We start from the raw sequence: 57,671 nt of genomic DNA, 5'->3' as shown, positions 1-57,671 counted from the left end.
GCGCACGCTGCGCTTGGCCTCGATGAGGTCGTACATCAGCGGCTGCGTCATCGAGGGGTCGTCGCCCTCGTTGTGCCCGCGGCGGCGGTAGCTGATCAGATCGACAATGACGTCCTTGTGGAAGCGCTGGCGGAACTCGTAGGCGAGGCGCGCCACCTGCACGACAGCCTCGGGATCGTCGCCGTTCACGTGGAAGATCGGCGACTGTACGGCCTTGCCGATGTCTGACGAGTAGATCGCCGAACGCGAGTCCTGGGGGAGCGTGGTGAAGCCCACCTGATTATTCACGATCACGTGGATCGTGCCGCCCGTGCGGTAGCCGCGCAGCTGAGACATCTGCAGCGTCTCGTAAACGACGCCCTGGCCGGCCATCGCGGCGTCGCCGTGCACGAGCACGGGAAGCGTGGTGAACGATCCGATCGGCTTGAGGTCCTGCTTCGCGCGCACGATGCCCTCGAGCACGCCGTTAACCGCCTCGAGGTGCGAGGGGTTCGCCGCGAGGTAGATCGGCACCTGGGTGCCGTTCGGGGCGGTGAAGACGCCCTCGGTGCCGAGGTGGTACTTCACGTCGCCCGAACCGGCCTTGCCCGACTGGGCACCCTCGAACTCGCGGAAAATCTGGCCATACGTCTTGCCCGCGATGTTCGAGAGGACGTTCAGGCGGCCGCGGTGCGCCATGCCCATGTCGACGCTGTCGACGCCGTCTTCCGCGGCCTCGATGAGCATGGCGTCGAGGAAGGCGATCACCGACTCGCTGCCCTCGAGGCTGAAGCGCTTCTGGCCCACGTACTTCGTCTGGAGGAAGGTCTCGAAGGCCTCGGCCTCGTTGAGCTTCTCCATGATGCGCAGTTGCTCGTCGTGCCCGGGCTTCGCGTAGGGCACCTCGACCTTCTGGCGGATCCAGGCGCGCTGCTCCGGATCCTGAATGTGCATGTACTCGATGCCGATCTTGCGGCAGTACGAGTCGCGCAGCACGCCGAGGATGTCGCGCAGGCGCATGGTGCGCTCGCCGCCGATGCCGCCGGTGACAAACTCGCGGTCGAGATCCCAGAAGGTGAGTCCGTGGGTCTCGATCTCAAGGTCGGGGTGCGAACGCTGCACGTACTCGAGCGGGTCGACGTCGGCCATGAGGTGGCCGCGCACGCGGAACGAGTTGATGAGTTCCTGCACGCGGGCCGTCTTGTCGACGGCGCCGGAGATGTCGACGTGAATGTCCGACGCCCACCGGATCGGTGCGTACGGGATGCGCAGCGCGGCGAAGATTTCCTCGTAGAAGCTGTGCCCGCCGATGAGGCGCTCGTGCACGAGCTTGAGGAACTCGCCGGATCCTGCGCCCTGGATCACGCGGTGATCGTAGGTGCTCGTGAGGGTGATGGTCTTGCCGATGCCGAGATCGCTCAGCACGCGCTGCGACGAACCCTGGAACTCGGCGGGGTACTCGAGGGCGCCCGCGCCGATGATGCAGCCCTGGCCGGTCATGAGGCGGGGAACCGAGTGCACGGTTCCGATGCCGCCCGGGTTCGTGAGCGAGACCGTGGCGCCGGCGAAGTCGCCAGCGGCGAGCTTTCCGCCGCGGGCGCGCTTCACGAGGTCTTCGTACGCGGCGAGGAACTCGTTGAAGTCGAGGGTGTCTGCGCGGCGAATGGTCGGGACCATGAGGGCGCGCGTGCCGTCGGGCTTGGGGAGGTCGATCGCGATGCCCAGGCCTACGTGCGCGGGGGCAATGACCGACGGCTTGCCGTCGACCTCGCCGTACGCGACGTTCTGACTAGGGAACTCCTTCAGCGTCTGGATGAGGGCCCAGCCAATGAGGTGTGTGAACGACACCTTGCCGCCGCGGCTGCGCCGCAGGTGGTTGTTGATAACGATGCGGTTATCGATCAGCAGCTTCGCGGGCACCGTGCGCACGCTCGTCGCGGTCGGAACCGTCAGGCTCGAGTCCATGTTCTTGGCGAGGGTCTTGGCCATGCCGCGCAGCGGCGTGACCTGGTCCTCCGCTTCGACGGCGTCGATGACGCCGGTGGCGGGCTTTGCCTTGGGGGCGTCGGCCGGGATCGGGGCCTGGCGCGGCGCGGCGTTCGTGGTGCGTGCCTCGACCGGCTGCGTGATGGACGCGGTGATGGGAGCGGTGACCGTCGGGATCGGCGATGTGGCGGGCTGCGCTGCGTCAGGCGCGGTTGCCGCGGGGGCGGGCGATGCCGCCTCGGCTTCCTCGGTCGTGCCCTGGTAGCGCTCAAGCACGGGCCACCACGATCGATCGACGGAATCTTTATCGGCGACGTACTGTTTGTACAGCTCGTCTACTAGCCACGCGTTCGCACCGAAATCTTCTGCGGTACTCCCGTTTTCGGGAACGCCCGTCTCGCCAGTCAAAACTGATCGCCCTCTCTCTGCGCGAGTGCGCGCGTCGAATGCAAGGTAGTTCCGAGATGCATCTGCGCATCCCAACACCCTCAAGCCTACGACAGTTCGGCTGCGGATTCATGCGCGATAGGGGACGGCGCGCTTCCTGAGGGGTACCGTGGATGACATGAGATTCCTGAGCGATGGCGCCCACGACGATCTGACCTACGCCGATGTCTTCTTGGTGCCTGGCCCGAGCGAGGTGCGCAGCCGGTATGAGGTTGATCTGGCCCCGGGCGACGGGACGGCCGCGACGGTGCCGCTCGTGGCGGCAAACATGAATGCCGTGACCGGCCACCGGCTCGCCGCGAGCCTCGCGAGACGCGGGGGACTCGGCGTGCTCCCGCAGGATCTCGGCCCGCAGGACCTCCTCGCCGCGATCGAGTGGGTGAAGGCACAGCCGGTCGCCCTGGACTCGGTCTACCGCGTGCCGTCCACGACGACGGTCGCCCAGGCGCTCGAAATTCTCCCCGCGACCGCGGGCTACGGGTTCGTGGTGACCCGCGGCGACGATGATCTGGGTGTGGTTCCGGCGGAGCTGCTCGCCGATGCGCCACCCACCAGACCCCTAGGGGAGCTCGTGCAGCGGCATTGGCTTTCGCTTGACGCCGAGGAAATGGCGGACGGCCGCGCGGCTTTTGACGCACTCACCGCCGCAGGATCCTCATTCGCGCCGGTGGTCCGCCGCGGCCGCATCATCGGCACGATCTCCCGCGCGAGCGCGCTGCGCAGCACGGTGTACCGGCCCAACCTGTCCGCCGACGGTCGGCTGGCGCTCGCCGCGGCCGTCGGTATCAACGGCGACGTGGCCGGGCGGGCAAAGGCCCTGGTTGAAGCGGGCGTCGACGTGCTCGTGCTCGATACGGCCCACGGGCATCAGGCCGGCATGCTGCGCGCCATCGAGACCGTGCGCGCGCTCGATCTCGGCACCCCCATCGTGGCGGGCAATATCGTGACCGCCGCCGCGGTACGCGACCTCGTCGCCGCCGGCGCGGACATCTTGAAGGTCGGCGTCGGGCCGGGCGCGATGTGCACCACGCGCATGATGACGGCGGTGGGCCGCCCGCAGTTCTCTGCGGTGCTCGAGACCGCGGAGATCGCGGCACAGGCCGGCACGCACGTGTGGGCCGACGGCGGGGTGCGCTTCCCGCGCGACGTCGCGCTCGCGCTGGCCGCAGGCGCGGCGAGCGTCATGATTGGGTCGTGGTTCGCCGGCACGATTGAGTCCCCGGGCACGATCCGACGCGCCGCGGACGGCGGCCTCTATAAGACGAATTGGGGCATGGCCTCCGCGAAGGCCGTCGAGGCCCGGTTCTCGCGGCTGGATCCGTTCGAGCAAGCGAAGAAAGCCCTGTTTTCCGAGGGGATTAGCGAGAGTCGCGTCAGGCTCGACCCGCACCGCCCCTCGGTGGAGGATCTCGTCGATGAGATCACCTCCGGCCTCCGCAGCTCATGCACCTACGCGGGCGCTCGCTCGCTCGCCGAGTTCCGCGAAAACGCGGTCGTCGGCAAGCAGTCCGCGGCGGGCTACGAAGAGGGGCGGGCGCGCGACCGCGTCGAGTAAGTCGCGGTGGATCCTGCCGCTACTCAGCGCCGGACTGATACGATTGCGCGTAATTATGGACGCATCCTCCCCTCGAAGACCGTCAGACCCTCCGAGTAGCTGCCGCGCGCATCACAGGTTCACGCCTGGGCGCGCGCGGTTCGCCGCAGGGAGCCGCCCGTGAACGACTGGCTTCTGTTCGGAATTGGTCTCATCCTCACCGTGGGAACCGGCTTTTTTGTCGCCGCTGAGTTCTCGCTCGTTGCCCTCGATAGGCACGAGCTCGAGCGCAAGCGCGAGGCTGGTGTTCCCGGGCTCGACCGGGTGATCCGAGCCCTCACGATCACGTCGACGCACCTCTCGAGTGCGCAGCTCGGCATCACCCTTACGACGCTGCTCGCCGGCTACACGCTCGAGCCGGCGCTGAGCTCGTTCCTGGCCGTGCCGCTCGCCGCGCTGGGGGTGCCCGAGGGAGCAAGGATCCTCATCACGGTGCCCATCGCGGTCGCCCTCGCGACCTTCCTGTCGATGGTGATCGGCGAGCTCGTTCCCAAGAACTTTGCACTGGCGAAGCCGCTCGCCGCAGCTCGTTTCGTGATGCCGTTCCAGGGTGGGTTCACCGCTGTCTTTAAGCCGGCGGTACTGGCGCTCAACGGCAGCGCGAACGGCATGCTCCGCGCGATCGGTGTGGAGCCCAAGGAAGAGCTCTCGGGTGCCCGCAGCGCCCAGGAACTCTCGTCCCTCGTGCGCCACTCTGCGAGCGCGGGGCTGCTTGAGGCAGACACCGCGACGCTGCTTGACCGCACGCTGCGGTTCTCCGAGCACACGGCCGCTGACGTCATGACCCCGCGCATGCGGGTCGAGAGCGTGCAGAAACTCGAGCCGGCTCAGGCCGTCATCGAGCTTGCCGGCCGCACCGGCTTCTCCCGCTTCCCCGTCATCGACGAGGATCGCGACGACGTGGTCGGCGTCGTGCACGTCAAGCAGGCCGTGTCAGTGCCCCGCAATAAGCGCTCCGAAGTCCCGGTCGCGGCGCTTTGCGAGGACGCCGTGCGCGTGCCCGACACCATGCGCCTTGACCAGCTGCTGGGCGAACTGCGTAGCAGCGGCTTCCAGCTCGCCATCGTGGTCGACGAGTACGGCGGGACCGCCGGCATCGTCACCCTCGAGGACCTCGTGGAGGAGCTTGTGGGAGAGGTCGCCGACGAGCACGACCGGGCACACGCCGGTGTGGTCGGCACCGCCGACGCGATGACGCTGCCCGCCGACCTTCGCCCCGACGAGGTGCGCGAGCGCACCGGCATCGTGGTGCCCGACGACGGGACCTACGACACAGTCGCAGGTTTTGTCATTCGTGAGCTCGGGCGATTGCCCGAGGTCGGCGACGAGGTCCCCCTTCCCGGGGGCGGCACCCTGCGCGTCGAGCGCCTCGACGGGCGCCGGATCGACCGGCTGCGCTACACGGGTGAGCCCGTGCCCGTGGACGCCGAGCAGGAGGACAAACGATGAGTGACTGGGCCGGAATTGCATGGCTCGTGGTGCTCTTGGTCGTCAACGCCTTCTTCGTTGGTGCAGAGTTCGCCGTGATCTCGGCGCGCCGATCGCAGATCGAGCCACGGGCCGAAGCTGGCTCGAAGCGCGCGAAGACGGCGCTCTACGCGATGGAACACGCGACGCTCATGCTGGCGACCAGCCAGCTGGGTATTACTGTCTGCTCGCTCGTGATCTTGAACGTCTCTGAGCCGGCAATTCACCATCTACTTGAGGGGCCGCTGGCCTTTACCGGTCTCTCGGCGCAGTTTGTGTCGATCGCGGCCTTCGTCGTGACCCTACTGATCGTCACCTACCTCCACGTCGTCTTCGGGGAGATGGTGCCGAAGAATGCCGCGTTCTCGCTGCCGGATCGCGCCGTGATGCTGCTCGCGCCGCCCCTCGTGGTCGTCTCCAAAGTGTTCAGCCCAGTGATCTGGGCGCTCAACGGGATCGCCAACGGGATCCTGCGCCTGTTTGGCGTGGAACCCAAAGACGAGACGAACAGCACGTTCACGCTCGAGGAGGTCGCGAATATCGTGAGCCACTCGACGCGCGAGGGTGTGCTTGAGGACCGCAGTGGTGCGCTCACCGCCGCGTTCGAGTTCACGACGAAGCAGGCGAAGGACCTCGTCATCCCGCGCGACAAGCTCGTCACCCTGCCCCTCACGGCGACGCCGGACGACGTGGAGGCCGCGGTCACGCGCCACGGCTTCTCGCGCTACCTGCTCGCCGATGAGGATGGCGACCTGGCGGGGTACGTCCACATCAAGGACCTGCTGCGCACGGGCGACGACCGCTACACCGAGCCCATCTCACCGAAGCGTATTCGTAGCATGCTGACGATTCACGAAGACGCCGAGCTGGAGGACGTGCTTGCGCGTCTCCAGCGCACCGGCACGCACCTGGCGAGCGTCCGCACGAGCGCGGGGCGTGAGATCGGCGTCCTGTTCCTCGAGGACATCATCGAGCAGCTCGTCGGCGAAGTCCACGATGCGACTCGGCGCGAGCGCTTCGAGTAGGACGCACACAACGAATCGGGGCGGCGGGGGATAACCCCTGCCGCCCCGATTCGTTCGTTCGCGACTACTGCGCCGCGCTGAGGGCGAGCGACACCTCGAGCACGCGGGAGGTCTCGGGGAGCGCATGCATCAGGCTGTCGGGCAGCGTGATCGTCGCGTTGACCAGGGCGGAGTCGCCCGAGAAGTCAGGGGTGATGCGGATCGTCGTGTCGCGTCGTTCCATTTGGCCGACGACGAGCGTGCCGACCGCGTCGACCGTCTCGCCGCTCTGGCCGTCGCGGCGCAGCATGATCGGCTGTGTGAGGGTGAAGCTCAGCTCGGGCAACCCCTCGGCACTCGCCGCGAAGTCGGCCGCCGTGATCACGCCGTCGGTGAGGGTGAGCTCGCCGCTCGTGTGGAGCTCGCTCGACCCGAGTACCTCGCCGGTCTCGCCGCGCAGACTGCCAATCGCCGTGGTGTCGGCAATGTAGCGCTCGGGGATGGGCGGGGCAAGTACGTCTGAACCTGCCGCGGTGCGAAGGCTCGCGTGTACCTCCCCGAGCACCGGGGCGGAGCTGCAGGCGGATAGGCACAGGGGTGCGGCAATGAAGAGTGCGGTGACGGCTGCGGCGGTGCCGCGTGAGACCGGAAGACCTGCCACCGCGTGCACCTCATTCGCCAGTTGATTCTTGCCGGGACCAGTTCCCGTGTCACTGCCCTCCACGCTAGACGGGCGAGGTGAGAGGGCGGTGTGAGCCACCTGGGTAGATCGGCCTACCCGGGTGTGTGCTCGCGCTCTTGCGCGGCGTCGACGACCGTGGACAGCAGCCGCATCAGCTGCTCACCGACGCGCTCGTGCTCGATGAGGAACGCGTCGTGGCCGAACGGGGAGTCGATCACCGCAGGATCGTCGCCGTCGAGATTGCCAGGAACGAGTCGTGCGATTTCACGCTGACCGTCGATCGTGAACAGTCGGTCGCTCGGAATGCCGAGTACCACGGTGGGCATCGTGACGCCCGCGAGGGCCTGCTCGACCCCGCCGCGGCCTCGGCCGACATCGTGCGAGTTCATTGCCTGCACGAGGGTGAGGTAGCTGCCCGCGTCGAAGCGGCGGGTGAACTTGTTGCCGTGGAAGTCTAAGTAGGACTCCACCGCGAACCGCCCCCCGCTTCCGAGTGGGCTCACCGCCGACTGCCACGCGCGGCCGAACCGCTCGTTGAGCTCGGTGAAGCTGCGGTAGTTCAAGAGCGCCATGCGCCGCGCGGTCGCAAGTCCGTGGTGCGGGCCGACCCCGTCAGGGGCGTCGTAGTAGTCGCCGTCCCGGTAGGCAGGGTCTGAGCGGATGGCCTCGAGCTGCACCAGGTTCAGGCCGATCTGGTCGGCGGTCGTGACGGGGGGAGCTGCGATCACCGCGAGGCGCTCGGTGCGCTCGGGGAAGCGGATGGCCCACTCGAGCGCGTGCATGCCGCCCATAGAACCTCCGATGACCGCGGCAAAACGGGCGACGCCGAGCGCGTCGGCGAAGGCGGCCGCGGCCGACACCTGGTCGCGGATCGTCAGGTACGGGAAGCGCGCTCCCCATTCGCGACGGCCGGGGCCGAGTGAGGCCGGCCCGGTAGACCCCTGGCAGCCGCCCAGCACGTTCGGGGCGATGACGCAGTACTGGTCGGTATCGAGCGCGCGGCCGGGGCCGACGATCTCGGTCCACCAGCCGTCGGTCGGGTGGCCGGGCCCCGCAGGCCCGACGAGATGGCTGTCGCCGGTCAGGGCGTGAAACACCAGGATCGCATTGTCGCCAGCCTCGTTCAGCTCACCGAACTGCTCGTAGGCGATGCGCGCGTGTGCAATCTCGGCGCCGGCCTCGGTGGTGACCGTACCGATCGGGACAAATCGGCGCTCACCGACAGGATCGCCGTCACGCCAGGCGCCCGAGATGGGCGGGCGCCCGATGAGCGCACGCAGCTGCGCGTCAGTGATGAAGTCCGTGGGGAATGAGTCCTCGGGCGTCTGCCAGTCCATGTGCTCCATTCTGGCGTGAGATCGGTGGGACCCGCGCAATATGACAGACGCCCCCACCGCGACTTGAAAAGTCGGGGCAGGGGCGTCTGTTTGGGCGTGAATGTTACGCGTTCGCGCGAGCCTCCGCGACGACCTTGCGGGCGGCGGCGAAGCCGGCCTCGAGGTCGGCCTTCAGATCCTCGACGTTTTCGATGCCGAGCGAGAGGCGCACGAGCCCCGGGGTCACACCAGCCGAGAGCTGGGCCTCGGGGGAGAGCTGCGAGTGTGTCGTCGACGCGGGGTGGATGACGAGGCTGCGCACGTCGCCGATGTTTGCGAGGTGGCTGAACAGGTCGAGGTTCTCGACGAGCGCGCGGCCGGCGTCGACCCCGCCCTTGAGCTCGAACGACAGCACTGCGCCGACGCCCTTGGGGGCGTACTTGTTCGCGGCGGCGTACCAGGGGCTCGACGGCAGACCCGAGTAGTTCACGCTCGCGACATCCGGGTGGTTCTCGAGCCACTCGGCAACGTCTTGTGCGTTCTGCACGTGGCGCTCGATCCGCAGCGAGAGGGTCTCGATGCCCTGGATGAGCAGCCAGGCGCTGTTCGGGGCGATCGCCCAGCCGAGGTCGCGCAGCAACTGCACGCGCGCCTTGATGATGTAGGCCAGGCCATCGCCGACCGCGGCCGTGTAGCTTGCGCCGTGGTACGACGGGTCGGGCTCGGTGAGGCCCGGGAACTTCTCGACGTTCTTCGACCAAGCGAACGAGCCGCCGTCGACGACGACGCCGCCGAGCGTGGTGCCGTGGCCGCCGAGGAACTTCGTGGCCGAGTGCACGACGATGTCGGCGCCGTGCTCGAACGGGCGGATGAGGTACGGGGTGGCGATCGTGTTGTCGACGATCAGCGGGACGCCATTCTCGTGGGCCACGTCGGCGACGGCGCGGATGTCGAGCACGTTGATCTTCGGGTTACCGATGGTCTCGGCGAAGAACGCCTTGGTGTTCGGCCGGACCGCGCGCTGCCACTCGGCCACGTCGTCCTGGTTCTCGACGAAGGTGACCTCGATGCCGAGCTTCGCGAGCGTGTACTTGAAGAGGTTGTAGGTGCCGCCGTAGATCGAGCCCGACGAGACGAAGTGGTCGCCCGCCTGGGCGATGTTCAGGATCGCCGTGCTCGTCGCCGACTGGCCGCTGGCGACGAGCAGGGCGCCGGTGCCGCCCTCGAGGCCAGCGAGGCGCTCCTCCACGACCGCCTGGGTCGGGTTCTGGATGCGGGTGTAGATGTTGCCGAACTCGGCCAGCGCGAAGAGGTTCTTTGCGTGGTCGGTGCTGTCGAACACGTAGGACGTGGTCTGGTAGATCGGCACCGCACGCGACTTCGTCGTCGGGTCGGGCTGGGCGCCGGTGTGGACCTGCTTCGTCTCGAAGCGCCAGGTCTGTTCGTTCGTCATGAAAACTCCTTGAAGCGGGTGAAGTGCGTAGGTGGGGGTGACTGCTCTCCCGGAAGCGTAAGCGCGCGTGCTATCCGAGACAAGGGCGAGCGACACGCGCAGTAATGTGTCGCATCTGCCGGGGTTATTTCTCGGGGAGGATCGGCGCGGTCTCGTCGACGAGCTCGCAGCGCTGTCGGCCCGGCCCCCGCACCCACAGCCGATAGCCGAGCAGCAAGAGCAGGATCCAGGCCACCCCCACCAGGATCGCCGGGCGCGTGCTCGGGACGACGGCAATCATGACGATCACGAAGAGCACGAACGCGATCGTCGCATACGAGGCGAACGGCCACCAGGGTGACGGAAACTCGCTCGGCAGGGCGCGCGTGCGGGCAATCTCGCGCTTCATGCGAACGTGGGCGATCAGGATGATCAGCCAGACCAACACGGTCGCGAAGGTGGCGAGCGCCGCGATGAGGAAGAAAATCTGGTCAGGGAAGAGCGCGTTGAGGAGCACGCCGACGAGCAGCGCACCCACCATCGCGACGACCGTGAGCCACGGCACTCCCGTCGAGGTGAGCTTCGTGAAGGCGCGAGGCGCCTGCCCCTGCTGGGCGAGCCCGCGCAGCATCCTCCCCGCGCCAAAGATGTCCGCGTTGATCGCGGAGAGCGCCGCCGTGATGATCACGACGTTGAGGACGTGGGCTGCCCCCGGCAGCCCAAACGCCGCAAAGATCGACACAAAGGGGCTGGTCTCGCCGTCGAAGGTGTTCCACGGCTGCAGGCACATGATGACGCCGAGCGTGAGCACGTAGAACAACAGGATCCGGACCGGGACGGAATTGATCGCCTGCGGGATGACCTTCTTGGGGTTCTGCGCCTCGCCCGCGGTGATGCCGATGACCTCGATGCCGCCGAAGGCGAACATCACGATGGTGAAGGACGCGAGCACGCCCCACAGCCCGTTCGGCATGAACCCGCCGTGTGCGAAAAGGTTCTGCAGCCCGGCGGCATTCTCGGTCTGCGTCTCGAGCCCGAACACAATGATGGCGATGCCACCCGCGATCATGAGCACGATCGCGGTGATCTTGATCAGCGAGAACCAGAACTCCAGCTCGCCAAAGACCTTCACGCTCATGAGATTGAGGGCCGCGATAAAAAAGACCACCGCGAGCACCCAGATCCAGCGCTCGACGTCAGGGAACCAGAACCCCATGTAGAGACCGAACGCGGTCACGTCGGCGAGGGCGACCACGAACATCTCGAAGGTGTACGTCCAGCCCGCGAGGAATCCCGCAAACGGGCCGACGTAGCGCGATGCGTACTGAGCAAAGGATCCCGAGACGGGGTGGCGCACCGCGAGCTCCCCGAGGGCGCGCATCACCATGAAGACCGCGGCGCCGCCCACGATGTACGCCAGCAGGACGGCGGGCCCCGCGGTTTGAATCGCCCCCGCGGAACCCATGAAGAGCCCGGTGCCGATGGCCGAGCCCAGCGCCATGAAGCGAATGTGACGAGCGGTCAACCCGCGCCGGAGTTGGGTGGGAGCCCCCGCGGAGGCGGTCGCGCTTGGAGTCGCCTCAGCGCGTTCGGGGGAGGGGGATGCGGTAGTCATGCGGTCTTCAATGCTACGTGACGTGCGCTGCATTCCAGCCCGGCGGGGCGGTGCAGTAGCCTGCGAAGGAGAACGCTGCCGGATCCTGCGTGGAACCGGCGCACCACAGATATTAGGGAAGAACAGGCGGGACAATGGCGCAGCGCATCGTAGTGACCGGGGCAAGCTCAGGGATCGGGGCCGCGACGGTACGTCGCTTCGCGGCGCAGGGCTGGGAGACTGTGGCGGTTGCCCGTCGTGAGGACCGGCTGCGCGCGCTCGCCGCCGAGACCGGCGCGCACCCCATCGTGTGCGACATCACCGACGAGGCGGACGTTGCCCGGATGGCCGCCGAGGTCGCGTCGACCGGCGGGGCGACGGGGCTCGCCAACGTCGCGGGAGGGGCGCTCGGGGCAGACTCAGTCGAGGCGTCCTCGAATGACGACTGGCGCTGGATGTTTGAGGTGAACGTGCTCGGCCTGCGCTCGGTCACCGCCGCGCTCCTACCCGTGCTGCGCGACGCGGTCCGGGGTGGTGCCGCAGGCGCCACGATCCTGAATCTCACCTCGACGGCCGCACTCGATGCCTACCCGGGCGGTGGCGGGTACAACGCCGCCAAGTTCGCCGCGCACGCCGTGACGGGGGCGCTGCGGCTCGAGCTCGCGGGCGAGCCGATTCGGGTGATGGAGCTCGCGCCCGGCCTCGTGCACACGGAGGAGTTCACCCTCAACCGCCTGCGGGGCGATGCCGCCGCCGCAGAGAAGCCCTACGCCGATGTCACGCCGCTGACCGCCGACGAGGTCGCGGAAGTGCTCGTGGGGGCGTTCGCCCAGCCGGCACACGTGAATCAGGACCTCATCGTGATCCGCCCCGTCGCACAGACGAGCGTGTTCCACACGCACCGCGGGCCGCTGACGCCGAAGGGCTAGTGCCGGGCGGGCTGGTCGTGCGGGGCCGCTTGTGCCGCTTCAACGCCGGTATGTGCGGCGCCTGCGAAGCTCCGTCGCGGGGAGAACGCTGCCTGCTCGGCGGTGAGTACTGTGAGGATGCGGTTGATGTCGCTCCCAGCGACTCCACCCAGTGCGCCGTGCAGCGTGAAGCGCACGGCAGTCTGGGCAAGCTCTGGGTCGATGCCCATCGCGAGGAGCGCGGGGGAGGGCTCGTCGTTGCCTGCGGCGCAGGCCGATCCGGACGAGACGGCAAACCCGGCTGCGTCGAGTGCGACGAGCAACGACTCGCCGCTCACACCCCGCACGACAAACGAGGCGTGGCCCGGGAGCCGCTCCTCGGCGTGGCCCGTGAGCCTCGCGCCCGGCACCTCAGCAAGCACGCGCGATACCAGCGCGTCTCGGCTCTCCATGAGCGCAACGGCCTGCTGGCCAACCGCTGCTCGTGCGGCCACCACGGCGGCCGCAAACCCGGCGATGCCCACGACGTTCTCGGTGCCCGACCGCATTCCGCGCTCCTGCCCTCCACCGTGCAGGAGCGGCTCTACCGGCAGGTGCTGCCGCACGATGAGCGCACCGACTCCCTGCGGCCCACCGAACTTGTGGGAGGCGACCGTCATGGCGTCGATGTCGGCGCCGGGCCAGGCGCCAGCTGAGAGCGACACCGGAAGTGAGGCTGCGGCCTGCACCGCATCGGTGTGCAGCAGCGCTCCGCTCGCGCGCACCTCGCGCGCAAGCGCAGGGAGGTCTTGCACCGTGCCCACTTCGGCATTGGCCAGGCCGATGCTGACGAGGGTGGTGTCCGGTCGCAGCACCGCGGCAGGCTGTGCGGGAGTGACCCGCCCATCCTCACCGACTGGGACGAGGGTGAGTTCGAAGCCGTGCACTCGCTCGAGAAAACGGCAGCTTTCAAGCACCGACGGATGCTCGATGGGTGTCGTCACGAGATGCCGCCCCCGCGGGTTCGCGAGAGCAAGCCCGATGATGGCGAGGTTGTTTGCCTCGGTGCCGCCCGAGGTGAAGATGACTTCGGGCGGGCGCACACCGAACGTGCCCGCGATCTGCTCGCGCGCTTCGGCGACCGTTCCCGCCGCACGATGGCCCGGCCCGTGCACGCTGGAGGGGTTTCCTGGTCCCGCCGCGGCCACCTCGCGCATTCGTTCCAGCGCCTCCTCGCGCAGGGGCGCCGTCGCGGCGGCATCGAGGTAACGGGCGACGCTCACTCTGCGTCGAGCCCGAGGTCGAGCGCCCGAGCGCCGTGAGTGAGGCGACCCACCGAGATCACGTCGACACCGGTACGAGCGATGTCGCCGACGGTGTCGAGATTCACGCCGCCGCTCGCCTCAGCGATTGCGCGGGCGCCGATGAGTCGAACGCCCTCGGCCAGGTCAGTGAGCGAGAAGTTGTCGAGCAAAATGCCGGTGACCTCTGCGGCGAGTACCGCTTCGACCTGATCGAGGCGATCGACTTCCACAATGATCGACACGGTGTGCCCCGCGCGCCGACGCAGCTCACGCAGCGCCGTGGTCGTGGAATCGCCGTCAACTGCGCCGATCGCCGCGAGGTGGTTGTCTTTGATCATGATGGCGTCGGAGAGCCCGAATCGGTGGCTGGAACCACCACCCGCCGAGACTGCGTGCTTCTCGAAGGCACGCAGGCCGGGCGTCGTTTTTCGAGTGTCCGCGATCCTCGCGCTGGTGCCGCTCACCGCGTTCACATACTCCGCGGTGAGCGTTGCAATACCGCTCATGCGCTGAGTGAAGTTCAAGGCAACGCGTTCTGCGGTCAGGATCCCGCGTGCGGGGCCTGACACCCGCCCGAGCGTGTCGCCAGGTGAGAACCGAGCTCCGTCGCTCAGCATGTCGCTCACCGCAATGCGTGAGTCAGTCTGCCGAAAGCACTCGGTGAGCACTCGGCCTCCCGCGAACACCCCGGCTTCGCGCGCGACGATCGCAGCGGTCAAGCTCGTACTCTCGGGAATCGCGAGCTCGGCGGTCTGGTCACCCCATGGTGCGTCTTCGGCGAGCGCTGCCTGCACCGTACGTTCAATGGTCTGCTGAGTCAGCACGGGTGCGGCTCCTTTGCTGCGTTGGCCCAGATTGGGGTGGTGGGGAGGGGGGTGGCGTTCGCGGCGAAGGTCACCCGCATCGAGCGCCGCAGGGCCTGGTCGGGGTCGGTCGACGGGTAGTCACTGCGCTGGTGCGTGCCGCGAGATTCGGTGCGGGTCTCCGCCGCCGCGAGCACCAGGGACGCGAGCTGGGCGGTCTGGCCGGACGACGCCGCGAACACCTGCGATGCGGCCCGAAAGTCCTCTTCGCTGCGCACGATGCCGAGGCCGCGGTCTACCGCAGCTGCGACGGCGGCCGCATCGGGAGACGCAGTCTGGTCGAGGGGAGATCTCCCTCCCTCGACGGTGACAACAAGCTGCTCGGCTTCGAGGTTTCTCATCTCGTCGCCTGAGTACGACCAATCGCGTGTCGATTCACGCACCCCGGCGATGCCGATCGCCGCGGCCGCTCGGCCCGCGCGCGCGCCGAACACGAGCCCCTCGAGGAGAGAGTTCGAGGCGAGACGGTTCGCGCCGTGCACGCCGGTAGCGGCGATTTCTCCCGCGGCAAAGAGGCCAGGCACGCTCGTTCTCGCATCGAGATCTGTCGCGATGCCGCCCATGCAGTAGTGGGCGGCGGGCGACACCGGAACCGGTTCGCGCGCCCAGTCGTGCCCCGCGGCGGAGATTGCTGCGGTGATAGCCGGGAACCGCTTCGCGAGCGCGCCCCTCGCGAAGGAGGAGCCACGCGCAGGCACGTCGAGCGCGGTCGCGTCGAGCCACACCGAACTGCCGCCGTGCTCCCGCAGCACGCGGTGAATCTCGCGAGACACGACATCGCGGGGGGCGAGATCTCCCAGAGGGTGCGCGTCACGCATGAAGGGGCGCCCGGCGCTGTCGCGCAGCACCGCTCCGGCCCCGCGCACTGCCTCAGAAATGAGTACCCCTGTGCCGTGCAACACGGTCGGGTGAAACTGCACAAACTCGAGGTCCGTGAGTGTCGCGCCTACGCGTGCCCCGAGGAGTATTCCGCTGCCATGCATCCCCACCGCGTTGGTGCTGCGCGGGTACAGCCCCGCGTACCCGCCGGTCGCGAGTATTACGGCGTCGGCTGAGTGCGTGACTATGGCGCCAGAGGCGTCCTGCAGCCTCGCGCCTTGCGCTTTTCCGTCTGTCACGATCAGGCTCACGGCGGTGTGCTCGGGCAAGACGAGCACTCGCCCGAGTCGCACTTCGCGGAGCACTCGCCCGCGCAGGAAGCTGTGGAGCGTCGCCCCGGTGCGATCTTCACCAGCGTGCACGATGCGGTGCTCGCCGTGAGCGCCTTCGAGACCCATGACGGGGTCACCGGCCGCGTCCCGATCGATCGCGAAGCCATCACCGATGATGTCGAGCATCGCCCGAGCCCCGTGGGTGGTGAGCAGGGTGGCCGCACGAAGGTCGACGAGGCCAGCGCCAGCAGCCACTGTGTCGGAGGCGTGCCGCGACGGATGATCGTGTGCCCCGATCGCCGCGGCGATTCCGCCCTGCGCAAGCTGGGTATTGCCGCCCCGCTCGGTAAGGTCGCGCCCCTCGGCGACGAGCGTGACATCTGCGCCCGCGTGGGCCGCGCTCAACGCACTCGACAGCCCAGCCACGCCGGTGCCGATGATGAGGATGTGCGCGCTCATGGTCGTGCGGCGAGCATGCGTTCGAGCGCAACCCGCGAATCGCGTGCCACGCGCTCATCGACACGAATCTGGTTGGGGGTCTCACCCCTTACGAGGGCTTCGAGTGTCCAAGCGAGATAGGCGGGGTGGACGCGATACATCGTCGAACAGGGGCAGACTACGGGGTCGAGGCAGAAAATGGTGAGTTCGGGGTACTGCTGCTGCAGGCGATTCACGAGGTTGATTTCGGTGCCGACCGCGAACACGGTGCCGGGGGCGGCGGCGTCGATTTGCTGGCGAATGTACTCCGTGGATCCGGCGCCATCGGCGGCCTCAACAACCGGTGCTGGGCATTCGGGGTGCACGATCACGCGCACCCCCGGGTACTCGGCGCGTGCCTGTTCGATCTGAGCGACGGTGAATCGCTTGTGCACCGAGCAGAAGCCATTCCACAAAATCACCTTCGAGTCGCGCAGCTGGTCACTGGTGTTCCCGCCGAGGGGGAGGTGTGGGCGCCAGAGGGGCATCAGGTCCTCGGGTATGCCCATAGCCTTCGCCGTGTTGCGCCCGAGATGCTGATCGGGGAAGAAGAGTACGCGCTGACCGCGTTCAAAGGCCCACTGGAGTACCGTGCGCGCGTTCGATGAGGTGCAGACGATGCCACCGTTGCGGCCGCAAAATGCCTTGATTGCCGCTGAAGAGTTCATATACGTGACCGGAACGACGGCCTGCAGTCCGGTGCGAGTCTCCCCAGTGCCCGTCACCTCGAGCGTGGCCATGAGGCTTTTCCAGCAGTCTTCAACCTGCTCGATGGTTGCCATGTCGGCCATCGAGCAGCCCGCTGCGAGGTTGGGCAGAATCACCGACTGTTCAGGGGCAGAAAGAATGTCTGCGGTTTCGGCCATGAAGTGCACGCCGCAGAACACGAATGATTCAGCCTCGGGGTGCTGTTTCGCGGCCTGTGCGAGCATGAAAGAGTCGCCGATGAAGTCGGCATACTTCACGATCTCGTCGCGCTGGTAGAAGTGTCCGAGAATCCGCACGCGATCACCGAGGGCCGCTTTTGCCTGGAGGATCCAGGTGTCGAGTTCTTCGTCGCTCGCGTTGGTGTAACGATCGGGCAGCGGGCCCTGGCGGGGGGAGGTTTCCGGGATCGCGTCGGCGACCGAAGCGCCGGGGCCATAGCCGGTGGCGCGATCGATCGCCCACGGATCTTTCGCGAGCTCGGTGCCGCAGGCGCTTGCGCCGGTAGCCCGGAGCGCTATCGGGCGCCGCCCTGCTGCCCGCATGGCGGGCCTCGCGGCCTCGCCTTCTTGGGTTTCGCGCTCGACTGCGGTTCGAATGAGTTCTTGCACGCTGGTCATTGCATGCTCCCTGTGTTCTACTCGGCGACAATTCGTGGGGTGGTCTGTGGTTGATCAGAGTTGGCCGCGGGCTCGTCGCGGAAGCGGTAGAGCCGGGCCGGGCGGTGCGCCGAACCAGTGAGAAACTTGCCGGTCTCAATGAGGCTTCCGCTCGCGATCGATTGCCGTCTGAAGTTCGCTGGATCAACCGCGTGGCCGAGGATCGCCTCGTGCACTCGCCTGAGCTGTGCGAGGGTGAATGTCGGGCTGAGGAATCGATGAGCGACTGCTGAGTACTCGGTCTTGATGCGTAGTCGCCAGAGCGCATACTCGACGATCTCGGCATGGTCGAAGGCGAGTGGTGGGAGGCGGTCAGCTGGGAACCAGGCGACATTGGGGTCGGGGGTCTGCGCGAGGCCGGGCCGAGCGGGGTGCGGCCCGGCGGTCGGCGCGGGAGGAAGATCATCCCAGCGAAGCGGCACCCCGGGGCGGTCTGCGGGTGCCCCGCGCGACTCTTCCGGGGCGGTGTCGATCGGCGGCGCCGCAAAATCTTGTTCGCCGTACTGCGCCCAGTACGCGATGGTGACGAGCCGCTGAGCGTGTGCTGAGCGCTCGATGGCTCCAAATGCGTACAGCTGTTCCAGATAGCCCGGCTTGCGTAGGACCGTGTCGCTCACCGCGCGAAGCGCGGTGTCGGAGAGGGTCTCGTGCCATTCGGTAGGCCCCCCGGGTAGCGCCCAATGCCCGGCGAACGGTTCACGGGTTCGCCGAACGAGCGGGATCCAGAGGGCTGCCTCGGCGTCTGTCGCACGAGCGTCTGGATCGCCCATGGGCGCGTCTCGGGGGAGGTCAACCGCGAACGCGACCGTTGAGACGGCGATCGCAGGTGGCAGGGTGCGCCGCTCGCTCGCGCTGGTGTGTGCATAACGCACGCGGACTCCTCGGTGGCATTATTCTTCGTCGATCGTCTTATGGTCAGATTGACCATAAGTAAACCTAGTCCTATCGTGAGGCATGTCAAATTGTTGGGGTTGAGGTAGGTGCATGGAGGGGTCGCAGAAACGCCAACGCAGCTGCGCGCCGTCACCTCGACGGCCGTACTCGATGCCTACCCGGGCGGTGGCGGGTGCAACGCCGCCAAGTTCGCCGCCCGCGCCGAAGGCGTAGCGCGCACGGTAGTGCTGCACGAGCGCGCACATCGCGCAGGAAACGAACAATTCGCGCAGTCGACTCACGCCAGACAATTGACTGAAGTCAAAATTACATAAAGTATTTCCATTGCCGTGCATGGAATTGGAGAAACAATGAAGACTTCGAGTCAGGTGACCGCTGTGGGTGCGGTCATTGCTTCCCTGCTGCTCGCAGGCTGTAGCGGGGCCGGGGCAGACGCTCAGTCGCAGCTCGCCCAGTACTCGGGCTGCGTTGCCGTCGGCACCCAGGAGCTCACGCTGGTGGCCCAGGGTGAGGATTGCGGCGCGGGCCTGGTCCCAGTGGTGTGGAGCGGCGAAGCCGCGACAGAGGTGACCGGTGAGCCGGGCGCACGTGGGCTGACGGGAGCTCCCGGGCCGGCGGGCGCAGCCGGTGAAGCCGGCCGTGCAGGATCCCCGGGTGCTACCGGATCGCCCGGGTCCCCGGGGTCCCCGGGGGTCGCCGGTGCCCCTGGCAAGACCGGGAGCCAGGGTGTGGCTGGCACGCCCGGTGCTGATGGGGTCGACGGGGTCGACGGTGCTGACGGTGCTGACGGGGTCGACGGTGCTGACGGGGTCGACGGTGCTGACGGGGTCGACGGTGCTGACGGGGTCGACGGTGCTGACGGGGTCGACGGTGCCGATGGGGTCGACGGTGCCGATGGTGCCGACGGGGTCGCCGCCTGGACAGCGGTCTCGGCATGGAACGCGGTGACACCGTACACGGCGGGCCCGCCGAGCTCGGTGGTCACGCACGGCGGCAGTGCCTATGTCGCGGCGCAGTCGAACGTCGGCGCCGAGCCCGGGGTTTCGACTGCTTGGATCGCCGTCGCAAGCGTTGGAGCGAAGGGCGAGAAGGGCGAGAAAGGTGACAAGGGCGAGAAAGGCGACCTTGGAGAGCAGGGAGCTCCCGGCGAAAACGGGGAGGCGGGCCTGAACGGCCTGATGGGCGAACAGGGAGAACAAGGCGAACCGGGCGTCCCCGGAGCTCAGGGGCCGATGGGCCCGCAAGGCCCGGCAGGACCGGCGGGCGTATCAACACTCGATCAGTACTTCGGTCAGTCGACGTTTGGAATCCCGAGGTATGAACCTGACGGCTGCACCACGGGGACGCTTGTGCTGAACGCGACCAGTGTTGGTGGGGGACCGTCCCCCATGGGGGTCTTGGCGGATGGTCGGCTGCTCGCGATCAGCACAAACCAAGCACTGTATTCCTTGCTCGGAACTCGGTTCGGTGGGGACGGCCAGCACACCTTTGCCGTGCCCGATATGCGTGCAATCACTCCCAAGGGAATGTCGTGGTCCATCTGCACCCTCGGATTCTACCCGGGGATTCAGTAGACGACGACGCTCGCTAGTGGCGACCCATTGCGGAAGGGCCAGACTTGGCGGGCAACTCCGCGGTGAAGCGCGTGGGGCTCCAGCGCCCCGCGAGCTCGTCGTCCACCGGCACGCCTGTGACGAGGTCGGCGAGGAGCTCGCCCAGAAGGGCCGAGACTTTGAATCCCTCGCCTGAGTCGCCGCAGGCGATCGTTACCTCGGGTCGGACCCGTCCGATCACGTAGTCTCCGTCAGCCGAGTCCGTCCACGTGCATACTTGGGTGTTGAGGACAAGCGGGCTGACGCGGGCGAGGTCGCGCTCCACCCGCGCGCGGATGAGCTCAGTGCGCTCGGGCACCTCGGCGCGATCAAGATCGTCCCCAAGGGTGCCGCCCGAGAGCGGCCGCAGCGGGGTGTCGAGCCCGACCTTGTAGCCGGCGTCGCCCGACGGCATCGCATAGATCCCGGGAACGGAATCGGTCGGGCCGTCGAATAGGGCGGGAAGATCAGGGGCGGGCGGACGCTGCAACGGGTCGCCGAAGTACACAACCTGCTCGAGATATGGCGTGAGTGAGATATCGAGGCCGAGGGTCCTGAGGATCGGTCCCGACCCGGGGCCTGCCGTGACGAGCACCTGCTCGGCGTCGAGCGCGTCGCCACTGGCGAGCGCGACCGTGGCGAGGCCGTTCGCCGTCGAAACCCCCACCACTTCGGTCTGGGGGAGGTAGGTGCCGCCGGCTGCGGTGAACGCCGCGAGCGCGCGCGAAATCAAAACGTCGGCGTGCACGACCCCGGCGTCGGGCACGAAGATCGCGTCCCGGCCGTCGGGGCGAAGTCCCGGGATGAAGTCGCCGACGTGATCCGCGGGCACCTCGGTGTGCGCAATGCCGATCGCCGCGATCGACTCGCGTGCAGCTGGAAGTGAGAGGTCGTCGCGCCAGAGCATGCCCGTGTGTCGAAACACCGGGGTGCCGACTCGTTTGCCGAGGCGCTCGAAGGCACCGACCGTCCCCGCCAACATGCGCGCCCGCCACGGTTCGGTGTCGGCGAGGCGCCACAGCCGGCTGCTGCCGCCGGAGGACGCGAACACGGAGCCGGCATCGAAGCGCTCGATGAGGGTGACGGCGAAGCCGCGATCCTGCAGCTGGAGGGCGGCGGGCGTGCCCCAGGCTCCCGCCCCGATGACGATGATGCGGGTCGGGGAATCGGGCTGCGCCGCCAAGTTCTGCATCTCATCATTCTGGCACCAGGCCACGGACCCCGCGCTCGCCGCGGGGCGACTACCCTAGAGCCTGTGAGCATTTATCTTTTGGGCGGGGGCTCCGCCGAGCTCGTTGAATCTGACTTCTCGCGCGAGCTTCGCGCCGTGGCCCGGTTGGCGGAGGCGAAGCCGGCCCTGCTGATCCTGGGCGACGCCGTCGCGGGCGCAGCCCTCGCCGAGCGCCTCGGCGCGTCGCTCGTCGACGCGAGCGACGTCGACGCGGTGCGCGCGGCGCACGGCGTCGCGATCCTGGGCAAGGACCGGCGGGCGATCGCCTCCGGCCTCGCCCCCATCTCTGAGGCACTGCGCGACGCCGTCGGTGGGGGCGCACCCTACCTCGGCATTGGCGCTGGCGCTGCGCTTGCCGGCGACGCAGCGATCCTCGGCGGCGGCGAGATCGGCGGCGTTCCCGTCGGGCCGCTCGGCGACGATTCTGAGGTCGAGCTCGGCGAAGGAGCTGGCCTCGTGGACCTCCTCATCGAGGTCGACGCGATCGGCGGCGGCACGCTGCCGCGCCTGATCGCGGTCGCTGAGGCGGGGCTCGTCGGCCAAGCGCTCTCGGTCGATGCCGGTACCGCACTCATCGTCGGCCAGGGCGCGCTCGTCGTGCAGGGCAGCGGCAGCGTCTGGCAGGTCGTCGCCGGCGACGGCTCGGTCACGGTGTCGACGCTCGGCGCCGAGTAGGGCGCTCGTGGCTGAGCCTGGGGGCCGAGCGGAACCGTCGGCCGGGCCTCCCGTGCTGCCGGAGCTGCTGACGCACCCCGGACTGGCCGCGGACTGGGCCGAGGCGCTCGCCCCGCTCGTGCCCGAGCTCTCGCTGATCGGGCGCTTCCTGACCCGCGAGCGCGAGGCTGGCGTCGAGATTCTGCCTGCCGAGGAACGGATCTTCGCGGCGTTTCGCACCCCGCTTTCGCGGGTGCGGGTGCTGATCGTGGGGCAGGATCCCTATCCCACCCCGGGGCACCCGATCGGGCTCTCGTTCGCCGTTGACCGGGCTGTGCGACCACTGCCGCGGAGCCTCCAGAACATCTCGCGCGAGCTCGTCGACGACCTGGGCGTCGCTCCGCTGCCGCACGGCGACCTGGGCTCCTGGGCAGACTCGGGGGTGTTGCTGCTCAACCGCGTGCTGACGGTGCGCGCGGGTGATGCGGGCTCGCACCGCGGCCGCGGCTGGGAGAGCGTGACAGAACACGCGATTCGTGCCCTCGTGGCCCGGGGCGGTCCGCTCGTGGCGATCCTGTGGGGGAACGATGCGCAGAAGCTCGCGCCGCTGCTCGCGGGAGTGCCCGTCATCTCGAGCGCCCACCCGTCGCCACTGTCGGCGCGGCGCGGATTCTTCGGATCGCGGCCATTCAGCCGGGCGAACGAGGCGCTCGTCGCCCAGGGCGCCGAGCCGATCGACTGGGAGATTCGGGACTAGCGACTGCGTCCCGGAGGCAATCGGGCGAGCTACCGCGGCAAAGCCTCGAGGAAGCTGAGGCTCTCGTCCGAGATGATCTGCCGGGCTGCGTCGTGCGAGATGCTCGGCACGCCATCGCCTGGCTGTTCGCCGTAGTCCCCGAAGAATGAATGAACGGCGCCGTCGACCACGACAGATGAGGTGTCTGCCGGAAGATCCGCCTGCGAGGCTCGAATCTTGGCGGGAGTCGCCAAGCCGTCCAACGAGCCAGAGATGGACAGCACCTGGGCGGACAGCGCGCTCATGTTGGTGGCCGGGTACGAGGCGTAGAGCATGAGGCCGATGACGGGACGGCTCGCGGCATCGCTGAACGACTCGGCATTGATCGCCGCGACGGTACCGCCAAGCGAGTGGCCCCCAACGACCCAGCTGCTGATGCCGTCAGCGGTGTCTCGCGCCGTTTCGAACGCGCCCGTGGACAGGAATGCAATTCCGAGGGGCTGTTTCGGGATCCACACGCGGTACCCGTTCTCGGCCAGCGGCCGCAGCACCGCAGCATAGGCGCGGGCATCGACGCGCGCGCCTGGCTGGAAGAACACGCCTCTCTCGTGTGTCTGACCGGTCGGGGAAAACGTGATGCCGGTGGGGGTTTCGGTGACCGTCACCGCGGCGTCGGAGCGCATGGCCGAGAGCGCGGGTTCGGTGGCGGAGAAGGGGACGAGCCAGGCGCAGATCCCAATGATGACAAGCGAACCGGCCATCAGGACAGCGCGGAGCACCTTGAAACGACGCGGAGCCACCGGGCGCGGGCGCCACGCGCGGACGCCGCACACTGCGCTGACAACGAGGACGGCGGCGAGCAGAACGGTGTAGGCCGGGTGCCCATGGATCAGCATGGGCCCGGTCGCCCAAGCGGCCCAGGAGGTCACGAGTATGCCGGAGGTGGAGATCGCGCGCGTCAACCACAGGAACACCGTGTCGCTCGAGGTCGCGGTCCCGGCGTTCGGCTGGTTGGTCTGGGGAGAGGGTTCCTCAGGGTACGTCATCGATCACTCCGATTCGATAGGTGCGCGGCCCAGCAAGCGGGTGCTCCATTTTCGCATCGAAGCGCGACGCTCGCTCATCAGAGCCCCGCGCGCAGCTGCAGCCAGGCCGCGAGCCGGGCGTCGGCGCGGTCAAGCGCGATGCCGTGCACGTCTTCGGCTCGCCGCAGCCGCTGCCGCACGGTGTTCTCGTGCACGCCGAGCTCGCTTGCCGTCTGGGCGACATTCCCGAAACACTGCAGCCACACCAGGATGGTCTCGGCGATCACCCGTGTCGAAGTGCGCGCCGCGAGGGCGGTCAGCGCGGGGTCACGCAGCTCGTCAGCACCGGCCAACAACTCGGCCGCGCGTTCCACGACGAGGAGGGGCCGGAGTGCCTGCGCCGTGAGTACCCGAGGGATCCCGGGGTCGACCGAGCGGAGGGCGGACTCGATGAGCCGGTCCGCGAGCGCCCGGGCATTCGCGACCTCGCTCGGGCGATGCGCGGGCCCCGCCAGCGCGACGCGCGTTCCGGGCAGGATGAGGCGGTCGATGAGGGGGAGCAGCGCGGCGGCGGACTCGGACGCGGCGTCGGGCCCGGTTCCCGGGAGGAGCGCGTACACGCGGCCGCGATGGGCGACGGCGACCGCGTCCGGGCGATCGAGCCACAGGTGTCGGAGGGCGGTCGAGCGGAGCTGGGTGAGTGTCACCGGGTCATCGTTTGGCAGCGCGAAGGCGAGCAGCGTGGCGCCAGCCTCGTCGGGCACGCCGAGCTCGGCGAACTCGCTGCCGGTCAGGTCGATCCCGGTCAGCAGAGTGCGTAGGCGGTCCTCGCGCGGGCGCTGGTTCGCCTCACGCAAGCGCAGGTCATCGAGTAGGAGGGCGCTCGTGAGCGCCGCCGCGCGCCGGATCGCTGACTCGCGTTCGGTGCTCAGTGTTTCGCTCGCGTGGGCGTCGATCGCCCAGATGCTGCCGAGTGGCAGGTTGCCGGCCCGGATCGCGAGGGCCACCCGGGGCTCCTCATCGTCGAGCCGCGGGTAGATCACCGGGCTATCCGTGCGCAACACCGTGCGGTACTGGTCGTCATTGAACGGGGACTCCGGCACCTGGCGGGACAGGATGCCGTGGGTGCGGAGGGTGTCGATGAGCTGGCCTGGGACCGAGGAGTACGCGAGGATGCGGCGGTTGAGATCTTCGATCGCGACCGAGCCGCCGAACACCTCCGCGAGCTCGTTCGCGATGGCAAACAAGGGCTCGGCCTGGGCTTGGTTGGGCGAGGTGTGCTCCTCGAACGCGGCCTCACCCAGGTACCGGGTGAGCTGACCGTCGAGCAGGCGCCAGCTAATGCGGTCGGCGACGAGGACGATCGGGAGCCCGCTCGACTCGGCGACAGCTGCGAGCGCCGGCGCCCGCTCGGGGCTGCCTTTGAGGGCGATCCCGGAGGCTCCCGCGGCTGCCGCAGACGTGGCGAGGGCACCCAGTCGGGCCAAGCTCAGCGAAGACGCGGAGGGGAGCAGCAGCAACGTCCCCGGTGAATCGGGCAGGTCATCCGAGACGTCAAGAAACTCGGTGCCGGTCACGGCAGTCGTGCCCGAGACGGTGCCCATCAGGCGCGCGGTGCGCGGGCCGAGGAGGGCAAGCAGTGCCTCGAGTTCGACCCTCGGCACGGGCGGCGTCGCGGGGAGTGGTGTGGGAAACACTGCGTTCATGCGCCAAAGCTATCCGATTTCTCCAGAGTTCTCGACGATTTGTCGACGTAGCCTGGGGCCAGCGACATTGGAGTCGCGTGCGAAGGAGTCCTGATGAGCGTGCACCAACCTGCCCCGGCCGGCACCCGGCTCGACGAGCTGTGGCGGATCCTGCCCGAAGAGAGCGCTGCGAGCGCCGACGGCGTACTCGAGATAGGTGGCGTCTCGGTCACCGAGCTCGCGGAACGCTTTGGCACCCCGCTCCACGTCTATGACGAGACGGGGCTGCGTCGTCAGATTCGCCGGTTCGTCGAGGGGTTGCGTGAGCGCTGGCCCAACTCTGAGGTGCTGTACGCCTCGAAGTCGCTGCCCGCCGTCGGGATGTACCGCGTCGCGCAGGAGGAGGGCCTCTCGGTCGACATCGCCGGCGGCGGCGAGCTTGTGCTCGCCCTCTCGGCTGGGATGGACCCCGCGCGCCTGTACTTCCACGGCAACGCGAAGACCGATGCTGAACTGGCGATGGCCCTCGAGGCCGGGGTCGGCACGCTCATTGTCGACAACGAGGACGAGCTTGACCGGCTCGAGCGCCTGCTCACCCGCCCGCAGCGGCTCCTGCTTCGCGTCATCCCCGGCGTCGAAGCGAAGACGCATGCGTCGCAGGCAACCGGCGGCCTCGAGTCAAAGTTTGGCCTGCCGATGGACCAGGCGGCCCACGCTATCGAGCGCATGCGCGCGCACCCCCTCATGGACTTCCAGGGAGTCCACCTCCACATCGGATCCCAGATTCTCGACACCGAGCAGTTCGCTGAGGCCGTCGCGAAGATCTCGTCGGTCGGAACGTTTGGCACCTACGACGTCGGGGGCGGTCTCGGCATCAGTTACACCTACGACGAGGTGGCCCCGCCCGTCGACGAGTACCTGGACGAGATCGTCGCCGCCGCGAAGCGGAACCTGCCGGCCGACGCCCGGATCATGATCGAGCCCGGCCGTTCAGTCGTGGCGCGGGCAGGCGTCACGCTCTATCGAGTCGTCACGGTCAAGCGCACGGGCCACACCTTCGTCGCGGTCGACGGCGGGCTCGCGGACCAGATGGATATCGCGCTCACGCAGCAGCGGTATGAGGCGATCATCGCCGACCGCCTGGCCGAGCCCTGGACGGAGACGGTGCAGCTCGTGGGCCGCCAGTGCGAGTCGGGAGACCTGCTTGTCGACGGAGCGCCCATGCCGCCCGCGCGAGTGGGCGACCTTGTCGTCATGCCGGCGACCGGGGCCTACGCCTACACGATGTCCAACAACTACAACGGCGCGCTCAAGCCCGCGATCGTGTTTGTGCGCGACGGTGAGGCCCGCCTCGTCACGCGCCGCGAAACCTACGACGACCTCCTCGCCACCCACGCTCCCGCATTCGCGGAAGCGACGCTCTAACAAGAAGGCACAGAAGACAATGAAGTTTTCACGCACACTCACCCTGATCGGTTCCACCGCGGCGATCGCCGCGCTCATGTTGAGCGGTTGCTCGTCCGGGTCGACTGACACGGGCGACACCTCTGGCCCGAACCTCCCCGTCGGCGACGAGATCTCGACGAAGGCCGATCCCGCCCTGCATGATCTCCTGCCCGAGGACATCCAGCAGAAGGGCAAGATCGACGTTGCCGTCGATATTCCCTTCCCGCCCATGGCAATGTACGACGACAACAACCGCGAAATCGGCTTCGACCCCGAGCTGGCGCGCCTGCTCGGGCAGAAGCTCGACATCGACGTGTCGTTGAACAAGCAGGCCTTCGACTCGGTGATCCCGTCGCTCCAGGCGAAGAAGAACGACATCATCATGAGCGGTATGAACGACACTCCTGAGCGGCAAGAGACGCTGAGCTTCGTGAACTACACGCACGGCGGCTTCGCGATCCTGGTCCCCGAGGGCAACCCCAAGAGCGTCGGCACTCAGCTAGATCTCTGCGGCAAGACCGTCGCGGTGCAAAAGGCGACCGTGCAGGGCGACCTGTTGCGCGCCATGGACTGCGGCTCGGATCCGGTGACGGTGATGGAGCTGCCGCTCGACACCGATGCGCAGACCGCGCTGCGGGCGAGCAAGAGCGACGCGTATGTCGCTGACGCCGTCGTCGCCGAGTACGTCGCCGCGACGGTCGAGGACGGCGGCGCGTTCGACGTCGTGCGCGACCCGAAGAACCCCGCCGGATTCAACCCGGTCTACAGCGGCATCGGGATCCTGAAAGACCGCACTGAGCTGATCGACGCGATCCAGCAGGGCCTGCAGGCGCTCATTGACGACGGCAGCTACGCCCAGGTGCTCGAACGCAACAACATCCAGGCGTACGCCATCGAGTCCGCCGAGGTCAACCAGGGGGCGGGCGAGTAATGTCCGCCGCGAACCCTCAGCTCACAGAACGTTCGGGAGGTGCCCCGACCGACCTCTCCAATGAGGACGACGTCGTCGCGATCCCGCTGCGCAGACCCTGGCGACTCATCAGCGCGATCATCGTCCTCCTTGTCTTCGCAGGGTTCATCGGCTCGGTGGCCACGAACCCGAACATCGACTTCGGTGCGGTGGGGCAGTTCCTGTTCGACAAGCGCATCTTGGAGGGCGCCTGGCTGACGATCGTCATCACCGCCATCTCGATGGTGGTCTCGACGGTGCTCGCCGTGATCGTCGCGGCGATGCGGCTCTCGTCAAACCCCGTGCTCAGTTCGGTCGCCTGGTTCTACGTCTGGGCCTTCCGCGGTACGCCGCTGCTCGTGCAGATCGTGCTCTGGGGCTACCTGGGGCTGCTCTACGAGAAGCTCACGCTCGGCGTCCCGTTCACCGACATCGTGTTCTGGCAGATTGACACGAATCAGCTGATCTCGGCGTTCGTCGCGGGCCTCTTGGCCCTCACGCTCAACCAGGCCGCCTACTCGTCGGAGATCGTGCGCGCCGGCATGGTCTCGGTGGACGAGGGTCAGCGCGAGGCCTCGTACTCGCTCGGCATGTCGCCGCTGTACACGTTCCGTCGGGTGCTCTTGCCCCAGGCGATGCGCGTGATCATCCCGCCGATGGGCAACGAGCTCATCTCGATGCTGAAGAACACTTCGCTGCTCTCGGTCATCGCCGTGCTCGAGCTCTACACCCAGGCATCGATGATCTCGTCGCAGAACCTCAAGCAGGTCGAGCTGCTGATCGTCGTGAGTGCCTGGTACCTCTTCATGACGAGCGTGCTCTCCATCCCGCAGTACTACCTTGAGCGCCGCTTCGGCCGGGGGAGCAGCCGCTCGTTGCCGCCCACGCCGATCCAGCGGATGCGACAGGCCTTCGCGAACCGGCGCCCCGGCCCCGCGCCCGCGCCTGAGACGACAGCAATTGAGGTCCAGCCATGACGATGATCGATCAGACGCTGCCCGGCGGTCCCGCCATCGGCGACGACTCCCTCGTGCAGATTCGACGGGTGCGCAAGAGCTTTGGCGCCCACATGGTGCTGCGCGACGTCTCACTCGAGGTGCCGGCGGGTACCGTGACCGTGCTGCTTGGCCCCTCGGGGTCGGGGAAGTCGACGTTGCTGCGCTGCATCAACCACCTCGAGACCATCGACGGCGGCCGAGTCATCGTGGACGGTGAGCTGATCGGCTATCGCCAGGCGGGTCACAAGATCCACGAGATGACGCCAAAGGAGATCGCGAAGCAGCGCCGCAGCATTGGCATGGTGTTTCAGCGCTTCAACCTGTTCCCGCACATGACGGCGCTCGAGAACATCATCGAAGCGCCGACCGGCATCGCGGGGCGGCCGAAGGCGGAAGCACGCGCCCGCGGGCTCGAACTGCTCGATCGAGTGGGGCTCGCGGACTTCGCGAACCACTACCCGGCGCAGCTTTCGGGTGGCCAGCAGCAGCGCGTCGCGATCTCGCGGGCGCTCGCGATGGAGCCGAAGCTCATGTTGTTCGACGAGCCGACCAGCGCGCTCGACCCCGAACTCGTCGGCGACGTGCTCGACGTCATGCGCGAACTCGCCGACTCGGGCATGACCATGATTGTGGTCACGCACGAAATCGGCTTCGCCCGTGGGGTCGCCGATCAGGTCGTCTTCATGGACGGCGGCGTCGTGGTCGAGGCCGGGAAGCCGAGCGAGGTGCTCGACAACCCGCAGCGACAGCGCACCAAGAACTTCTTGGAAAGCGTGAGATAGCTCGTCCTGAGCGCAGAGAGCGGGCCAGGTGGGATTTCTCCCGCCTGGCCCGCTCTCTTGTGCAGGATCGAACGCTAGCCGCTGATCACCCGGGTCGCCGCGACGCTCTTCAATCCCTCGACCGAAAACTCGAGCCCGTAGCCGGACTGCTTCGACCCGCCGAACGGGACGAGCGGGTGCAGCCCGCCGTGGCTGTTGATCCAGACGGTGCCGGCCTCGAGGCGGCCGGCGACCTCGAGCGCGCGCTCGCGGCTCGAGGACCAGACCGAGGCGCCGAGGCCGACGTCGAGGCCGTTCGCCCACTCGATCGCCTGGTCGACGGTGGAGTAGCGGATAATCGGCAGCGCCGGCCCGAACTGCTCTTCCGTGACAAGGTCGTTGTCGTTGTCGATGTCCGCAACGAGGGTGGTCGGGTAGAAGTTGCCCGCGGCCTCCCGGTTGGGCTCGCCGCCGAGCACCACGCGGGCGCCCGAGGCCTTCGCCGACTCGACGAGGCGGTCGACGATGTCGAACTGCTGACGGTTCTGCAACGGCCCGAGCACATTGCCGGCGTCGAGGCCGCGGCCCATAGGGACGTTGGCGGCGAGGGCCGCGAGGGCCGCAACCACGCGGTCGTACACGGCGTCGTGGACGTAGAGCCGCTTGAGCGCGGCGCAGGTCTGGCCCGTGTTAATGAACGCGCCCCAGAACAGGTCCTCGGCGATCGCCTCGGGGTCGACATCGTCGAGCACGACGCCGGCGTCGTTGCCGCCGAGCTCAAGGGTGAGTCGCTTCACGGTGTCTGCGGAGGACCGGATGATGGCCTTGCCGGTCGGGGTCGAACCGGTGAACATGATCTTGTCGATCTCGGGGTGCGCAGTGAGCGCCGCGCTGACCTCGCGGTCGCCGCTGACGACCTCGAGCACGCCGGCGGGCAGCACCTGGTTCATCACCTTGACGAGCGCGAGCACGCTCAGCGGGGTGTGCTCGGACGGCTTGACGACGACCGTGTTGCCCATGCGGAGCGCCGGGCCAATCTGCCAGATCGAGATCATCATCGGCCAGTTCCACGGGCCGATCGCGGCCACGACGCCGAGCGCGCGGTACGTGAGCACGGCGCGGCCGCTTGCGTCGTCGACGAGGGTTTCGGGCTCGAGCACGGTGTCGGCGGCGTTGCGCAGCCAGAGTGAGGATCCGCCCACCTCGAAACGGGCGTTCGGGCCGTCGAGCGGCTTGCCCTGCTCGCGCGAGAGCAGCTCTGCGAGCGCCTCCGACGAGGCATCAATCGCGTCGGCGGCGGCGTGCAGCAGGCGGCTGCGCTCGGCGTGGCCGAGGGCCTCCCACGCGGGCTGCGCGGCGCGGGCTGCAGCGACCGAGCGCTCCAGGTCCTCGGTCGTGTGGACCGGCGCGGCGCCGACGAGCTCGCCGGTGGCCGGGTCGAAGATGTCTCGTCCGGTGCCGGGCTCGGCCGCGACCGCTCCCAAGAGTTCGTCGAACGTCTGCATGGTTGCTCCTTTTGCTGCTTCATTGCCGCGTCCACTCCAATACGGATGGACAGTGCTTCTACGATACGTCGGTGCCGGCAGGATCCGCCCGGCGTGCGCGCTCACTTGTTGGAGATTCGCGCAGAAATGTTGATGCTAAGACGCCTCGGCTCGAAACTCCTCGATGAGCGCACGGGCGGTTGTGATCCCAGTCTCGATCGCCCCATCAACGACGACACCGTTCCATCCCTTCGCCCAGTCGGCGCCGGCAAAGCGGAGCCGGCTTTCGGCGCCTCGGAAGAGGTTCCAACCGCGGGTGAATTGACCCGAGCGCGGCGTCGCCCAGGTCTGCCCCGACCACGGATCGGCAGCCCAGTCGTGCCCGGTCGACTCGATGACCTCAAAATCGGGGCGCCAGAGTCGCACGATTTCCTGGACCGCGGCGGCGTCATTGAGGTCAAGGCGGGTGTGGTCTGGCCCAAAACCGACCAGGATCGTGGTGCCGTCTTCGAGGAAGTACTCGCTCCGGATGAGCGCGAGGGGGTGATCGGGGGAGGTCGTTGCGGGCGCATAGGCGATGATCGAGTGGTGTCCCTGGATGCGGATCCACACCTTCATGCCCGTGCAGTTGAATCCCTCGTCGATGACGTCGCGCTGATCCTGCCCCAGTGCGGGCGAGAACTCGAGGGTGTCGAGCGCGCCCAGCGGGGCAGTCACGATGACGGCGTCCGCGTCGATCCGCTCGCCGGTCGCGAGCGTGACGGCGGCGCGATCCGCTGCGTGCTCGACGCGCGCGACGGGGGTATTGAGCTGAATCTCGCAGCGGAGGTCGGCCGCGATCGCCTGGGTGATCGCACCCATCCCGTTCGTGAGTTTGAATCGCAGGGTCTGGTCGTCGAGCAGCGAGAGGCGGTGGTCGCTCAGCGAGGCCCAGTGCTTCGCCATGAGCGGCGAGGCGGTCGCGGTCGAACCGTTGTAGCCGGCAGACCAGTAAGCGTCGGCGAGGTCGAACTCCTCCTGGGTGAACGTGCCCTCGCGCAGGGCGTCGAGCACCCCGCCGGTGTCGGCGGCGCGGAAGCGGTCCTGGGCCTCGGGGGTGCCCGTCTCGAGCACGTGCAGGGGGTCGTGCGGATAGGGAAAGAGCTCGCGCGAGCCCTCGAAGATGGCCGCCTGTGGGCGCTCGAGAAGCGCGTCGAGCTCGGCCTCGGTGCCGTGGTGGACCGCGCCGCCGCTGATCCAGTAGGCGTCGTCCGCGACCGGGCTGGGGTAGATCGACTGGCCGTAGCGCGTGATCTCGTTCCAGATGAACGGTTGCATCCAGTGCACCCAGGTGGCGCCGATCTCGAGGGCGTGGCCCAGGCGCTCGTCGGTCCAGGCGCGGCCGCCGACCCGGTCGCGGGCCTCGAGCAGCGTGACGCGCACGCCGGCACCTTCGAGTTCGCGGGCGGCGACGAGGCCTGCAAAGCCTGCGCCGACGATGACGACGTGGCGGGAGTGAAGCGCGGGAGAGGGAGACATGAGAACCGCCTTTGGTGTGTGAGGGCGTCGACTGTGACGTGGCTCGCCGTCGCCATTTTCGGCTGAGCGAGCTGCGATCACGGTAACCCTATACATCTGTATAGTCAAGCGTTGCCTGTGCCAGGACAGCCGAATCGGGAAGTTATCCACAGATTCGCGCAGCCCGTTGTGTGTGGCCAGCGGGTCTTGTTGACTCAACACATCGCCCAGTTCCGGGCAGTTTGAATTCATCCGCAGGGCGAATCGGGGGCGATTCGCACGCGACGGACCGAGGCATACAGGAGCTTCACAATGGCAAATATCAGTGTTTCTTACGGCGAGATCGAGCAAGCGGCGTCGCAGCTGGGTGCGGGGCGCGACGAGATTGCCCAGCGGCTGCGCGGCATGCAGGCGCGCATCAGCGGCCTGGTGAGCTCCGGGTTTGTGACGGACCAGGCCTCAGCGAAGTTTGACGGCGCGTATGGCGAGTACACGGCGAGCGCCAACACGGTCATCGACAAGTTGACGGAGATACAGGCATTTCTCACGCAGACCGCGAACGCGATGCGCGAGCTGGACGCGCAGATCGCCGCGAAGATCAACTAGTCGAGGGCGGTGCGGCGGAGGCGGTGAGGGGCATGGCGGACCGGGTAGTGCTGGACGACGCCGTGCTTGCGGAGGCTGGGTCGGCATTGATCGCCGCCGCCCACCTGATGGTGGCCGAGAACGCGCGGCGACCGAGCGCGATGCTCGAGAGCCAGAGCGGCATTGGAGACGACGTCGAACAGTACATGCGCGGACTGCAGCTCGCGCGTTCGGCGCTGTCGCGTGCAGCTCGAACCGCCAGCGAGGCCGTCGCCGACATGATGCGAGACAGCGACACGCTCGACCGAAAGATCGCGGGGGCGCTCAGCGGCGGGTTCGCGGCGAAAGGGGGCGGGCGATGACGGTCGTCCCTGGGGCGCGCGAGGCGTTGGGGGCTGAGACGCCGATTCACGGTAGTCCTGACGAGGTAGCGCCGCTTGCCAGTTTTGCGCGGGGAGTGGCGGAGGACGCCGCGCTCTTTGGGCGGCACGTCGCGGGGGCGCGAAACTCACTCGAGCGCCAACACAGCATCGGGGTGACCCGGCTCATCGGCAAGCTCAGCGCGGGCCTGCAGCCGGGTGCGGTCGCGCTGCACGAGAGTGCCGTCGGCGGGCAGTACGCGCTCGATCGCTACGCCGCGGAGGTGTTCGAGATCCACGCAGAGGCGAGGGCCCAGCTTGAGCGAGCGGCCGGTGCGCTCGACAACATTCGTGGGTCGGCGCGGGCAATTGAGGCAATTGCGGCCGCGATCGGCGTTCGCGGCGACTACCACTGGGACGAAGGCGTCTCTACCGTGATGCCCGAGCCAGCGCCCCTCAGTTTTGCGGGAGCTCTGCCGCGGGCTGAGGGCCCGAACGTTGGAGCAATGCTGCGCCATGCGTATGAGGAGCCCTGGCGAGTAGCGGCGCGGCGCTGGCGAGACGCGTTGGATGAGCTCGCGCAGGTACGCCGCCTCTGGAACAGTTTGCTCGAGCGGCGACGGCGTGCGGAGTCCGCATTGCGGGCGTCGATATATGCCACCGAGATCGGACAGCTCATCACGCTCGGACCTGGCGCTGATGAGCCCGCCGCCCTCTTCCTTTCCCGTGCGGTCGTCGGCAGCGCTGGGAACGGGGAACAGAGTCCAGCCGTCGCCGCGAGATCTCACCCCCTGCTCGCACGGCTCATCGGCAGCCGGTCTGGCGAGGACTCGTGGGACCAGCCGCCCGACCCGACCGTGGTCGCGCGCAACTGGGCCAGGCTCAGCGCCGACGAGCAACAGCGGCTGGTCACTGAGGTGCCCTGGGTCATCGGTAACCTGCCGGGTCTCCCGTTCGCAGTGCGCGACGCGGCGAACCGCGAACAGCTCGAGTACTTCATATTGCATCCCGATGAGCTCGGCCCGACCCATCGCGTCGCGGTCGACGAGTTGATGAAGGTACTGGAAAAGGAGCGGTTGCGTGTTGCTGAGCGTGGGGTGGCCAGCCCACCGGTGAGTCTGGTGGCGTTCGACGTCACCGGCGAGGTGCCGAGAGCGGCAGTCGGCTATGGAGACCTCGATGCTGCTCAGAACCTGAACTGGGTCATCCCCGGGATGTTCAACGACGTGCACGAGGGCCTGGCGGGGTGGGACAGGGCCAGCCGACACATTTTGCGTGCGCAGCATGACGAACTCCGCCACGGGGAGAGAGGAGATGAGGGAAGCGCGCTCATCACCTACTTCGAGTACGACACTCCAAACCTCCTGACAGTGTTATCTGCCGAGACTGCCCGCATTGCGGCATCGCGTCTCGCCGCTGAATTGGATGGATCGTCCGCCACCCGTCAGGGGAACCAACCCATGACAAACCATGGAGTCTTGGCGCACTCATATGGCACTACGGTCGCTGCGAACGCATTGTTGCTGACTCGGATTCCCGTGCAGAGTGTCACTCTCGTCGGCTCCGCGGGGTTGGACAGACGGCGAGTGGTTTCACTTTCCGCACTCAATGTTGACCGAGACGTAGCCGGTCGATCCCGGATCTACACAACAATGGCGACGGCAGACTCGACCGCACCGTTCGGGTCGCAACTTTCCTACCGCATGCAGCCCAATCCCGAGGCTGCAAGGTCGACGGCGCAATTTGTCGAAGGCGCTCAGGTTTTCTCATCAGATGGTGCCGGCGATCTCGTGCCGGTTACGGGACACGGCGTCACCCGCGGTGATGGGGGTGGATACCTGGACAAGCGCACTCAGTCGCTGGACAGCGTCGCCAAATTGACCGTCGGTGAGCTTGCGAACATCTCGGGCGGATTGAGGCCGGGAACCAGAGGGGCTCCGTCTCCGAGGGAACGGATCTCCGCATTGACTTTGGGAGGTCCGTAATGAATACACAACTGATCGAGCTCGGGCTGGTGGTAATTATGGCGATAGGTATTGGCGGATGTAGCGAAAGGCCAGTCGTCTCGGAAGCGAAAATACTCGAGCACGATTCGCTTGGAGACCAAGAGGCCTGGGTGCAGTCCCAAACAGAGGGAGCCTTAGCTGCACTCGGGCCTTCGGAAGGGTGGTGGGTAGACGTTCCCGAACTGCAATGGCCGCGTGACAAGGAGAAGATTATTCGTGGCGCCGAGACCGAGATCTGTCGCTCAGGGCCGATCAATCGACGCCCGGGTCGACTGATCCTCGACGTTTCGAACGACACATACGGAGATCCCGTGGAAGGAAGCAAACGGCTCTGGAACTACTGGGAGGAGCAAGGCTGGGTCGTCTCGTACGTTATCGATCCCGCAGAGCAAACGTCTGGCAGGATTGATTTTCGTGCAGACCGAGAAGACGGTGCCATGCTCGGATTTAGTGGGAGCCCGCTCTATTCCACAATCTCGATCAACTCATCCTGCTCGGACGACCTCTCCGTGATGGAGCGCTATTGAGGGGAAGCGGGCAGCGACGCCGCCGCGGCCACGAGCGCGCGGATCCGCTCTATCGCGCGGGCGCCCTCCGCGGCGTCTCGGGCGATCAGCTGCTTAAACACGAGGCCGTCGAGCGCGAACCAGATCACCTCGGCGAGGTCCTGATCGACCACGCCAAGCTCGCGAAGCCGCTCGGACGAAGCCCGACGGTACGTCTCGTAGTAGGCGTCGATCAGCGGCCGTAGCTCGGGCTTCCGACGTGCCTCGAGGAGGAGTTCGTACTGGAACGCCTGCATGTCGGCCTCGCGCTCGGCCAGCGAATCGATGCCCTCGGCAAAGCCCGCCACCGATGGCACGCGTCCCGTCATATTCGTCGAGCTCATGCTCTGCTGCACCGCATACTCGAGCGCGGCTTCAATCAGCGCGTCGCGAGAGCCGAAATGGTGTCGCACGAGCCCATGCGAGACGCCGGCCTCCAACGCCACCGCGCGGTGCGTGAGCGAACGCAGGCCGCCGCGGGCCACCACAGTAATCGTCGCGCTGAGCAGGGCGTCGCGCCCCGAAACCTGATTCACACCCACACCCTAGCGCGCCGAGAAGTTACGCAAACGCCATCACACCCAGCATGAGCGTGCCCGCAACGGTCTCCACCACTGGCATCCGCCCGTGTGCCGCACGCGGACGTGTGCGCAGCTGACCCACGAGGCAGGCGAGGCTCGCCAGCACGAAGATCGCGGGCAGCGCGACGAGCCACCGGGCCGGATCCTGCGAATGATGCACGGGCGCTACCGAGCTCGCAGCCGTGCCCACGAAGTGACTGCCATGGGCGCCGGCGACGAGCAGCCACGCGCATGCCACGGGCAGAAGGTTCCGGTGCAGGCCGGCGAGCGCCGAACCGCCCCGCGGGGCCCCAAAACGAGAGATTGCGGCAAGCGCCAGCGACGATGCCACGAGGGCGAGCGCCCACCAGGCGGCGGGCACCGCTCGCACGAGCGTCGCTTCAATCATCGCGATCGGCATGACGAGCGCCGGTAGTACCGCCCCGATGTGTCGCAGGCCCAACGAGTACGTCGCGAGACGCCGCTGGCCGGGACTCGGTGAGAACCGAATCCCGGCCAGCGGGTGCAGCGCGCAGGCCGCGCAGATCAGGGCGCTCACGATCATGAGCACCGGGGCGACCTAGAGCGTGTTTCCGAGCTTGAAGCCCTTTTCGCCGTCTTCGTCGCGGGTGTACGAGAAGCCGTCGGCCCCGATGGTCACGGCCATCTCCGAGTCGTCGGTGCGCGCGATGACCGGCTGGGGGTTGCCGTCGAGGTCGAGTACGAGCGAGCCATCCGTGTACCAGGACGGGACGACGGGGTTGCCCCACCAGTCGCGGCGCTGGTTGTCGTGCACATCCCACGTCACGACAGGGTTGTCGGGGTCGCCGGTGTAGTAATCCTGCGTGTAGACCTCGACGCGGTGGCCGTCGGGATCGCGCAGGTACAGGTAGAACGCGTTCGAGACGCCGTGGCGGCCGGGGCCGCGTTCGATGTGGTCGGACATGCGCAGCGCCCCGAGCTTGTCGCAGATCGCGAGGATGTTGTGCTTCTCGTGGGTCGCGAAGCAGACGTGGTGCATGCGCGGTCCGTCGCCCCCGGTCATCGCGGTGTCGTGCACGGTCGGCTTGCGACGCATCCAGGCGGCGTAGACCGTGCCCTCCGCGTCCTGAATGTCCTCAGTGACCCGGAAGCCGAGGTTCTGCATGTAACCCACGGCGCGGGGCACATCGGGCGTGATCTGGTTGAAGTGATCCAGCCGTACGAGCTCGCCGGGGACGTGCAGGTCGTAGCGCCACGACATCCGCTCCGTGTGCTCGGTCTGGAAGAAGAACTCGTACGGGAACCCGAGCGGGTCGACGACGCGCACCGAATCGCCGATCCCCTTCACGAAGCCTTCGGGGTTGCGGCGCACCTCGCATCCGAGTTCCTCGAAAAACGCCACGGCCTTGTCGAGGTCCTCGGCTGCGCGCACGCGGTACGAGAACGCGGCGACCGCAGCCAGCGGGCCCTTGCGCAGCACGAGGTTGTGGTGGATGAATTCTTCGGTGGAGCGAAGGTAGATCGCCTCGTCATCCTCGGTCGTGACATACAGGCCGAGCACGTCGACATAGAACGCCCGCGAGGCCGCGAGGTCCGTGACGATGAGTTCCATGTATGCGCAGCGCAGAATATCGGGCGCCTCGGAGGTGGCCATGTGAATCGGGTTGGCTGCCACGATGGGGGCCTCCTTGGTCACCCAAAAGCCTGCCGACTGCTTGTCTTCTTCATTGAGCTTTGCCATGATTTCGCTTCCTTGCGTGTAGTGGCCGTGCGAGTTACTTGCCTGCGCCGAAACGCGGGCTGTGTGCTTCGTTCAGGGTGATCTGGATCGACTGCTGCGTCGTGTAGAAATCGACCGAGCGATAGCCGCCCTCGCGGCCAAGACCCGACGCCTTCACGCCGCCGAACGGGGTGCGGAGGTCGCGCACGTTGTTCGAGTTCAGCCAGACCATGCCCGACTCAATGCCGTGCGCGAAGTTGTGTGCGCGCTTCAGGTTCGAGGTCCAGACGTAGGCGGCCAGGCCGTACTTCGTGTTGTTCGCGAGCTCGAGCGCTTCCTCGTCGGTGTCGAAGGGGGTGATCGCGACGACCGGGCCGAAGATCTCCTCCTGGAAGATGCGCGCATCGGGGGCCACGTCGGCGAACACGGTCGGCGCGACGTAGTTGCCCTCGGGGAAGCCCTCGGGGCGGCCGCCGCCGGCGACGAGGCGGCCCTCGCCCTTGCCGATCTCGACGTAGCTCATGACCTTCTCGAAGTGGCTCGGGTGCACGAGTGCGCCCACTTCGGTCGCCGGATCGGAGGGCAGTCCGATGACGATGTTCTTCGCCCGTTCGGCGTAGCGCTCAACGAAGTCGTTGTAGATGGAGCGCTCGACGAGCACCCGGCTGCCGGCGGTGCAGCGCTCGCCGTTCAGGCTGAAAACGCTGAACACGGTGGCGTCGAGTGCCTCCTCAAGGTCGGCGTCGGCGAACACGACCGACGGGCTCTTGCCGCCGAGCTCGAGCGAGAGGCTCTTCAGCAGCGGGGCGGCGTTCGTCGAGATCATCGCGCCCGTGGAGCTGTCGCCAGTGAACGAGATGAGGGGCACGTGGGGGTGCTTGACGAGCGCGTCGCCCGCGACGCTGCCCGAGCCCAGGATCAGGTTGAAGACGCCGTCGGGCACGCCCGCCTCGCGGAAGATCTCGGGCCACAGCGCCGCCGAGAGCGGGGTGTAGCTCGCCGGCTTCAGCACGACGGTGTTGCCGGTCGCGATCGCGGGTGCGAGCTTCCACGACTCCTGCATGAACGGCACGTTCCAGGGGGTGATGAGGCCGGCCACGCCGATCGGCTTGCGGTTCACATAGTTGATCTGGCGGCCCGGCACCTTGGTGACGTTGTCGTGCTGCGCGACGATCAGGTCGGCGAAGAAGCGGAAGTTCTCGGCGGCACGGCGGGCCTGGCCCTTTGCCTGCGTGATGGGCAGGCCGGAATCCCAGCTCTCGAGCAGCGCGAGCTGCTCGTCGCGGGACTCGACGATGTCGGCGACCTTGTGCAGGATGCGCGAGCGTTCGCGCGGGAGCATCTTTGGCCAGGGGCCCTCGTCGAAGGCGCGCTTCGCGGCGGCCACCGCGAGTTCGACGTCTTCCGACTGCGCCGATGCAGACGTGATGTAGACCTCGTTCGAGACGGGCTCGATGACGTCAAACTCCTGGCCACCGATCGAGTCGACGAACTTGCCGTCGATGAAGTGACGAATCTTGTCGGGCAGGCCCGCGGGCTTCTCGTGGATCATGTGCTTCTCCTGAGGGTGAGTGGTGAGATACGTGTGGGGGAGGGGCCTAGGCGGCCGGGGCGGCTTCTTGGGCTTCGGCGAGGTGGCGGTGTTGCTCGTCCGAGTAGGCCAGTACCGCGTCGAGTGTTGCGGTGCGGTGGGCCCGGGCGGCGGTCTCGATCTCGTCGACGGGGGCCCGTGACTCGATGAGGCGGAGGAGGCGCTCATGCTCTTCGACCGAGTCGCCAGCGCGTCCGGGGACGAAGCTGAAAGACGAGTTCCGCAGCATCTTCATGCGGTTCCAGCCCCGGTGGACGAGGTCGAGGATGTGCGGGTTCGGGCAGCTCTCGAAGAGCACGCTGTGGAACTCGAGGTTCAGGGCAGTGAAGCGCTGCGGGTCGAACGCCTCGAGCGTCTCGCGCATGGTCTGGTTGATCTCGCGCGCCCGCTTGATTTGGTCGGCCGAGATGTCGGGGGCCGCGAGCGCGGTTGCCGCCCCCTCGACGAGCGCGAGCGTCTGCATGGTGTGCAGATACTCGGTCTCTTTGAGGAGCGCGACCTGCGCACCGACGTTGCGTTCGAACGTGACGAGGCCTTCGGCCTCGAGCTGCCGGATCGCCTCGCGCACCGGGACGACACTCATATCGAGCTCGTCGGCAATCTGGCCGAGGACGAGGCGGTACCCGGGGACAAAGCGCCCGTCAGAGATACGCTGCTGAATGTAGTCGTGAGCGGCGTCGACCTTGCTCATGCGCCACCACCTCCTGCGGACTCCGCGGCGTACTTCGCCTGCCACTCGGCGTTCATGGGGAACAACCCATCGACCGGGTGCCCCTCGGCCACACGCGCCGCGACCCAGGCGTCGGCCGCTTCCTGCGCGGCAGCCTCGGCTGCGACCTCAGCGAGGAGGAACGGCGGGATAACAATGACACCGTCGCGGTCGCCCATGATGATGTCGCCGGGCTGGACAGCCGCGCCGCCGCAGGCAATCGTGACGTCGGTCTCCCACGGCACGTGCCGACGGCCGAGCACGCTCGGGTGCGCCCCCTGCGAGAAGACGGGGATGTCGAACTCCTGCACCGCGGCGAAGTCACGCACGCCGCCGTCGGTGACGATGCCGGCGGCGCCGCGCACCTGGGCGCGCAGCGCGAGCACATCGCCCACCGTGCCGGTGCCGCGCTCGCCGCGGGCATCGACGACGAGTACCTCGCCGGCGCCGACGGTGTCGAACGCGCGCTTCTGTGCGTTGAAGCCGCCAGCGTGCGCGGTGAAGAGGTCCGGGCGGAACGGGATGAAGCGCAGCGTCTTCGCCGTCCCGAGCATCTGGTCGCCCTCGTGGTTGGGGTGCACTCCGTCGATGAAGATGTCGACGTAGCCGCGTTTGCGCAGCGCCGACGAGACCGTGGCGACGGCAACGCCCGACAGCTGGGCACGAATCTCGTCGGTCAGGACGGGAACCGATGGGGCAGGATCCTGCTCGGCCGACAGCGGTGTCGCGCGGCCAGCGGCAACCGCGGCCGCGTGTTCCGCCTCGCTGCCCCAGGCCTCGAGCCGCTGCGTGTCGTCCACCGCGGGGCCCGAGCCGAAGTCACCGAAGGGCACGGTGCCCTGGGTGACGGTGGTCACCAGGCGGCCACTGCTCGGCGCGCCGGGAGCGTTCGGGGCGTCGACTTCGACCTCGACCACGTCGCCGGGCAACACGACCGAGGATCCTGCCGGCGTGCCGGTCAGGATCACGTCGCCGGTCTCGAGCGTCATGAGCTGCGAGAGGTCCGCGACCAGCTGGCCGAAGCTGAATTTGAGGGTGTCCGTGGTGTCTTCCTGCACCAGCTCGTCGTTGACCCAGGTGCGCACGCGCCAGTCACCCTCGCCGAGCCCCTCGGTCGAGATCGAGGTGGGGCCGATCGGGGTGAACCCGTCGCCGCCCTTCGAGCGCATGTTTGAGCCTTTGTCGACCGCGCGCATGTCGTAGATGCCGAAGTCGTTCGCGGCGGTGACGCTCTTGATGTGGCTCCAGCCCTGTTCGGGCGAGACGCGGCGTGCGGGCTCGCCGATCACGAGGGCGACCTCGCCCTCAAACGCCAGCAACTCGGTGCCGGCAGGGCGCTCGATGGTGCCGCCGGTCGGGGCGAGTGACGAGGAGGGCTTCAGGAAGTACGAGGGCTGCGCGGGCGTCCGGCCGCGCTGATCCATGCGGGACGGATAGTTCAGGTGGACGGCAATGATCTTGCCGGGGGTATCGATTCCGTAGGTCACAATTGCCTCGTCTTTCGAGTGAGCTGGGGGCGATCCGGAGCACTATATTTCATATCGTATACGATCCGGTGGGGTTTGGGAACTATGCTGCCGGGTTCTCTGGTGAACTCGGATTGCTCCGGCAACTGCGGGGATAGGCTCATCTGTCGCCTAGTAGCTGCCCCGGGGCGGAGCGCTGGGCGGAGTGTTGCTCGATCCTGCCTGCACGAAACGCTCGGCGAGCGCCTCGGTCTGCCGGGCCAGGATCGCGACGTCGGCCCCCACCGCGACGAAGGACGCGCCCTCGGCGAGGTAGCGCTCGGCGTCGGCCGGCACGAACGCATTGACGCCGACCGGCTTCCCTGCGGCGAGACCCGCGCTAATGGCGCGCAGCACGCCCTCGACCACATCGGGGTGCGACTGCTGGCCAAGGAGCCCCATCGATGCCGCGAGATCGGCCGGGCCCACGAAGATTGCGTCGACGCCGTCGGTCTCGACGATGCGCTCGACGTCGGCGACCGCCGCCGCCGACTCGATCTGTACTGTGAGGCTGATGGTCTCATCTGCCCTGCCGAGATAGCCCTCGACCCGATTCCACCGAGACGAGCGGGCGAGTGTGCTGCCGACCCCGCGCACGCCATTGAGGGGGTAGCGGACCGCGCGCACGATCTCCGCGGCCTGCTCGGCGGAGTCAACCATCGGGATGAGCAGGTTCTGCACGCCGAGGTCGAGGAACTGCTTGATCGTGACGACGTCGCCGGAGGGTGGACGCACTACCGGCGTTGACGGGTAGGCCGACATCGCGTAGAGCTGGGCGAGGATGGACTCGAGGCCGTTCGGGGAGTGCTCGGCGTCGAGCAAGACCCAGTCGATGCCGCTGCCCGCGACGATCTCGGCGGCGATCGGACTGCCAGAGCAGACCCAGAGGCCGATCTGCGGGCGCTTGGCGTGCGCGAGGCGGTCCGACAGCGTCGGCGGAAGCTCTAGGCGAATCGGCATGAGATGGTCCCCAGCGTTCCGTAGTCAGCGTGCACGGTATCGCCGCGCTCGACCCACATGGGGCGGGTGAACGAGCCGGCCAGCACAATGTCGCCGGCGTTCAGGGACTGGCCGTGTTGGGCGAGCTTGTTCGCCAGCCAGGCGACGCCCATCGCGGGGTGGCCGAGGATCGCGGCGGCGACGCCGGACTCCTCAATGGTCTCGTTGCGCGAGAGCAGTGCCGACACCCAGCGCAGGTCGACCTGGTCGACCTTGACCGGGCGACCGCCGATAACCATCGCACCCATCGCGGCGTTGTCGCTGATCGTATCGACGATGGTGCGCCCCTCCATCACGAGGTGAGAGTTCAGGACCTCGAGGGCGGGTACGACGTAGGCGGTCGCGTCGAGCACATCGAAGATGGTGGTGTGCGGGCCGGTGAGGGGCTTGGCGAGCACGAAAGCCAGCTCGACCTCAATGCGCACGTTCGAGAAACGGTCGAAGTCGATGACCGAGCCAGATTCGATCACCATGTCGTCGAGAATGACGCCATAATCGGGCTCGGTGATGCCGGTCGCGACCTGCATGACCTTCGAGGTGAGGCCGATCTTGCGGCCCACGACGCGGCGCCCTTCGGCAATCTTGCGTTCCGTCCAGGCGCGCTGCACCGCATAGGAGTCGTCGACGACCATTCCGGGGTAGCGGCCGGTGAGGATGGGGAGCAGTTCCTTGGAAGCGTCCGCCGCGATCAGCTCGTCGGCGATCTGCAAGTGTTGTTCAGCGCTGAGCATGGCACTCGATTCGGTTAGGGAAGCGGAATGCTTCAGATCGTATACGATTCCCGTTTTTGGCGCGACGATTCGAGGTTACTTGCGGGTCACAGAAACTCGCGGTAGCATCACAACTTTGTCGGGGTAAGATGAGCTAATGACTTCTTCTGAGAACCCCGCGCCGACAGAGCGCGACGATTCCCCCAACTTGAGTACTGAAGCCGGGGCCGGTGCGGTGGAATCTCATGTTGACGCTGCCGAGGCCCCCGCAGTGGTGGCCGCTCCCGCCGCCGAACCTGAGCGCCCCGGCTTTGACACGCTCGGCCTCGACCCCCGCGTGCTGCGTGCCGTGAAGGACCTCGGCTACGAGACCCCTTCCGCCATTCAGGCCGCCACTATCCCCGTGCTGCTCGACGGGCGCGACGTCGTCGGCCTCGCGCAGACCGGTACCGGCAAGACGGCCGCGTTCGCGCTGCCGATCCTGTCGCGCATCGTTCCCGGCCAGGGCGTACCCCAGGCCCTCGTGATTGCGCCGACCCGTGAGCTCGCGCTCCAGGTCTGTGAGGCGTTCGGCAGCTTTGCCGCACACCTCCCCGAGGTGCACATGCTTCCCGTCTATGGCGGCCAGGCCTACGGCCAGCAGCTCTCGGCTCTGCGCCGCGGCGTCGACATCATCGTCGGCACCCCGGGCCGCATCATGGACCACCTCAAGAAGGGCACGCTTGATCTCTCGCAGATCAAGTACCTCGTGCTTGACGAGGCCGACGAGATGCTCAAGATGGGCTTCGCTGAGGACGTCGAGACGATCCTTGCCGATACGCCCCAGAGCAAGCAGGTCGCGCTGTTCTCGGCCACGATGCCCGCTCAGATTCGCCGCATCTCGCAGCAGTACCTGAACGACGCCGCCGAGATCAAGATCCAGGGCAAGACGCAGACCAGCTCGAGCATCACGCAGCGCTACGTCGTGGTGTCGTACTCGCAGAAGGTCGACGCGCTCACCCGCGTGCTCGAGGTCGAAGACTTCGACGGCATGATCGTCTTCACGCGTACGCGTGGCGACAGCGAGCAGGTCGCTGAGAAGCTGCGCGCGCGTGGCTACTCGGCCGCCGCGATCAACGGCGACGTGCCGCAGAACCTGCGTGAGCGCATGGTCGAGCAGCTCAAGTCGGGCGCGCTGGACATCCTGGTCGCCACCGACGTCGCGGCCCGCGGCCTTGACGTCGAGCGCATCAGTCACGTCATCAACTACGACCTGCCGATTGACACCGAGTCGTACGTGCACCGCATTGGCCGCACCGGCCGCGCTGGCCGTTCGGGCGACGCGATCAGCTTCGTCACCCCGCGCGAGCGTCGCCTGCTGACCGCCATCGAGAAGGCGACGAAGCAGCCGCTCACGCAGATGCCGCTTCCGAACGTTGAGCAGGTCAACGCGACCCGCCTGTCGCGCTTCGACGATGCGATCACCGCGTCACTCGAGAAGACCGCTCGGGTCGCACTGTTCCGCGACATCATCGCGCACTACGTGCGTCACCACGATGTCCCCGAGACCGACGTGGCTGCGGCCCTCGCGATCGTGGCGCAGGGCAAGACCCCGCTGCTGCTCACGGAAGATGACGACCGTAAGTTCGAGCGCGACCGCAAGCAGGCCGCTGGCTTCCTTGACGGCAGCGGCGGAAACGACCGCGACTCGCGTGGCGGCCGCGAGCGCCCGGAGCGCACGACCTCGCGCCCGAGCCGCGACGACCTCGCGATGTACCGCATCGCCGTCGGCCGTCGCCACAAGGTGCTTCCCGGCCAGATCGTGGGCGCCCTCGCCAACGAGGGTGGCCTCTCGCGCGATGACTTCGGCCGCATCCAGGTGCGCGACGACTTCTCGCTCGTCGAGCTGCCCAAGAACCTGACGAAGGAACAGCAGGATCGCCTCTCGGGTACCCGCATCAGCGGCAAGCTCATCGAGCTCGGCCCGGACCGTGGCCCGCAGCGCGGCAGCTACGAGCGTGGCGCTGACCGCGGCGGGGACCGTGGCGGCTACAAGGGCAACAACGATCGCGGCGACCGCGGTGGCTACAGTGGCGGCAGCGACCGTGGCGGCTACAAGGGCAACAGCGACCGCAACGATCGCGGTGGCGACCGCGGCGGCTACAGTGGCGGCAGCGACCGCGGTGGCTACAAGGGCAACAACGACCGCAACGATCGCGGTGGGTACAGCGGCGGCAGCGACCGTGGCGGTTACAAGGGCAACAACGACCGCGGTGGCGACAGCCGCGGTGGTGGCTACAACGGTGGCGGCGACCGCAAGCCGCGCTGGTAACTCACTCACTCTGAGGTGATGATGCAGTGGTGCGCCCTCGGCAGAAATGCCGACGGGCGCATCACTGCGTTGGGGGTGCACGCTGACGGGAGCCCGGGGGAGTCCACAGAGCTGAGCCCTGCGGACTTCCTCGAGTTTGTGCGCCGCGCTGAGTCCGAACATGCGCCCCGCTGGGTGTGGAACGACACGACGCTCTGGGCACCCGCGCTCCTCGAACGGGGCGTGCGCGTCACCCGCTGCCACGACCTGCGCCTGAGCCACGCGATCCTGCGCCGCTCCGCGCACGTCGCGGATCGACGAGACATCATCGCGGCGACCCAATGGGACATGGGCCCCGAGGATCCTGCCCCGAAGCCCGTCGCGTCGGCCCTCTTCGAGTTGGAGCCGACACGACGAAACGGAGTGCCGGGCGAGATCGCCGAGGTACGCGCCGAGTTTGCGCGGCAGCGCGCTGCCCTCGATGCGGGCGACGGCCGGCTCCGGCTGCTCGTCGCCGCGGAATCGGCAGGGGCGCTGGTGGCCGCTGAGATGCAATCCGCGGGCCTGCCCTGGGACGTCTCTGAGCACGACAGGATCCTGCGCGAAACCCTCGGGCCGCGCCCCTCAGTCGGCGCTCGCCCCGAAATCATGGCGGCGCTCGCCGAGGAGATCGGGCGCGTGCTCGGCAACCCGAAGGTGAGTGTCGATTCCCCGCCCAAGCTGCTGCGCGCGCTCCGCGATGCCGGCCTGCAGGTCGAGTCGACCTCGCAGTGGGAGATCGCGGAGATCGAGCACCCGGTGATCGAGCCGCTCCTGAGGTACAAGAAGTTGTCCCGACTGATGACGGCGAACGGGTGGAGCTGGATCGACGAGTGGGTGCAGGACGGCCGCTATCACCCGGTCTACGTGCCCGGCGGGGTCGTCACTGGCCGGTGGGCGTCGAGCGGTGGCGGTGCGCTGCAGCTTCCCCGGCAGCTGCGCCCCGCGCTCCGGGCCGACCCGGGGTGGACGTTCGTGTCGGCGGACGTCGCGCAGCTGGAGCCGCGGGTGCTCGCGGCGATGTCGGGGGACCGGGCGATGGCGGCGGCCGGATCCGGCACCGATTTGTACGCGGGCCTCGTCGAGGGCGGCGTCGTGGCGACCCGCCAGGAGGCCAAGATTGCGGTACTCGGGGCCATGTACGGCGCCACCACCGGTGACAGCGGGCGGCTCGTGCCGCGGCTGCGGAAGAGCTTCCCCGTAGCGATGCGGCTTGTGGACGACGCCGCGTCGACGGGCGAGCGGGGCGGCATCGTCTCCACCTGGCTCGGGCGTTCGTCCCCTGAACCCAGCCCGGAGTGGGTGGAGTCTCAGGCCCGAGCGAGCCAGCCAGGGGCGACCGCCCGCGACGAGCGCGAGGCGCGGCGGGTCGCGCGCGACTTTGGCCGGTTCACGCGCAACTTCATCGTGCAGGGCACGGCTGCGGAATGGGCGCTGGCGTGGATCGCAGACCTCAGGCTGCGGCTCTTGGGATTCCCGGGCGTGCCGGAAGATCAGGCGGCGGATCCTTCCGGCCCCGCGTTCTCTCGGAGCCCCCACTTGGCCTTCTTCCTGCACGACGAGGTGATCGTGCACACGCCGATCGAACAGGCCGATGCCGTTGCCGCCGAGGTTACTGCGGCTGCCGACGCTGCGGGCCGGCTGCTTTTTAGCGGAGGGCTCGTAGACTTCCCTCTCGACGTGCGCATCGCGGAGCGCGCCAGCAAAGATTGAGTCGCACGCACGACGGGAGCCAGGTCCCCAGTTGCGCGCATCTGCTTCCAAAATTCCCGGAGCGAACCTACGGTGGACCCAGTGCTTAAATTTGCCGGCCAGAGTCAGGGATGCACATGAACGTCGATCCAGCAGGTATTGCACAAGTTCTTCGCGAGCAATCCGCGGGGGAGGTGCTGCTGCCAGGCGATCCGGGATATGACGACGCGGTGCGAGGCCACAACCACTCGGCGAAGCGCGCGCCATCGGTGGTCTTTCGCGCGCGGGATGCAGCCGGAATCGCCACGGCCGTCGGCATCGCGGTGACCCACGAGGCCACCGTCGGAGTCATGTCGACCGGCCACTCCGCGCGGACGCTGCCAGACGTCGACCTGCTCATCCTCACCTCAGCGCTTCGAGAGATCACGATCGACCCGAAGGCAGGCACCGCTGCGGTGGGGGCCGGCGCGGTGTGGAGCGACATTGTGGCCGCGGCAGCCCCCGCAGGGCTCGCGCCGCTCTGCGGCTCGCACGGGTCGGTCGGCGCCGTCGGCTACATTCTGGGCGGCGGGATCGGCCCGCTGGGCCGACAGTTCGGGTTTGCTGCAGATCGCGTGCGGTCCCTCGAGGTCGTCACCTCAGATGGCCAGCAGCTCATCGTCGATGACGAGCATCACGGCGACCTCTTCTGGGCGCTCCGCGGTGGGCGGCACGGGCTCGGAATTGTGACCTCAATCACGTTCGAGCTCGTGCCCGCGGCGACGATCGTGGGCGGGTCGATCTTTTTCCATTCCGAGAATGCGACCGAGATCTTTACGGCATATGCCGATTGGACGAGGGCCGCAAGTGATGAAGTGAGCTCGAGCCTCGCCGTGATGCGCTTTCCGGACATGGAGATGTTCGGCCCGATCCTGCGCGGGCGCACCGTCGTGCAGGTGGAGCTCACGCACACGGGCGATGAGGCGGCGGCCGAGGCGGAGCTTCTGGACCTGCGGGGGTGGGGTGAGGTGCTGATCGATGACGTGCGGCAGCGCCCGTTCGCCGAGTTGGTTGCCGAGATCCCTGAGGGGCCGGGCTGGACTGGCGCGGTGGCGCTTCGGGAACTCACCCCCGAGGCGATCCGCACGATGCTCGGCGTCGTGGGTCCCGATCAGCACGTCCCGCTCATCGGCATGCAGGTGCGCCATCTGGGCGGGGCGATGCGTGAGGCGCAAGGGGTAGAGAACGCGGTCGGCGGGCGAGAAGCCGAGTACCTCGTCTTCCTGCTCGGCGCGCCGGTGCCCGAGCTCATTGCCGGGCCAATCCCGCGGCTTGGCGCGGCGCTCTTCGACGCGCTATCGCCCTGGGCGCTCGACGGGGTCGCCGTGAACTTTGCCGATCACCTGGATGGTTCGGGTCGCGCGCGATCCTGGCCCGATGCGGTGCGCGCCCGGCTCGACGAGGTGCGCGAGGCGCGCGACCCGGCGGGCATGTTCCGGCACGCGGACGGCTGACAGGCAGGCAGGCAGGCAAGCAAGCAGGGCGGGCCTTGCGCGCCCCCGCGCAGCAGTTGTCTGCGGGCGAACGATTCCGCGCAGGATCCGCCCGAACCTGACAACGTCGGAGTATCGCGGCTGCCGCCGCACTTCAACGTTGAAGAAAGGGGCTCCCATGAGCACTCCCGAGTCCACTGCAGGCGTCGCCCGCCATGTCGTCATCGTCGGAGGGGGGACCTCCGGAAACGTCCTCGCACGCCGCCTGATCGACGCCGGCCGTCGCGTCACGCTGATCGAGGCGGGCGCGCGCGATCTGAACCCCGCGATCCACGACCCCAGCCGGATGGGCGAGCTGTGGCACAGCCCCGAGGATTGGGACTTTTTCACCGTCCCGCAGGAGCACGCCGGCGGGCGCCGGCTGCACCTGCCCCGGGGCCGCGTGCTGGGTGGATCGCACGCCCTGAACGCGATGATCTGGGTGCGCTGCGCCCCCGAAGACTTCGATGGGTGGGCCGCGGCGGGCTGCGAGGGCTGGGCTTGGTCGGATGTGCTGCCGATCTACCGCGCGGTGGAGGACTCGAACCACGGACCCTCCGAGCTGCGCGGGGTGGGCGGGCTGATGCCCGTGCGCGACGATATTCCCCTGCAGCCTATCCAGGCCGCCATCGTTGAGGCCGCCGTCGAGGCGGGCCACCCGCGCAACCCCGACTACAACGGGGAATCGCTCGACGGCATCTCGCAGGAGCAGGTCACCATTGTGGACGGCGTGCGGGTGACGAGTTACACGGCGTATCTGCGTCCGGTCGAGGACAGCCCGCTGCTCGAGGTCCGCACCGGTGCCGAGGTCGAGCGCGTGCTGCTTGACCACGACGCGGACGGCGGCCTGGTCGCCCGAGGCGTCGTGCTGGTGCGGAACGGCGTGCGGGAAGAGCTGCTCGCGGACGAGGTCGTACTTTCGGCGGGAGCACTCGGATCGCCGGCGATCCTGCAGCGCTCGGGCATCGGTGCCGCCGAGACACTGCGTACCGCAGGGATCGACCCCGTACTTGAGCTTCCGGGCGTCGGGGAGAACCTGCACGATCACCTGCTGTCGCCCGTCATCTTTTCCACCGAGCGCGAGATCGGCGGGCCGCCCAGCGGCACCTCGCCGACCCAGACGCACCTGTTCTGGCGCAGCCAGCCGGATCTCGCGGTGCCCGACACCCAGCCGCTGCACTTCAGCGTTCCGATGTATCAGGAGGGCATGACGGGCCCGGGCGACGGGTTCACCCTGATGTCGGGCATCGTCACCCCGAAGAGCCGCGGTTCGCTGCGCATTACCGGCCCCTCGGTCGACGACGAAATCGCGATTGACCTCGCGGCGCTCAGCCACCCCGACGACGTCGCGAGCCTCGTCGCCTCGGTGCGGCAGTGCCGCGAGGTCGGCCGGCGGGCGGCCCTGGCTGGGGCGCCTGGCGACGGCGGCTGGGGCGCGACCGAGCTCTACCCGGGCTCAGCGGTCGGCGACGACAACGCGCTGCTCGAGGAGTACGTGCGGAACACCGCGATCACCTACCACCACCAGGTCGGTACCTGTGCGATGGGCGTGGGTGACGACGCGGTCGTCGACCCCCAGCTGCGTGTGCGCGGCGTGAACGCGCTCCGCGTCGTCGACGCCTCGATCATGCCGACGGTGACGACGGGCAACACCAACGCCCCGGCGCTGATCATCGGTGAGCGGGCCGCGACCTTCATGCTGGCGGAGGGATAGGGCGGAACCGCGGGGGCGCCCGGCCGCGGCTTCGTGCCGCGGCTGTGTGCGCGGGTTCACTGGAGGCATATGCAGGGCGCCAAGCGCGATAACCCTACAAATACCTCCAGTGACTGCCGTTCCCTGCGCCGGAGTTCAGCGAGCGACGGAGCGGCACAGGGACCTCGGGCGCGGTGACGCCGCCCCAAACTCAGTCGGCGCAGTAGACCCGGCGACCCTCGAACCACGTCTCGGTAACACGGGTCTGCACGAGCTCCGTCGCCGGGTGCGCGAACGGGTCGCGGTCGAGCACGGCGAAGTCGGCCGACTTACCGACCTCGAGTGAACCGGTCTCGCCGGCAAGGCCCATCGCCTCGGCGCCGCCGATTGTGAACGCGGCGATCGCCTCCTCGAGTGTGATCGCCTGCTCGGGCCAGAGCGTGCCCGGGTACTGCCCGCTCGGGTCTTCGCGGGTGACGAGGCCGTGGATGCCCTCCCAGGCGTTGGGGGAGGGCGAGACCGGCCAGTCCGAGCCGCCCGCGACGACGGCGCCCGTGTCGAGCAGCGCGCGGTTGGGCTGCATGCGGTCGGCGCGCTCGCGCGGCAGCACCTCCCGGATCGCCTCGACGATGGGCCCCGGCACCCAGATGAAGGGCGAGATGTCGGCCGAGACGCCCAGCGCCCCGAAGCGGGCGATGTCGTCGGGGTGGATGAACTGTCCGTGGGCGACCTGGTATCGGGTCTCGGTGTACCCCTCGGCGCGCAGCGTCTCGACCGCGTTCAACACCTCGCGGGCGGAAGCGTCGCCCGTGCAGTGGATCTTGGCAGAGAGGCCCGCGTCGGCGACCCGGCGCAGCCAGTCGGTCAGCTCTGCCGGGTTCAAGAGCGTGTCGCCGTGGAAGTGCGCGCCGTGCACGTCATCGGGGAGGTACGGCTCGATGAACGCGCCGGTGCGCGTCGGAGGCACCCCGTCGAGGAAGATCTTCACGAAGTCGGGCCGGTGGTGGCGCGTGCGAAAGCGCTCGCCGCCGAAGACGAGCTCCTCGCCGATGGTCGGGAAGCCGAAGATCTCGTCGTTGACGAGCATCGAGCTGACCACCCACGCGTCGAGGTCACCATCAGTGTCGAGCGCGTGCAGGGCGGACAGGATCCCGGTGGACACCCCGGCGTCCTGGAACGCGGTGATGCCGAACGAGTTCAAGATCTCGACGCCGCGCTTCGATGCGCGCCGCTCGTCCTCGGGTGACAGGGCGCCGGCGTCCTGTTGCGCCTGCGCGACCGGCAGCCCGGCCGCCTCGAGCAGCACGCCCGTGGCGAGTCCGGCTGCGTCGACCACGACGCCCGGCTGGCCGGCGGCGACCTGCGCGAGCTCCATCGCCCGCGTGCTCACCCAGCGGTTGTGGTGCGAGTCGTCGGAGAGCATGACGGGGCGACCTGCCGCCGCCTCGTCGAGGAGAGCGAGCGCTTCGACCGTATTAATCTCGCCGAGCCGGTCGCTCGCCCACGGACCGCCGACCACCCAGGCGTCCGCCGCCAGGGTGGTTGCGTGCGTGCGCACCGCGTCGATAATTTCCTCGAGGTGTGCGCCGATGGGCAGGCTCAGCTCGAACAGGTCCTCTTTGCCAGCGAGGAAATGGTGCGTGTGGACGTCCACGAGCCCCGGCATGAGGAACGCGCCGTCCAGCTCGCGCACCTCCGTCCGGGGCCCCGCGAGCGCGCCGATTTCGCCGCGCGAGCCGATCGCGGTGATCCGACCGGCAGAAACGGCGACGGCCTCGGCCCACGGCCGAGCCGGGTTCACCGTGTAAATACGCGCGCCCGTGAGGATCAGTTCGGGGTGAGGCTGGGTCATCGTTGACTCCGTTCGTCGAGAGGTTCGGGGTGCCGGGGCGGCTGCTCGCCGCCCCGGCAGCGGGCTTACTTCCCGCAGGCGCAGCTCGCGCCGCCGCAGCGGCACTCGTCACCCGAGCAGCACCCGCAGCCGCCGCTGACGCAGCACCCCGCGGTCATCGGGCCGGATCCTGCGCCGTCGGGCAGGTCCATCGCGGGATTCTGGTCGAGAAAGCCGTGCGGCTTGAACAGGAAGCCCGAGTAGTCGACCGGCATGATCGGCCAGTCCTCGGGGCGTGGCACGTGCGTGGGGCCGAAGACGTGCCAGAGCACGAGGTCCTCGCCGTCGAGCGAGCGGTCGTTCGCGGTCCACGCGGGCAGGCCCGCGCCGCCGGGGTGGGCATTGGGGAAGTCGCCGGCCGGGAAGCGCTCGCCGGGCGCGTACTGGGTCGCCCAGAGGTGCTCGGTCGCGAACGTCGCTCGCTGATAGACGGTCGATTCGGGCTGCGCCATGAGCGTGGGTCCGCCCTGGGGGAGCAGGCGGAAGGCCGTCGCGTGTCCGAGCTGGTTCGTGCGCTCGGCGCTGCGTACCTCCCAGACGCGCCCCGCCGCGGGGTTCGCGCTGCGCTTGGCCTCGGACTCGCTCGTCAACTGACGCTCGTTCCAGGTGAAGGCGTTGCCGTGGGGGTTGTGTGGTCCAGTCGGGATGCCCTGCACCTCGACCTCGTGCAGCGTGTTGGCCTGGCCGTCGATCGCGGTGTCCAGGCGCGCGCAGAAGAGGTGCTGGTGTACCGGCGCGAAGACCCCCGGGGCGATCTCGGGGGCGTGCGGGTTGGTGGATCCTGGGATGCCCGCGCTCGAGAAGACGATGCCCGTTGCCTTCGCCTCGAGCTGAACCGTGCCATCGAGGTAGAGGTACCAGAAGAACCCGTAGTCGTAGTTGCCGATCGTCGCGAAGTACGAGATGACGAGGCGGCGCGAGCGCCGCACCTCGGTCTTGCCGTCGAGATCCGTGTGCTTCCACAGGATCCCGTAATCCTCCTCGTGCATGCACACGACCTGCGGGATCTTCACCGGGTTGCCCTGGTCATCGGGCACAAAGCCGTCGAAGTAGTGGATGACGCCGAGGCAGTCGCAGCCGAGCGTCAGGGAGTTGGCGTTCTTGCCGAGCAGGTATTCGCCAGCGTCGAAGTAGCTGATCCAGTAGCGGCCGGGGGCGGTGTCGCCGTAGGGCACGACCATCTCGGGGACGCTCGCGCGGTGCAGTACTTCGCGCTCTTCTTCGCCGTCGCGGAACGTGAGCTGGTTCAGCACCAGGCCCTCGCGCTGGTTGAAGCCGACGCGGAACGACCAGTTCTCCCAGGTGACGAGCGAGCCGTCGACCGCGAAGCTCGGGCCCTCCGGCTGCGTGATCGAGATGGGCTTGAGTGTCGTGCGCGCCGGGCCCTGCCCAGCCGCGTCGTAGTTGCCGTGCGCCGCGGGAACCGGGACGTCGCCCTCGTCCTCGACGCGGATCACCGTGCCGCTCGACAGGTCGATGTGGACGATGAGGCCCTCGACCGGGTGCGCCCAGGGGCTGTCGTGCTCATGGTCGCGCAGGAACGTGAGGGAGCGGATGACCCGCTTGTTCGCCTCGTCCTCGCGGCCAAAGAAGCCGGGCGCGAGCGGCGCGCAGAACGCGAGCTCGATGCGGTCCTCGAGACCGCGGCGGCGCATGGCCGCCCGCCAGCCCTCAGAGGCCTTGGCGATGTCGGCCGCGCGGTCGTACTCCTCGAAGAGGTACTGGGGCTGACCCTCGGTCGCGGTATCAATGGCGCGCGAGTGCTCGACGGCGCCCGCACCGTGCACGGCGACGACGGCGATCTTCGAGGTGCCGTCGCTCGTGTCAAGCAGTACCACCTCGACGCGGCGCTCGATCGGAGCGCCCGGGGCCCACGCGGCCAGCCAGGCCTTGTCGGGGTCGAGGGGGAGCAGCTGGGCGACGCGCACGTCCGCGCCCATCAGGCCTGCGGCAACGAGGAGCTCGCGAGCGCGGGCGATCTCGGCGGCGGTCAACTGGTCCAGCGGGTGCGTGACGGTCGTGGGCTCGGTGACCCGCTGTCCGTGGGTATGGGTGGATCGATCGTCGGACATGAGTGCTCCCTTGCATACGACGGTGGTGACCTCAGTATGAACAATATTGCGCCGGCGGCAGCCGCGGCGTGCGCGACTGTACAAATGTCTTGCGGGTCTGTCCCATACGAAATCAGCGTCCGTCAGGCACAATCAAGCCCATGGATACCAACGACGCTCCATCCCACAAGCTCGCCGAGGGCCGCCCGCGCCTCGGCGTCATCGCCATCGCGCTGATGATCATCGCCGCCTCGGCACCCCTAACGGTCATCGCCGGCGGCGTCACCTCGACGTTCTCGGTGACCCACAACACGGGTGTGCCGCTCTCGTTCCTGCTCCTCGCCCTCGCCCTCGCGATCTTCGCGATCGGCTACGCCGCGATGAGTCGATACATCACGAATGCCGGCGCGTTCTACGCCTACGTCGCGCAGGGCATCGGCCGCCCGGCCGGCGTCGGCGCTTCTCTTGTCGCGCTCGTGGCGTACAACATGATGCAGATCGGCATCTGGGGCATGTTCGGCTTCCAGGTGTCGATGATCATCGCCGAGAAGACGGGCGCCAACGTTCCGTGGTGGGCCGGCGTGCTCGCCGGCATCGTCGTCGTGGGCCTGCTCGGGGTGAACCGCGTCGATCTCTCGGCGAAGGTGCTCGGCGTGCTGGTCGCGCTCGAGTTCCTCATCGTCATCGTGTTCGACGTCGTCGCCTTCGCGAACCCGGCGGAGGGCGCCGTCACGGCCGCCCCGCTGACCCCCGAAGCACTCTTCATCCCCGGCTTCGGTGCGGTCTTCGCCTTCGGCATCGCGGCGTTCATGGGTTTCGAGTCCGCGGCGATCTACGGCGAGGAGTCGAAGGACCCCCGCCGCACCGTGCCGCGCGCGACCTTCCTCGCGGTCGGCGTGATCGGTGTGTTCTACGCGATCTCCGCGTGGGCGCTCGCCGTTGCGGTGGGCCCAGAGACGATCACCGACCCCGCAGGGATCACCGCCGACGTGGCTGGCCCGCCCCTCTTCTTCGGCTTTGTCGCCCAGCACCTCGGCGTGCTCTGGGTGGACCTCATGTCGATCCTGTTCATCACGAGCATCTTCGCCGCGCTGATCGCGTTCCACAACGCGGTTGCCCGGTACCTCTTCTCGCTCGCCCGCGAGGGCGTCGTGCCAAAGGGGCTCGCGGCGGTCGGCGCCCGTTCGGGTGCCCCGTGGGCAGGATCGCTGGCGCAGACCGTGATCGCGGTCGTCGTCGTGGTGGCCTTCGCAATTGGCGAGTCGGGCTGGGACCCGGAGAAGGGCCCGTATCCCGTGGTGACGCTGTTCACCTGGCTCACCAACACCGGCGCCATGGGGCTCGTGCTGCTCATGGCGGTAGTGAGTGTCGCGGTGATCGGCTTCTTCCGCCGCGACCCGCGCAACGTCGGCGTCATCGGACGCGTCGTCGCCCCCGCAATCGCCGCGGTCCTGCTCATCGTGATCTTCATCTCGATCGCCGCGAACTTCAACGTGCTGCTGGGCCAGGCCGAGAGTAATCTCACGACCTTCCTGCTGCCGGCGCTCGTGATCGTCCCCGGCATCATCGGGACCGTCTGGGCGTACTCGATCAAGAAGTCCCGCCCCAGCGTGTACGCCGGGATCGGTCACGGCGGGGAGCTGCGCGACACCACCCAGGTGATCCGGGTTCCCGAGGACGACTCGGTCGCCTAACAACTGGGTCGCTCGACGACCTCCTTGCCTGACGTGAACGGCGGTACCGGTATGATCCGGGCCGCCGTTTTCGTCTCCCTCGCGACACACGAAACCCACTGATTGGACCCTGTTATGACTGATGCTGTTCACACCCGCCGACCCGTCCCCAACGCGGGGGCGCAGGCCGGCCGCGTCGTGCTCGTCACCGGCGGCGGCACGGGGATCGGCGCAGCGATCGCCGCCCGTTACGCCGCCGAGGGTGCGCAGGTGGTCATCGTCGGGCGACGGCGCGGGCCGCTCGAGGCGGTGGCTGCCGAGATCGGCGCGGTCGCGCTGTGCGCCGACACCGCGAACGGCGGCGAGGCCTCGGCGGCGATCGCCGCGACGCTCGCCCGCTTCGGACGGCTCGACGTGGTCGTCGCGAACGCGGGCGGCCACGGGCTCGGCACCGTGGGAGAGACGAGTGACGACGCGTGGCACCAGTCCATGCGCGCGAACCTCGACACCGCGTTCGTCACCACGCGCGCGGCGCTCGATGCCCTGATCGCCTCAGGTGGTCAGATCGTCATCGTCTCGTCGCTCGCGGGGCTATTTGCCGGCCCCGAGGTCGCGGGGTACACCGTCGCGAAGCACGCGCTGATCGGGCTCACGAAGTCCCTCGCCCGCGACTACGGCCCGCGCGGGATCCGCGTCAACGCGGTCTGCCCGGGCTGGGTGCGCACGCCGATGGCGGACGCCGAGATGGACGACTTCGCCGCGGCCGCAGGCGGCGACCGCGAGGCGGGATATCGGCGGGTGACGGGCGCGCTGCCGATCGCGCGGCCCGCCGACCCCGAGGAGATCGCCTCCGCTGTGCGCTTTCTGGGCTCGGACGAGTCGTCGTACATCACGGGCGCGACGCTCGTGATCGACGGCGGGGCGCACATCGTGGACGTCCCGACGATCGCGATGGCGGGGTAGCTCCGGACGCCCTCGTCGCCGAACACAACACCGAGGGGTGGCAAAAATCTTCTTCAAGTTTGGTGTAGGCGCACAAATCGAACCCACGGTGGGGTGAT

The 57,671-nt window shown here is 68.0% G+C and carries 46 protein-coding genes (1 of these 46 running past the window's edge); 21 read left to right on the top strand and 25 right to left on the bottom strand.

Going from position 1 to position 57,671, the window contains the following annotated elements:
* Positions 1–2,373, bottom strand: the 5' portion of a protein-coding gene (locus KOE53_RS11115) for a multifunctional oxoglutarate decarboxylase/oxoglutarate dehydrogenase thiamine pyrophosphate-binding subunit/dihydrolipoyllysine-residue succinyltransferase subunit (RefSeq protein WP_188044700.1). The gene continues 1,368 nt to the left of window position 1, outside the view; the window shows 2,373 of its 3,741 coding nt (coding positions 1–2,373); its start codon is at positions 2,371–2,373; the stop codon falls past the left edge of the window.
* A gap of 157 nt (positions 2,374–2,530) precedes the next feature.
* Here KOE53_RS11115 and guaB1 point away from each other — a divergent pair, with 157 nt between their 5' ends.
* The 3 genes from guaB1 (at position 2,531) to KOE53_RS11100 (ending at position 6,498) form a co-directional block, all read left to right on the top strand.
* Positions 2,531–3,967 carry a GMP reductase gene (gene guaB1, locus KOE53_RS11110; RefSeq protein ID WP_188058544.1) on the top strand — a complete coding sequence of 479 codons (1,437 nt, stop codon included), beginning with the start codon at positions 2,531–2,533 and terminating at the stop codon, positions 3,965–3,967.
* Positions 3,968–4,126: 159 nt separating this feature from the next.
* Positions 4,127–5,455: a hemolysin family protein gene (locus KOE53_RS11105; protein WP_188044699.1), complete on the top strand. Its 1,329-nt coding sequence runs from the start codon at positions 4,127–4,129 to the stop codon at positions 5,453–5,455.
* Positions 5,452–6,498, top strand: coding sequence for a hemolysin family protein (locus tag KOE53_RS11100; RefSeq protein ID WP_188058543.1), 1,047 nt, complete (start codon positions 5,452–5,454; stop codon positions 6,496–6,498). The genes KOE53_RS11105 and KOE53_RS11100 overlap by 4 nt, the downstream gene beginning before the upstream one ends.
* Before the next feature lie 64 nt (positions 6,499–6,562).
* Here KOE53_RS11100 and KOE53_RS11095 read toward each other — a convergent pair whose 3' ends face one another.
* The 4 genes from KOE53_RS11095 to KOE53_RS11080 all read right to left on the bottom strand — a co-directional run bounded on the left by KOE53_RS11095 (position 6,563) and on the right by KOE53_RS11080 (position 11,522).
* Complete coding sequence (locus KOE53_RS11095; RefSeq protein WP_188058542.1) at positions 6,563–7,138, bottom strand: hypothetical protein; 576 nt, start codon at positions 7,136–7,138, stop codon at positions 6,563–6,565.
* 113 nt (positions 7,139–7,251) lie between these two features.
* Positions 7,252–8,496: a homoserine O-acetyltransferase MetX gene (gene metX / locus KOE53_RS11090; protein WP_188058541.1), complete on the bottom strand. Its 1,245-nt coding sequence runs from the start codon at positions 8,494–8,496 to the stop codon at positions 7,252–7,254.
* Positions 8,497–8,599: 103 nt separating this feature from the next.
* Entirely contained in the window at positions 8,600–9,928 is a 1,329-nt protein-coding gene (locus KOE53_RS11085) for a bifunctional o-acetylhomoserine/o-acetylserine sulfhydrylase (RefSeq protein ID WP_188058540.1), read from the bottom strand.
* A 124-nt stretch (positions 9,929–10,052) separates the two neighbouring features.
* A complete protein-coding gene (locus tag KOE53_RS11080) occupies positions 10,053–11,522 on the bottom strand; it encodes an amino acid permease (protein ID WP_188058539.1) in 1,470 nt (489 codons plus the stop codon).
* Between the two features lie 134 nt (positions 11,523–11,656).
* Here KOE53_RS11080 and KOE53_RS11075 point away from each other — a divergent pair, with 134 nt between their 5' ends.
* Positions 11,657–12,430: an SDR family NAD(P)-dependent oxidoreductase gene (locus KOE53_RS11075; RefSeq protein ID WP_188058538.1), complete on the top strand. Its 774-nt coding sequence runs from the start codon at positions 11,657–11,659 to the stop codon at positions 12,428–12,430.
* Here the strand turns inward: KOE53_RS11075 and KOE53_RS11070 are convergent.
* Genes KOE53_RS11070 through KOE53_RS11050 form a run of 5 tightly spaced genes read right to left on the bottom strand, consistent with a single transcriptional unit; the run spans position 12,427 to position 18,419 of the window.
* Positions 12,427–13,671 carry a cysteine desulfurase family protein gene (locus tag KOE53_RS11070; RefSeq protein ID WP_188058537.1) on the bottom strand — a complete coding sequence of 415 codons (1,245 nt, stop codon included), beginning with the start codon at positions 13,669–13,671 and terminating at the stop codon, positions 12,427–12,429. The two genes, KOE53_RS11075 and KOE53_RS11070, sit on opposite strands and share 4 nt — an antisense overlap.
* Positions 13,668–14,516 carry a carboxylating nicotinate-nucleotide diphosphorylase gene (gene nadC / locus KOE53_RS11065; RefSeq protein WP_188058536.1) on the bottom strand — a complete coding sequence of 283 codons (849 nt, stop codon included), beginning with the start codon at positions 14,514–14,516 and terminating at the stop codon, positions 13,668–13,670. The genes KOE53_RS11070 and nadC overlap by 4 nt, the downstream gene beginning before the upstream one ends.
* A complete protein-coding gene (locus KOE53_RS11060; protein WP_188058535.1) occupies positions 14,510–16,165 on the bottom strand; it encodes an L-aspartate oxidase in 1,656 nt (551 codons plus the stop codon). Before KOE53_RS11060 ends, nadC begins: the two co-directional genes overlap by 7 nt.
* Positions 16,162–17,508, bottom strand: a complete 1,347-nt coding sequence (gene nadA / locus KOE53_RS11055; RefSeq protein ID WP_188058534.1) for a quinolinate synthase NadA — start codon at positions 17,506–17,508, stop codon at positions 16,162–16,164. The genes KOE53_RS11060 and nadA overlap by 4 nt, the downstream gene beginning before the upstream one ends.
* A 17-nt stretch (positions 17,509–17,525) precedes the next feature.
* The gene (locus KOE53_RS11050) at positions 17,526–18,419 is read right to left on the bottom strand and encodes an NUDIX hydrolase (protein ID WP_188058533.1); all 894 of its coding nucleotides are present in this window, start codon (positions 18,417–18,419) and stop codon (positions 17,526–17,528) included.
* Between the two features lie 372 nt (positions 18,420–18,791).
* Between KOE53_RS11050 and KOE53_RS13740 the strand changes: the two genes are divergently transcribed.
* On the top strand, positions 18,792–20,015 hold the full coding sequence (locus KOE53_RS13740) for a tail fiber protein (protein WP_188058532.1): 1,224 nt from the start codon (positions 18,792–18,794) through the stop codon (positions 20,013–20,015).
* A 13-nt stretch (positions 20,016–20,028) separates the two neighbouring features.
* Here KOE53_RS13740 and KOE53_RS11040 read toward each other — a convergent pair whose 3' ends face one another.
* Complete coding sequence (locus KOE53_RS11040) at positions 20,029–21,225, bottom strand: NAD(P)/FAD-dependent oxidoreductase (RefSeq protein WP_188058531.1); 1,197 nt, start codon at positions 21,223–21,225, stop codon at positions 20,029–20,031.
* Between the two features lie 63 nt (positions 21,226–21,288).
* On the opposite strand from KOE53_RS11040, the gene KOE53_RS11035 reads away from it, so the two are divergent.
* Both KOE53_RS11035 and KOE53_RS11030 read left to right on the top strand, forming a co-directional pair.
* Complete coding sequence (locus tag KOE53_RS11035; RefSeq protein ID WP_188058530.1) at positions 21,289–21,939, top strand: type 1 glutamine amidotransferase family protein; 651 nt, start codon at positions 21,289–21,291, stop codon at positions 21,937–21,939.
* 7 nt (positions 21,940–21,946) lie between these two features.
* Positions 21,947–22,675, top strand: coding sequence for a uracil-DNA glycosylase (locus KOE53_RS11030; RefSeq protein ID WP_370566970.1), 729 nt, complete (start codon positions 21,947–21,949; stop codon positions 22,673–22,675).
* A 29-nt stretch (positions 22,676–22,704) separates the two neighbouring features.
* On the opposite strand, the gene KOE53_RS11025 is transcribed toward KOE53_RS11030, so the two are convergent.
* A complete protein-coding gene (locus tag KOE53_RS11025) occupies positions 22,705–23,700 on the bottom strand; it encodes an alpha/beta hydrolase (protein ID WP_188058528.1) in 996 nt (331 codons plus the stop codon).
* A 77-nt stretch (positions 23,701–23,777) separates the two neighbouring features.
* Positions 23,778–25,385 (bottom strand): PucR family transcriptional regulator, encoded by a 1,608-nt coding sequence (locus KOE53_RS11020; protein WP_188058527.1) that lies wholly within the window; start codon positions 25,383–25,385, stop codon positions 23,778–23,780.
* A 93-nt stretch (positions 25,386–25,478) separates the two neighbouring features.
* Here KOE53_RS11020 and lysA point away from each other — a divergent pair, with 93 nt between their 5' ends.
* The 4 genes from lysA to KOE53_RS11000 are packed head-to-tail and all read left to right on the top strand — an operon-like array spanning position 25,479 to position 29,539.
* Positions 25,479–26,789: a diaminopimelate decarboxylase gene (gene lysA / locus KOE53_RS11015; RefSeq protein WP_188058526.1), complete on the top strand. Its 1,311-nt coding sequence runs from the start codon at positions 25,479–25,481 to the stop codon at positions 26,787–26,789.
* Between the two features lie 19 nt (positions 26,790–26,808).
* Positions 26,809–27,741, top strand: coding sequence for an ABC transporter substrate-binding protein (locus KOE53_RS11010; protein WP_188058525.1), 933 nt, complete (start codon positions 26,809–26,811; stop codon positions 27,739–27,741).
* Positions 27,741–28,736, top strand: a complete 996-nt coding sequence (locus tag KOE53_RS11005; protein WP_188058524.1) for an amino acid ABC transporter permease — start codon at positions 27,741–27,743, stop codon at positions 28,734–28,736. Before KOE53_RS11010 ends, KOE53_RS11005 begins: the two co-directional genes overlap by 1 nt.
* On the top strand, positions 28,733–29,539 hold the full coding sequence (locus KOE53_RS11000; RefSeq protein ID WP_285895464.1) for an amino acid ABC transporter ATP-binding protein: 807 nt from the start codon (positions 28,733–28,735) through the stop codon (positions 29,537–29,539). The genes KOE53_RS11005 and KOE53_RS11000 overlap by 4 nt, the downstream gene beginning before the upstream one ends.
* 74 nt (positions 29,540–29,613) lie before the next feature.
* Here the strand turns inward: KOE53_RS11000 and KOE53_RS10995 are convergent, their stop codons facing one another.
* Both KOE53_RS10995 and KOE53_RS10990 read right to left on the bottom strand, forming a co-directional pair.
* Positions 29,614–31,023: an aldehyde dehydrogenase family protein gene (locus tag KOE53_RS10995; protein WP_188058523.1), complete on the bottom strand. Its 1,410-nt coding sequence runs from the start codon at positions 31,021–31,023 to the stop codon at positions 29,614–29,616.
* Between the two features lie 135 nt (positions 31,024–31,158).
* Positions 31,159–32,520, bottom strand: a complete 1,362-nt coding sequence (locus KOE53_RS10990; protein ID WP_188058522.1) for an NAD(P)/FAD-dependent oxidoreductase — start codon at positions 32,518–32,520, stop codon at positions 31,159–31,161.
* A 291-nt stretch (positions 32,521–32,811) separates the two neighbouring features.
* Here KOE53_RS10990 and KOE53_RS10985 point away from each other — a divergent pair, with 291 nt between their 5' ends.
* The 4 genes from KOE53_RS10985 to KOE53_RS10970 are packed head-to-tail and all read left to right on the top strand — an operon-like array spanning position 32,812 to position 35,976.
* Complete coding sequence (locus tag KOE53_RS10985) at positions 32,812–33,105, top strand: WXG100 family type VII secretion target (RefSeq protein ID WP_188058521.1); 294 nt, start codon at positions 32,812–32,814, stop codon at positions 33,103–33,105.
* A 32-nt stretch (positions 33,106–33,137) separates the two neighbouring features.
* A complete protein-coding gene (locus KOE53_RS10980; protein ID WP_188058520.1) occupies positions 33,138–33,446 on the top strand; it encodes a hypothetical protein in 309 nt (102 codons plus the stop codon).
* The gene (locus tag KOE53_RS10975; protein WP_188058519.1) at positions 33,443–35,428 is read left to right on the top strand and encodes an alpha/beta hydrolase; all 1,986 of its coding nucleotides are present in this window, start codon (positions 33,443–33,445) and stop codon (positions 35,426–35,428) included. The genes KOE53_RS10980 and KOE53_RS10975 overlap by 4 nt, the downstream gene beginning before the upstream one ends.
* Positions 35,428–35,976: a hypothetical protein gene (locus KOE53_RS10970; RefSeq protein WP_188058518.1), complete on the top strand. Its 549-nt coding sequence runs from the start codon at positions 35,428–35,430 to the stop codon at positions 35,974–35,976. Before KOE53_RS10975 ends, KOE53_RS10970 begins: the two co-directional genes overlap by 1 nt.
* Here KOE53_RS10970 and KOE53_RS10965 read toward each other — a convergent pair.
* From KOE53_RS10965 to hpaH, 8 genes are all read right to left on the bottom strand, one after another.
* Positions 35,970–36,530, bottom strand: a complete 561-nt coding sequence (locus KOE53_RS10965) for a TetR/AcrR family transcriptional regulator (protein ID WP_188058517.1) — start codon at positions 36,528–36,530, stop codon at positions 35,970–35,972. The genes KOE53_RS10970 and KOE53_RS10965 overlap by 7 nt on opposite strands.
* Before the next feature lie 25 nt (positions 36,531–36,555).
* Complete coding sequence (locus tag KOE53_RS10960; RefSeq protein WP_188058516.1) at positions 36,556–37,125, bottom strand: hypothetical protein; 570 nt, start codon at positions 37,123–37,125, stop codon at positions 36,556–36,558.
* Positions 37,126–37,134: 9 nt separating this feature from the next.
* Positions 37,135–38,277: a 3,4-dihydroxyphenylacetate 2,3-dioxygenase gene (gene hpaD, locus KOE53_RS10955; protein ID WP_188058515.1), complete on the bottom strand. Its 1,143-nt coding sequence runs from the start codon at positions 38,275–38,277 to the stop codon at positions 37,135–37,137.
* 34 nt (positions 38,278–38,311) lie between these two features.
* Positions 38,312–39,808, bottom strand: coding sequence for a 5-carboxymethyl-2-hydroxymuconate semialdehyde dehydrogenase (gene hpaE / locus KOE53_RS10950; RefSeq protein WP_188044666.1), 1,497 nt, complete (start codon positions 39,806–39,808; stop codon positions 38,312–38,314).
* A 46-nt stretch (positions 39,809–39,854) separates the two neighbouring features.
* Complete coding sequence (locus tag KOE53_RS10945; RefSeq protein WP_188058514.1) at positions 39,855–40,538, bottom strand: GntR family transcriptional regulator; 684 nt, start codon at positions 40,536–40,538, stop codon at positions 39,855–39,857.
* Complete coding sequence (locus KOE53_RS10940; RefSeq protein WP_188058513.1) at positions 40,535–42,043, bottom strand: fumarylacetoacetate hydrolase family protein; 1,509 nt, start codon at positions 42,041–42,043, stop codon at positions 40,535–40,537. Before KOE53_RS10940 ends, KOE53_RS10945 begins: the two co-directional genes overlap by 4 nt.
* Before the next feature lie 150 nt (positions 42,044–42,193).
* A complete protein-coding gene (locus tag KOE53_RS10935) occupies positions 42,194–43,021 on the bottom strand; it encodes an HpcH/HpaI aldolase family protein (protein WP_188044663.1) in 828 nt (275 codons plus the stop codon).
* A complete protein-coding gene (hpaH, locus tag KOE53_RS10930; RefSeq protein WP_188044662.1) occupies positions 43,006–43,791 on the bottom strand; it encodes a 2-oxo-hept-4-ene-1,7-dioate hydratase in 786 nt (261 codons plus the stop codon). The genes KOE53_RS10935 and hpaH overlap by 16 nt, the downstream gene beginning before the upstream one ends.
* A gap of 136 nt (positions 43,792–43,927) precedes the next feature.
* Here hpaH and KOE53_RS10925 point away from each other — a divergent pair, with 136 nt between their 5' ends.
* From KOE53_RS10925 to KOE53_RS10910, 4 genes are all read left to right on the top strand, one after another.
* A complete protein-coding gene (locus KOE53_RS10925; protein ID WP_188058512.1) occupies positions 43,928–46,081 on the top strand; it encodes a DEAD/DEAH box helicase in 2,154 nt (717 codons plus the stop codon).
* 21 nt (positions 46,082–46,102) lie between these two features.
* Positions 46,103–47,812, top strand: a complete 1,710-nt coding sequence (locus KOE53_RS10920) for a bifunctional 3'-5' exonuclease/DNA polymerase (protein ID WP_188058599.1) — start codon at positions 46,103–46,105, stop codon at positions 47,810–47,812.
* Positions 47,813–47,928: 116 nt separating this feature from the next.
* Positions 47,929–49,284 (top strand): FAD-binding oxidoreductase, encoded by a 1,356-nt coding sequence (locus KOE53_RS10915; RefSeq protein ID WP_188058511.1) that lies wholly within the window; start codon positions 47,929–47,931, stop codon positions 49,282–49,284.
* A 157-nt stretch (positions 49,285–49,441) separates the two neighbouring features.
* Positions 49,442–51,016, top strand: a complete 1,575-nt coding sequence (locus tag KOE53_RS10910; RefSeq protein ID WP_188058510.1) for a GMC family oxidoreductase — start codon at positions 49,442–49,444, stop codon at positions 51,014–51,016.
* Between the two features lie 190 nt (positions 51,017–51,206).
* Here KOE53_RS10910 and KOE53_RS10905 read toward each other — a convergent pair whose 3' ends face one another.
* Together KOE53_RS10905 and KOE53_RS10900 are read right to left on the bottom strand one after the other, a co-directional pair.
* On the bottom strand, positions 51,207–52,847 hold the full coding sequence (locus KOE53_RS10905; protein ID WP_188058509.1) for an amidohydrolase: 1,641 nt from the start codon (positions 52,845–52,847) through the stop codon (positions 51,207–51,209).
* A 65-nt stretch (positions 52,848–52,912) separates the two neighbouring features.
* Positions 52,913–54,958 (bottom strand): primary-amine oxidase, encoded by a 2,046-nt coding sequence (locus tag KOE53_RS10900; RefSeq protein WP_188058508.1) that lies wholly within the window; start codon positions 54,956–54,958, stop codon positions 52,913–52,915.
* Positions 54,959–55,098: 140 nt separating this feature from the next.
* Between KOE53_RS10900 and KOE53_RS10895 the strand changes: the two genes are divergently transcribed.
* Both KOE53_RS10895 and KOE53_RS10890 read left to right on the top strand, forming a co-directional pair.
* Positions 55,099–56,631, top strand: coding sequence for an APC family permease (locus KOE53_RS10895; RefSeq protein ID WP_251364311.1), 1,533 nt, complete (start codon positions 55,099–55,101; stop codon positions 56,629–56,631).
* 114 nt (positions 56,632–56,745) lie between these two features.
* Complete coding sequence (locus tag KOE53_RS10890; RefSeq protein ID WP_188058507.1) at positions 56,746–57,573, top strand: SDR family NAD(P)-dependent oxidoreductase; 828 nt, start codon at positions 56,746–56,748, stop codon at positions 57,571–57,573.
* Positions 57,574–57,671 lie beyond the last annotated feature (98 nt).

The organism is Leucobacter sp. CX87 (genome assembly GCF_018682295.1).
Classification (GTDB): Bacteria; Actinomycetota; Actinomycetes; order Actinomycetales; family Microbacteriaceae; genus Cx-87.
Note: the sequence above shows the minus strand (reverse complement) of the source record. Positions and strands in the feature narration are given on the sequence as shown.

Coding starts and splice junctions, on each gene's coding strand:
- KOE53_RS10900 (WP_188058508.1), bottom strand. CDS start 54,958: ATGTCCGACGATCGATCCACCCATACCCACGGACAGCGGGTCACCGAG.
- KOE53_RS11000 (WP_285895464.1), top strand. CDS start 28,733: ATGACGATGATCGATCAGACGCTGCCCGGCGGTCCCGCCATCGGCGAC.
- nadA (WP_188058534.1), bottom strand. CDS start 17,508: ATGACCAGCGTGCAAGAACTCATTCGAACCGCAGTCGAGCGCGAAACC.
- KOE53_RS11100 (WP_188058543.1), top strand. CDS start 5,452: ATGAGTGACTGGGCCGGAATTGCATGGCTCGTGGTGCTCTTGGTCGTC.
- KOE53_RS11085 (WP_188058540.1), bottom strand. CDS start 9,928: ATGACGAACGAACAGACCTGGCGCTTCGAGACGAAGCAGGTCCACACC.
- KOE53_RS10910 (WP_188058510.1), top strand. CDS start 49,442: ATGAGCACTCCCGAGTCCACTGCAGGCGTCGCCCGCCATGTCGTCATC.
- KOE53_RS10990 (WP_188058522.1), bottom strand. CDS start 32,520: ATGTCTCCCTCTCCCGCGCTTCACTCCCGCCACGTCGTCATCGTCGGC.
- hpaE (WP_188044666.1), bottom strand. CDS start 39,808: ATGATCCACGAGAAGCCCGCGGGCCTGCCCGACAAGATTCGTCACTTC.
- KOE53_RS11080 (WP_188058539.1), bottom strand. CDS start 11,522: ATGACTACCGCATCCCCCTCCCCCGAACGCGCTGAGGCGACTCCAAGC.
- KOE53_RS10995 (WP_188058523.1), bottom strand. CDS start 31,023: ATGCAGACGTTCGACGAACTCTTGGGAGCGGTCGCGGCCGAGCCCGGC.
- KOE53_RS10980 (WP_188058520.1), top strand. CDS start 33,138: ATGGCGGACCGGGTAGTGCTGGACGACGCCGTGCTTGCGGAGGCTGGG.
- KOE53_RS10890 (WP_188058507.1), top strand. CDS start 56,746: ATGACTGATGCTGTTCACACCCGCCGACCCGTCCCCAACGCGGGGGCG.
- KOE53_RS11060 (WP_188058535.1), bottom strand. CDS start 16,165: ATGAGCGCGCACATCCTCATCATCGGCACCGGCGTGGCTGGGCTGTCG.
- KOE53_RS11075 (WP_188058538.1), top strand. CDS start 11,657: ATGGCGCAGCGCATCGTAGTGACCGGGGCAAGCTCAGGGATCGGGGCC.
- KOE53_RS10945 (WP_188058514.1), bottom strand. CDS start 40,538: ATGAGCAAGGTCGACGCCGCTCACGACTACATTCAGCAGCGTATCTCT.
- KOE53_RS10905 (WP_188058509.1), bottom strand. CDS start 52,847: ATGACCCAGCCTCACCCCGAACTGATCCTCACGGGCGCGCGTATTTAC.
- KOE53_RS10915 (WP_188058511.1), top strand. CDS start 47,929: ATGAACGTCGATCCAGCAGGTATTGCACAAGTTCTTCGCGAGCAATCC.
- metX (WP_188058541.1), bottom strand. CDS start 8,496: ATGGACTGGCAGACGCCCGAGGACTCATTCCCCACGGACTTCATCACT.
- KOE53_RS10970 (WP_188058518.1), top strand. CDS start 35,428: ATGAATACACAACTGATCGAGCTCGGGCTGGTGGTAATTATGGCGATA.
- KOE53_RS10935 (WP_188044663.1), bottom strand. CDS start 43,021: ATGCCGATTCGCCTAGAGCTTCCGCCGACGCTGTCGGACCGCCTCGCG.
- hpaD (WP_188058515.1), bottom strand. CDS start 38,277: ATGGCAAAGCTCAATGAAGAAGACAAGCAGTCGGCAGGCTTTTGGGTG.
- lysA (WP_188058526.1), top strand. CDS start 25,479: ATGAGCGTGCACCAACCTGCCCCGGCCGGCACCCGGCTCGACGAGCTG.
- KOE53_RS10985 (WP_188058521.1), top strand. CDS start 32,812: ATGGCAAATATCAGTGTTTCTTACGGCGAGATCGAGCAAGCGGCGTCG.
- KOE53_RS10975 (WP_188058519.1), top strand. CDS start 33,443: ATGACGGTCGTCCCTGGGGCGCGCGAGGCGTTGGGGGCTGAGACGCCG.
- KOE53_RS13740 (WP_188058532.1), top strand. CDS start 18,792: ATGAAGACTTCGAGTCAGGTGACCGCTGTGGGTGCGGTCATTGCTTCC.
- KOE53_RS10895 (WP_251364311.1), top strand. CDS start 55,099: ATGGATACCAACGACGCTCCATCCCACAAGCTCGCCGAGGGCCGCCCG.
- KOE53_RS11025 (WP_188058528.1), bottom strand. CDS start 23,700: ATGACGTACCCTGAGGAACCCTCTCCCCAGACCAACCAGCCGAACGCC.
- hpaH (WP_188044662.1), bottom strand. CDS start 43,791: ATGCTCAGCGCTGAACAACACTTGCAGATCGCCGACGAGCTGATCGCG.
- guaB1 (WP_188058544.1), top strand. CDS start 2,531: ATGAGATTCCTGAGCGATGGCGCCCACGACGATCTGACCTACGCCGAT.
- KOE53_RS10925 (WP_188058512.1), top strand. CDS start 43,928: ATGACTTCTTCTGAGAACCCCGCGCCGACAGAGCGCGACGATTCCCCC.
- KOE53_RS10920 (WP_188058599.1), top strand. CDS start 46,103: ATGCAGTGGTGCGCCCTCGGCAGAAATGCCGACGGGCGCATCACTGCG.
- KOE53_RS11040 (WP_188058531.1), bottom strand. CDS start 21,225: ATGCAGAACTTGGCGGCGCAGCCCGATTCCCCGACCCGCATCATCGTC.
- KOE53_RS11020 (WP_188058527.1), bottom strand. CDS start 25,385: ATGAACGCAGTGTTTCCCACACCACTCCCCGCGACGCCGCCCGTGCCG.
- KOE53_RS11005 (WP_188058524.1), top strand. CDS start 27,741: ATGTCCGCCGCGAACCCTCAGCTCACAGAACGTTCGGGAGGTGCCCCG.
- KOE53_RS11010 (WP_188058525.1), top strand. CDS start 26,809: ATGAAGTTTTCACGCACACTCACCCTGATCGGTTCCACCGCGGCGATC.